Annotated in this window: 50 protein-coding genes and 4 pseudogenes (1 of these 54 only partly in view); 29 read left to right on the top strand and 25 right to left on the bottom strand. The window is 70.5% G+C overall.

Annotated features, from left to right (window positions below):
* Nucleotides 1-88: 88 nt before the first annotated feature.
* The 3 genes and pseudogenes from ABZ818_RS22000 to ABZ818_RS21990 form a co-directional block, all read left to right on the top strand.
* A pseudogene (locus tag ABZ818_RS22000) lies at nt 89-250 on the top strand (IS5/IS1182 family transposase); the annotation flags it as partial.
* Between the two features lie 363 nt (nt 251-613).
* The gene (locus ABZ818_RS21995; RefSeq protein ID WP_361417004.1) at nt 614-1,789 is read left to right on the top strand and encodes a low temperature requirement protein A; all 1,176 of its coding nucleotides are present in this window, start codon (nt 614-616) and stop codon (nt 1,787-1,789) included.
* Between the two features lie 117 nt (nt 1,790-1,906).
* A pseudogene (locus tag ABZ818_RS21990) lies at nt 1,907-2,911 on the top strand (IS5 family transposase).
* On the opposite strand, the gene ABZ818_RS21985 reads toward ABZ818_RS21990, so the two are convergent.
* The 6 genes from ABZ818_RS21985 to ABZ818_RS21960 form a co-directional block, all read right to left on the bottom strand.
* The gene (locus ABZ818_RS21985) at nt 2,912-3,055 is read right to left on the bottom strand and encodes a hypothetical protein (protein ID WP_361417001.1); all 144 of its coding nucleotides are present in this window, start codon (nt 3,053-3,055) and stop codon (nt 2,912-2,914) included.
* Nucleotides 3,056-3,195: 140 nt separating this feature from the next.
* The gene (locus ABZ818_RS21980; RefSeq protein ID WP_361416998.1) at nt 3,196-3,504 is read right to left on the bottom strand and encodes a hypothetical protein; all 309 of its coding nucleotides are present in this window, start codon (nt 3,502-3,504) and stop codon (nt 3,196-3,198) included.
* Nucleotides 3,505-3,574: 70 nt separating this feature from the next.
* Nucleotides 3,575-4,336: an NAD(P)H-binding protein gene (locus ABZ818_RS21975; protein WP_361416995.1), complete on the bottom strand. Its 762-nt coding sequence runs from the start codon at nt 4,334-4,336 to the stop codon at nt 3,575-3,577.
* Between the two features lie 118 nt (nt 4,337-4,454).
* Nucleotides 4,455-5,222 (bottom strand): SDR family oxidoreductase, encoded by a 768-nt coding sequence (locus ABZ818_RS21970; protein WP_361416992.1) that lies wholly within the window; start codon nt 5,220-5,222, stop codon nt 4,455-4,457.
* 55 nt (nt 5,223-5,277) lie between these two features.
* A complete protein-coding gene (locus tag ABZ818_RS21965; protein WP_361416989.1) occupies nt 5,278-5,982 on the bottom strand; it encodes a sigma factor in 705 nt (234 codons plus the stop codon).
* 903 nt (nt 5,983-6,885) lie between these two features.
* Nucleotides 6,886-7,290 carry a helix-turn-helix domain-containing protein gene (locus ABZ818_RS21960; RefSeq protein ID WP_361416986.1) on the bottom strand — a complete coding sequence of 135 codons (405 nt, stop codon included), beginning with the start codon at nt 7,288-7,290 and terminating at the stop codon, nt 6,886-6,888.
* A 106-nt stretch (nt 7,291-7,396) separates the two neighbouring features.
* Between ABZ818_RS21960 and ABZ818_RS21955 the strand changes: the two genes are divergently transcribed.
* Nucleotides 7,397-8,005 (top strand): malonic semialdehyde reductase, encoded by a 609-nt coding sequence (locus ABZ818_RS21955; RefSeq protein WP_361416983.1) that lies wholly within the window; start codon nt 7,397-7,399, stop codon nt 8,003-8,005.
* A 261-nt stretch (nt 8,006-8,266) separates the two neighbouring features.
* Here ABZ818_RS21955 and ABZ818_RS21950 read toward each other — a convergent pair whose 3' ends face one another.
* The 3 genes and pseudogenes from ABZ818_RS21950 to ABZ818_RS21940 all read right to left on the bottom strand — a co-directional run bounded on the left by ABZ818_RS21950 (nt 8,267) and on the right by ABZ818_RS21940 (nt 9,853).
* Nucleotides 8,267-8,479: a hypothetical protein gene (locus tag ABZ818_RS21950; protein WP_361416980.1), complete on the bottom strand. Its 213-nt coding sequence runs from the start codon at nt 8,477-8,479 to the stop codon at nt 8,267-8,269.
* Nucleotides 8,480-8,578: 99 nt separating this feature from the next.
* A pseudogene (locus tag ABZ818_RS21945) lies at nt 8,579-9,218 on the bottom strand (alpha/beta hydrolase); the annotation flags it as partial.
* Nucleotides 9,194-9,853, bottom strand: a complete 660-nt coding sequence (locus ABZ818_RS21940) for an NAD(P)-dependent oxidoreductase (RefSeq protein ID WP_361417013.1) — start codon at nt 9,851-9,853, stop codon at nt 9,194-9,196. The pseudogene ABZ818_RS21945 and the gene ABZ818_RS21940, both read right to left, overlap by 25 nt.
* Before the next feature lie 366 nt (nt 9,854-10,219).
* Here ABZ818_RS21940 and ABZ818_RS21935 point away from each other — a divergent pair, with 366 nt between their 5' ends.
* The 4 genes and pseudogenes from ABZ818_RS21935 to ABZ818_RS21920 all read left to right on the top strand — a co-directional run bounded on the left by ABZ818_RS21935 (nt 10,220) and on the right by ABZ818_RS21920 (nt 13,544).
* Complete coding sequence (locus ABZ818_RS21935) at nt 10,220-10,984, top strand: class I SAM-dependent methyltransferase (protein ID WP_361416977.1); 765 nt, start codon at nt 10,220-10,222, stop codon at nt 10,982-10,984.
* A 973-nt stretch (nt 10,985-11,957) separates the two neighbouring features.
* Nucleotides 11,958-12,391, top strand: a pseudogene (locus tag ABZ818_RS21930) (cupin domain-containing protein).
* A gap of 203 nt (nt 12,392-12,594) precedes the next feature.
* Entirely contained in the window at nt 12,595-12,837 is a 243-nt protein-coding gene (locus ABZ818_RS21925; RefSeq protein ID WP_361416973.1) for a hypothetical protein, read from the top strand.
* A 164-nt stretch (nt 12,838-13,001) separates the two neighbouring features.
* Nucleotides 13,002-13,544 (top strand): hypothetical protein, encoded by a 543-nt coding sequence (locus ABZ818_RS21920; RefSeq protein ID WP_361416970.1) that lies wholly within the window; start codon nt 13,002-13,004, stop codon nt 13,542-13,544.
* Here ABZ818_RS21920 and ABZ818_RS21915 read toward each other — a convergent pair.
* The 4 genes from ABZ818_RS21915 to ABZ818_RS21900 all read right to left on the bottom strand — a co-directional run bounded on the left by ABZ818_RS21915 (nt 13,534) and on the right by ABZ818_RS21900 (nt 19,523).
* Nucleotides 13,534-14,892 carry an NAD(P)/FAD-dependent oxidoreductase gene (locus ABZ818_RS21915; RefSeq protein ID WP_361416967.1) on the bottom strand — a complete coding sequence of 453 codons (1,359 nt, stop codon included), beginning with the start codon at nt 14,890-14,892 and terminating at the stop codon, nt 13,534-13,536. The two genes, ABZ818_RS21920 and ABZ818_RS21915, sit on opposite strands and share 11 nt — an antisense overlap.
* Before the next feature lie 168 nt (nt 14,893-15,060).
* The gene (locus tag ABZ818_RS21910) at nt 15,061-15,894 is read right to left on the bottom strand and encodes a GNAT family N-acetyltransferase (protein ID WP_361416964.1); all 834 of its coding nucleotides are present in this window, start codon (nt 15,892-15,894) and stop codon (nt 15,061-15,063) included.
* Between the two features lie 162 nt (nt 15,895-16,056).
* The gene (locus ABZ818_RS21905) at nt 16,057-16,407 is read right to left on the bottom strand and encodes an FtsX-like permease family protein (protein WP_361416961.1); all 351 of its coding nucleotides are present in this window, start codon (nt 16,405-16,407) and stop codon (nt 16,057-16,059) included.
* A 335-nt stretch (nt 16,408-16,742) separates the two neighbouring features.
* Nucleotides 16,743-19,523: an AAA family ATPase gene (locus ABZ818_RS21900; protein ID WP_361416958.1), complete on the bottom strand. Its 2,781-nt coding sequence runs from the start codon at nt 19,521-19,523 to the stop codon at nt 16,743-16,745.
* A 217-nt stretch (nt 19,524-19,740) separates the two neighbouring features.
* On the opposite strand from ABZ818_RS21900, the gene ABZ818_RS21895 reads away from it, so the two are divergent.
* The 4 genes from ABZ818_RS21895 (at nt 19,741) to ABZ818_RS21880 (ending at nt 24,688) form a co-directional block, all read left to right on the top strand.
* A complete protein-coding gene (locus tag ABZ818_RS21895; RefSeq protein ID WP_361416955.1) occupies nt 19,741-21,414 on the top strand; it encodes an FAD-binding protein in 1,674 nt (557 codons plus the stop codon).
* A gap of 155 nt (nt 21,415-21,569) precedes the next feature.
* The gene (locus tag ABZ818_RS21890; RefSeq protein WP_361416952.1) at nt 21,570-22,313 is read left to right on the top strand and encodes an SDR family oxidoreductase; all 744 of its coding nucleotides are present in this window, start codon (nt 21,570-21,572) and stop codon (nt 22,311-22,313) included.
* A gap of 84 nt (nt 22,314-22,397) precedes the next feature.
* The gene (locus ABZ818_RS21885; protein ID WP_361416949.1) at nt 22,398-22,868 is read left to right on the top strand and encodes a carboxymuconolactone decarboxylase family protein; all 471 of its coding nucleotides are present in this window, start codon (nt 22,398-22,400) and stop codon (nt 22,866-22,868) included.
* A 287-nt stretch (nt 22,869-23,155) separates the two neighbouring features.
* On the top strand, nt 23,156-24,688 hold the full coding sequence (locus tag ABZ818_RS21880) for an MFS transporter (protein WP_361416947.1): 1,533 nt from the start codon (nt 23,156-23,158) through the stop codon (nt 24,686-24,688).
* A gap of 114 nt (nt 24,689-24,802) precedes the next feature.
* Here ABZ818_RS21880 and ABZ818_RS21875 read toward each other — a convergent pair whose 3' ends face one another.
* A complete protein-coding gene (locus tag ABZ818_RS21875; protein WP_361416944.1) occupies nt 24,803-25,930 on the bottom strand; it encodes a PP2C family protein-serine/threonine phosphatase in 1,128 nt (375 codons plus the stop codon).
* A gap of 424 nt (nt 25,931-26,354) precedes the next feature.
* Here ABZ818_RS21875 and ABZ818_RS21870 point away from each other — a divergent pair, with 424 nt between their 5' ends.
* The gene (locus tag ABZ818_RS21870; protein WP_361416941.1) at nt 26,355-26,612 is read left to right on the top strand and encodes a hypothetical protein; all 258 of its coding nucleotides are present in this window, start codon (nt 26,355-26,357) and stop codon (nt 26,610-26,612) included.
* 139 nt (nt 26,613-26,751) lie between these two features.
* Nucleotides 26,752-26,985 carry a hypothetical protein gene (locus ABZ818_RS21865; RefSeq protein WP_361416938.1) on the top strand — a complete coding sequence of 78 codons (234 nt, stop codon included), beginning with the start codon at nt 26,752-26,754 and terminating at the stop codon, nt 26,983-26,985.
* Between the two features lie 18 nt (nt 26,986-27,003).
* Here ABZ818_RS21865 and ABZ818_RS21860 read toward each other — a convergent pair whose 3' ends face one another.
* From ABZ818_RS21860 to ABZ818_RS21850, 3 genes are all read right to left on the bottom strand, one after another.
* Complete coding sequence (locus tag ABZ818_RS21860; RefSeq protein ID WP_361417010.1) at nt 27,004-27,438, bottom strand: VOC family protein; 435 nt, start codon at nt 27,436-27,438, stop codon at nt 27,004-27,006.
* Nucleotides 27,439-27,861: 423 nt separating this feature from the next.
* Nucleotides 27,862-28,866 (bottom strand): ketol-acid reductoisomerase, encoded by a 1,005-nt coding sequence (gene ilvC, locus ABZ818_RS21855; RefSeq protein ID WP_361416935.1) that lies wholly within the window; start codon nt 28,864-28,866, stop codon nt 27,862-27,864.
* A gap of 116 nt (nt 28,867-28,982) precedes the next feature.
* A complete protein-coding gene (locus ABZ818_RS21850; RefSeq protein ID WP_361416932.1) occupies nt 28,983-29,606 on the bottom strand; it encodes a GNAT family N-acetyltransferase in 624 nt (207 codons plus the stop codon).
* Between the two features lie 237 nt (nt 29,607-29,843).
* On the opposite strand from ABZ818_RS21850, the gene ABZ818_RS21845 reads away from it, so the two are divergent.
* Both ABZ818_RS21845 and ABZ818_RS21840 read left to right on the top strand, forming a co-directional pair.
* Nucleotides 29,844-30,944 (top strand): phenazine antibiotic biosynthesis protein, encoded by a 1,101-nt coding sequence (locus ABZ818_RS21845; RefSeq protein ID WP_361416929.1) that lies wholly within the window; start codon nt 29,844-29,846, stop codon nt 30,942-30,944.
* Complete coding sequence (locus tag ABZ818_RS21840) at nt 30,944-32,338, top strand: aldehyde dehydrogenase family protein (protein ID WP_361416926.1); 1,395 nt, start codon at nt 30,944-30,946, stop codon at nt 32,336-32,338. Before ABZ818_RS21845 ends, ABZ818_RS21840 begins: the two co-directional genes overlap by 1 nt.
* 172 nt (nt 32,339-32,510) lie before the next feature.
* Here the strand turns inward: ABZ818_RS21840 and ABZ818_RS21835 are convergent, their stop codons facing one another.
* Both ABZ818_RS21835 and ABZ818_RS21830 read right to left on the bottom strand, forming a co-directional pair.
* Nucleotides 32,511-33,131: a DUF5134 domain-containing protein gene (locus tag ABZ818_RS21835; protein ID WP_361416923.1), complete on the bottom strand. Its 621-nt coding sequence runs from the start codon at nt 33,129-33,131 to the stop codon at nt 32,511-32,513.
* Nucleotides 33,132-33,148: 17 nt separating this feature from the next.
* Nucleotides 33,149-33,535, bottom strand: a complete 387-nt coding sequence (locus tag ABZ818_RS21830; RefSeq protein WP_229878697.1) for a cupin domain-containing protein — start codon at nt 33,533-33,535, stop codon at nt 33,149-33,151.
* Nucleotides 33,536-33,898: 363 nt separating this feature from the next.
* Between ABZ818_RS21830 and ABZ818_RS21825 the strand changes: the two genes are divergently transcribed.
* Nucleotides 33,899-34,795, top strand: a complete 897-nt coding sequence (locus tag ABZ818_RS21825) for an RNA polymerase sigma-70 factor (protein ID WP_361416920.1) — start codon at nt 33,899-33,901, stop codon at nt 34,793-34,795.
* Between the two features lie 70 nt (nt 34,796-34,865).
* Here the strand turns inward: ABZ818_RS21825 and fdxA are convergent, their stop codons facing one another.
* Nucleotides 34,866-35,249, bottom strand: a complete 384-nt coding sequence (fdxA, locus tag ABZ818_RS21820) for a ferredoxin (RefSeq protein WP_352048457.1) — start codon at nt 35,247-35,249, stop codon at nt 34,866-34,868.
* Nucleotides 35,250-35,442: 193 nt separating this feature from the next.
* Here fdxA and ABZ818_RS21815 point away from each other — a divergent pair, with 193 nt between their 5' ends.
* The 3 genes from ABZ818_RS21815 (at nt 35,443) to ABZ818_RS21805 (ending at nt 39,288) form a co-directional block, all read left to right on the top strand.
* Nucleotides 35,443-37,173: an FAD-binding protein gene (locus ABZ818_RS21815; protein WP_361416917.1), complete on the top strand. Its 1,731-nt coding sequence runs from the start codon at nt 35,443-35,445 to the stop codon at nt 37,171-37,173.
* Nucleotides 37,174-37,291: 118 nt separating this feature from the next.
* Nucleotides 37,292-38,038 (top strand): SDR family oxidoreductase, encoded by a 747-nt coding sequence (locus tag ABZ818_RS21810; protein ID WP_361416914.1) that lies wholly within the window; start codon nt 37,292-37,294, stop codon nt 38,036-38,038.
* A 245-nt stretch (nt 38,039-38,283) separates the two neighbouring features.
* The gene (locus ABZ818_RS21805; RefSeq protein ID WP_361416911.1) at nt 38,284-39,288 is read left to right on the top strand and encodes an RNA polymerase sigma-70 factor; all 1,005 of its coding nucleotides are present in this window, start codon (nt 38,284-38,286) and stop codon (nt 39,286-39,288) included.
* Here ABZ818_RS21805 and ABZ818_RS21800 read toward each other — a convergent pair.
* A complete protein-coding gene (locus ABZ818_RS21800) occupies nt 39,242-39,964 on the bottom strand; it encodes an RNA polymerase subunit sigma (protein WP_361416907.1) in 723 nt (240 codons plus the stop codon). The two genes, ABZ818_RS21805 and ABZ818_RS21800, sit on opposite strands and share 47 nt — an antisense overlap.
* A 160-nt stretch (nt 39,965-40,124) precedes the next feature.
* On the bottom strand, nt 40,125-40,781 hold the full coding sequence (locus tag ABZ818_RS21795; protein WP_361416904.1) for a helix-turn-helix domain-containing protein: 657 nt from the start codon (nt 40,779-40,781) through the stop codon (nt 40,125-40,127).
* Between the two features lie 172 nt (nt 40,782-40,953).
* On the opposite strand from ABZ818_RS21795, the gene ABZ818_RS21790 reads away from it, so the two are divergent.
* From ABZ818_RS21790 to ABZ818_RS21780, 3 genes are all read left to right on the top strand, one after another.
* Nucleotides 40,954-41,283 (top strand): SDR family NAD(P)-dependent oxidoreductase, encoded by a 330-nt coding sequence (locus ABZ818_RS21790; RefSeq protein WP_361416901.1) that lies wholly within the window; start codon nt 40,954-40,956, stop codon nt 41,281-41,283.
* Between the two features lies 1 nt (nt 41,284).
* Nucleotides 41,285-42,022: an SDR family NAD(P)-dependent oxidoreductase gene (locus ABZ818_RS21785; RefSeq protein ID WP_361416898.1), complete on the top strand. Its 738-nt coding sequence runs from the start codon at nt 41,285-41,287 to the stop codon at nt 42,020-42,022.
* A 158-nt stretch (nt 42,023-42,180) separates the two neighbouring features.
* Complete coding sequence (locus ABZ818_RS21780) at nt 42,181-42,585, top strand: OsmC family protein (RefSeq protein ID WP_361416895.1); 405 nt, start codon at nt 42,181-42,183, stop codon at nt 42,583-42,585.
* Nucleotides 42,586-42,656: 71 nt separating this feature from the next.
* Here the strand turns inward: ABZ818_RS21780 and ABZ818_RS21775 are convergent, their stop codons facing one another.
* From ABZ818_RS21775 to ABZ818_RS21765, 3 genes are all read right to left on the bottom strand, one after another.
* Nucleotides 42,657-43,397 carry an alpha/beta hydrolase gene (locus ABZ818_RS21775; protein WP_361416893.1) on the bottom strand — a complete coding sequence of 247 codons (741 nt, stop codon included), beginning with the start codon at nt 43,395-43,397 and terminating at the stop codon, nt 42,657-42,659.
* 49 nt (nt 43,398-43,446) lie between these two features.
* Nucleotides 43,447-44,397 (bottom strand): alpha/beta hydrolase, encoded by a 951-nt coding sequence (locus ABZ818_RS21770; protein ID WP_361416891.1) that lies wholly within the window; start codon nt 44,395-44,397, stop codon nt 43,447-43,449.
* Between the two features lie 127 nt (nt 44,398-44,524).
* Nucleotides 44,525-45,301: a DUF427 domain-containing protein gene (locus ABZ818_RS21765; protein ID WP_361416889.1), complete on the bottom strand. Its 777-nt coding sequence runs from the start codon at nt 45,299-45,301 to the stop codon at nt 44,525-44,527.
* Nucleotides 45,302-45,726: 425 nt separating this feature from the next.
* Here ABZ818_RS21765 and ABZ818_RS21760 point away from each other — a divergent pair, with 425 nt between their 5' ends.
* From ABZ818_RS21760 to ABZ818_RS21735, 6 genes are all read left to right on the top strand, one after another.
* A complete protein-coding gene (locus ABZ818_RS21760) occupies nt 45,727-46,674 on the top strand; it encodes an alpha/beta hydrolase (RefSeq protein WP_361416886.1) in 948 nt (315 codons plus the stop codon).
* Between the two features lie 122 nt (nt 46,675-46,796).
* A complete protein-coding gene (locus tag ABZ818_RS21755; protein WP_361416883.1) occupies nt 46,797-47,291 on the top strand; it encodes a cupin domain-containing protein in 495 nt (164 codons plus the stop codon).
* A 227-nt stretch (nt 47,292-47,518) separates the two neighbouring features.
* The gene (locus ABZ818_RS21750; protein WP_361416880.1) at nt 47,519-48,130 is read left to right on the top strand and encodes an NAD(P)H-binding protein; all 612 of its coding nucleotides are present in this window, start codon (nt 47,519-47,521) and stop codon (nt 48,128-48,130) included.
* A 210-nt stretch (nt 48,131-48,340) separates the two neighbouring features.
* Nucleotides 48,341-51,028, top strand: a complete 2,688-nt coding sequence (gene aceE, locus ABZ818_RS21745) for a pyruvate dehydrogenase (acetyl-transferring), homodimeric type (RefSeq protein ID WP_361416877.1) — start codon at nt 48,341-48,343, stop codon at nt 51,026-51,028.
* Nucleotides 51,029-51,045: 17 nt separating this feature from the next.
* Complete coding sequence (locus ABZ818_RS21740; protein ID WP_361416874.1) at nt 51,046-52,224, top strand: 2-oxo acid dehydrogenase subunit E2; 1,179 nt, start codon at nt 51,046-51,048, stop codon at nt 52,222-52,224.
* Between the two features lie 196 nt (nt 52,225-52,420).
* On the top strand, nt 52,421-54,683 hold the 5' portion of the coding sequence (locus ABZ818_RS21735) for an AAA family ATPase (RefSeq protein ID WP_361416871.1). Its footprint extends 503 nt past the window's final position; only the first 2,263 of its 2,766 coding nucleotides appear in the window; the start codon lies at nt 52,421-52,423; its stop codon lies off the right edge, out of view.

Genomic DNA, 54,683 nt, shown 5'->3' with positions numbered 1-54,683 from the left:
ACAGCAGCCAACCGCTGCAGGCCCTCACGGCCGATTATCGCTGCCCGCTCACCGCCTTGACTATCCATAAGCGCAGTGTGGTTGGCCGATGGAGCGAAGTCTGGGATGGATCATGCTCCGTCGGCGCCTGGCCCGCGACTACGAGACTCTGCCCGCCAGCTCCGAGGCCATGATCCACATTGCCTCGATCGACAACCTCGCCAAGCGCATAGCGGACGAGACGACCCCTACCTGGCGAGGGACCTATTAGGAGATAAAGGGCAATCCGCCTACGTCAAACGCCCTCTCAAACGCGGTCTGAGATCGACCGGCTCGTGGCTGGGGGACGGCTGGAACTGAGCGCTCTCGGGACGGCGCAGGTCAGGCGGTGGCAGGACTGCTCGATGCGGCTGTCACTTGTGTGCCCCGCCCTCTCGCAGCGACCTCCCTGCAGTGAAGGCCGGACAGCTGCCCTACACGTGACAGGCGGTCGCCTCACCTCAGCGGACACCGGTGCGCGGGGCCGAGCCGCAAGTGCCGCGCTGTCACAGATTCCCGCCGGGCCCGGTCGTAGGCAACGGGCCCGGCGTCGTCGGTGGCTCCTCCGCCGCCCTCCCCGAGAGATCAGGATGTCATGAGTCAGTCCACGAACACGTTCTCTGCCTGGTACCGGCCGATGCTCGCCCGCCACGCAGGTGAGGAGCACCGTGCCGCCAGCGCGCTGGAGTTGTTCTTCGACCTCTGTTTCGTCGTCGCCGTCGCGCAGGCGTCGTCGGCGTTCGAGCACGAGGTGGTCTCGGGCCGTCCGGGGCACGGTCTGCTGGGTTACGCGCTCGTGTTCTTCGCGATCTGGTGGGCGTGGATGAACTTCACCTGGTTCGCCTCGGCGTACGACACGGACGACGTCCCGTACCGGCTTCTGACGTTGGTTCAGATCGTCGGGGCCCTGGTCATGGCCGCGGGGATCGCCGAGGCCCTGGAGCACGGGGACTTCACCGTCATCACCTGGGGGTATGTGGTGATGCGGCTGGCCATGGTCAGTCAGTGGCTGCGGGCCGCAGTCACGGATCGTTCCGGTCGGCGCTCCGCGTCGCGGTACGCCGTGGGCATCCTGGTCCTCCAGGTCGGCTGGCTGGCGCGGCTGGCTCTGTCGGCCGACGGCGGGACCGTCACGTTCGCCGTCCTCGCCGCCCTGGAACTCACGGTGCCGGTCTGGGCCGAGCGTGCCGACGGAACCGCCTGGCATCCGGGGCACATAGCCGAGCGCTACGGCCTGTTCACCCTGATCGTGCTCGGTGAGTCCGTGATGGCGGCCGGTCTCGCAGTCGGTGCCGCGCTGGACACCCACCAGGACCTCGGCGCCGTCCTGCCCGTCGCGCTGGGCGGGCTGCTGACCGTGTTTGCGCTGTGGTGGATGTACTTCGCCCAGGACGCGCCGCGCCGTCTCAGGACGCAGCGGACGGCGATGTGGTGGGGCTACGGGCACTACGTGGTGTTCGCCGCCGCGGCCGCCGTGGGCGCGGCGCTCGCGGTCAACGTCGCCCACGCCGCCGGCAGTCGTGCGCTCACCGACGTCCAGGCCGCGGCCGTGTACACGGTGCCCGTCGCCCTCTTCGTCCTCTGCGTGTGGCTGCTGCACCGGCGGGCCGCTCAGCTGTCCACGGCGGGCAACGTCCTGCCGCCCGCCGCGGCCCTGGCTGTCCTGTGCTCGACGGTCACACCGTTCCCCGTGCCGGCCACCGGCGTGATCGTCGCGCTGCTCATCGCGGGTTCCGTCGTCCTCGTACGGCGCGAGGATTCTGACGCCTGAGGGCGCTCCGCCGTGTCCGCCGGAGCGCCGACCGTGTGAACTAGGGCGCGTATCGAGTCGTGATCAATCTGTCGGATCCGCCCTCAGGGCCGGGTCTGGACTGGTAGATCGTCTTGCATGACACGCGCGCAACTGACGGATGTGGAATGGGAGTTCATCGGGCCGTACCTGCCGATCGGCGAGTACGGCCCGTACCCCGAGCGGCTGCGGGCAACAGTTCGAGGGCGTGATCTGGCGGTTCAAGACCGGCGGGCAGTGGCGGGAGATGCCGCAGGAGTTCGGCGCCTGGCCGACCGTTTCCAACCGCTTCCGGCAGTGGCGTGACGCCGGCGTCTTCCAGGCCCTGCTGGAGGGCCTGATCGCGGAAGCCGCACAGCGGGACAAGGTGGACCTGTCCCTGGTCAGCATCGACTCCACCACCGCACGCGCTCACCACGACGCTGCCGGGATGCACCTGGACGAGGACGTTCTCACCGCCCTGGAGAAGGCCGCCGCCGAGGAGGACAAGGCCAGGTCAAAGGGGGCAGCCTCGAAGAACGAAACGGGCAGGACGCCGAGACCGATCCCGCACGGGAAGAGCGACGACGCATCCGGCGCCGCCGAAAACTCCGGCTGAAGGCCGCCCTCCTGGGACGCTCCAGGGGCGGGCAGACCAGCGAGGTCCACCTGGCCGCCGACCGCAAGTGCCGCCCGCTGGCACTCGTCCTGACCGCGGGACAGGCCGCCGACAGCCCACGGTTCATCCCCGTGCTGAAGAAGATACGGGTCCGCGGCCCCGTCGGCCGCCCCCGCACCCGCCCGGACGCAGTCGCCGGAGATAAGGCCTACTCGTCACGCGCCAACCGCGCCCACCTGCGGCAACGTGGCATCAAGGCAGTGATCCCGGAGAAGAAGGACCAGGCCGCCAACCGGAAGAAGAAGGGCTCCAGGGGTGGCCGGCCCGCCAGTCACGACGCCGACCTCTACAAGGAGAGGAACACCGTCGAGCGCCTGATCAACAAGCTCAAGGCCTGGCGAGGCATCGCCACCCGCTACGACAAAACCCCGGAAAGCTACCTCGCCGGCCTCCACCTGCGCGCCTCGATGATCTGGATCAAAGACCTCACTCAGACCACCACTTGATCACGACTCGATACGCGCCCTAGACGCGGTCCTTAGGGGGGCGATGTACTCGAAGGTGGGGCCGGCTGCCGGGCCGTCGTCGTCCAGCATCGCCATCAGGCTCTGCGCCTGCCCCTGGGCCGCGTACATCGTGCCCACGGACATGCCCAGCATCGTCGGGTTGCCGTTGAAGACCGAGGTCCGGCAGGAGGTCGCGGACGGTAGGTTCGCCGCCGCCGTCGACCGTGACGACCAGGAAGATCGCCGCACTGGTCAGAGTGGACGAGATCGTCTGAGGCACGGGGTCAGTCCCCGGTCTTCGGTGCCGCGGGGACCGGCGGTTCGGCCTCCTGGACCTCCAACCGGTAGATGCAGATCTCGTGGCGGCGTCCGGTGGAAACCTTGCTCCAGCCGTCCAGGACGCGCCAGCGCCCCGCGCTCCCGCGCAGGTGCGGTCCGTCGGCCGTGGCGGCCGCGTGGAGTTCGGCCTCCAGTTCCCGGTGCCGCTCGTCCGGGACGTGCAGCTCCAGGGAGAAGCGGCGCGGGGGCCGTCCGCCGCCGGGGCGGGAGGTGTCCGACGGCAGTGGTACGGCGACCAGGTTCGCGCATCGCACCGAGCAGCTCGATGTCCAGTGTCGTCATCCGTGTTCTCTTCCTGCGAGGGTGGGTTCGGGGTGGGCGGGGTCAGGAGCTGACCTCGGGGGCGGGGCGGCCGGCGAGCCACTCCCGATAACTGGTCTGCGCGACGAAGGCGCCGGGGCCCGGCAGGAGGTCCACTGTGCGCGGGCGAGCGCCGAGGAAGGGGCTGTGGGCGTGCGTGTGGACAGGCCGGCGGTCCGCGTCCGTCGCGAGGGAGATACGGACGAACCGGTCCAGCCCGAACCGTTCGGGGCCGGCGATCTCGCGCGCTCCGCCCAAGGGCCGGGACACCGCGATGTGCGCGAGGTACATCGCCACGTCCGTCAGGGACACCGGCTGCACGCGCAGCGGCGGCACCCGGACGGCGCCGTCCTCGGTGGCCGTGTCCGCGATGGCCTCGGCGGCCTCGAACAACTGGGTGCTGCGCAGGATGGAGTGGGGGATGCCGGAGCGTTCGATCATGGCTTCCCGGGCGCGCAGCGCGGTGAAGGCACCGTCGTCGCGGACCCGGTCCACGCCGACCGCGGAGAGGCACACGTGGTGCCGCACCCCGGCGGCGATCGCGGCGCGCAGGAGGCCGCCGGCCGTGCCGTTCTCCGTGGGGAACGTGCCGGTGGCCGGGGGCGGTTGATGGACGAGGTCGATCACCACCGCACAGCCGTGCAGGGCGTCGGCGACCTCCTCCGGGGTGAGTGCGTCGAACCCGGCGGGTGCCGAGACCATGCCCACCTCGTGTCCGTGGTCCCTGACCCACAGGGCGGTCTCGACGCCCATGAGTCCGCCGTCGTCGAACACCACGACCTTCATCGTGCATCAACCTCCTCAACGCCTGGGTCGGCCGAGGGGTTTGACCGGTCCGGTGCCCGATGTGTGACACGGGGGGGACGGGAGTACCGCCGGTCGGGCTTCGCTGTCCGAGGCGGTGTCAGACGAGTTCCAGGCCACCGTCCACGGTGACGACCTGGCCGGTGGCGTGCCGTCCCGCGGGGTCGGCCATCCGGAGGATCCAGTAGGCGATCTCTTCGGTGCCCGCGATGCGGTGGGTGGGGATGCGGTCGCGTTCGTAGGCGTACATGTCGTCGGCGGCCTCGGGGGTGAGTCCGGCGTGCAGCATGACGTCGGTGCGGGTGGGGCCGGGGGCGACGGCGTTGACGCGGACTCCCTCCTCCGCCAGCTCCAGCGCCCAGCTGCGGGTCAGCTGTTCGACGGCGGCCTTGGTGGCCGCGTAGTGCGCGCCGCCCGGCATAGGCCGGTGCCCGTAGGTGCTGGAGAGGTTGATGATGGTGCCGGAGGTCTCGCGCAGGTGTGGCAGGGCGGCGTGGGCGAGGAGACTCGGCGCGACGACGTTCAGGGCGAGCAGGTTCGTGACAGTCCGCTCGTCGGTGTCGGCGAGTCTCATCACCGATGTGGCACCCGCGTTGTTGACCAGGTGGTCGATGCGTCCCCACCGCCGTACGGCGGTCCTGATCACCTCGGCGGGGGCTCCCTCGGCGCAGACGTCGATCGCCAGGACGTCGATGCGGGGGTGAAGTGCGGCGGTCTCCTTCAGCGGTGTCTCGCGCCGTCCCACTCCGAGCACCTGCGCGCCTGCTTCGGCGAAGGCGACGGCCGTGGCCCGGCCGATGCCGGAACCGGCTCCGGTCACGACGGCCACGTGGCCCGCGAAGTTCGAGGCGGAAAGGTCTGCGCGCATCACATGTTCCTTACTGTCTTCACTGGTACGCACACTCAATATGGTGTGTTCCCGCTCAACGGTCAAACATTGAACAGTGTGACACGGTCGGCGGCTCGTCACGCGGCGGGGCGAGCACCTTCACCAGGCCGTCCAGGTCGCCGGTGTGGGCGGCCGTCCGGAACGCCGCGGCGAGGCGGCGGTGCGACTCGACGGGGACCGGGCGCTCCCGGCCGGACTCCAGGCGGGCCTGTGCCCGGTGCACCACCACGCGCGCGTTCGGGGCGCTGATCCGCAGCAGGGACGCGAGTTCGGCGTAGGCGTAGCCGAATCCCTTGCGCAGGACGTAGGCGGCCAGCCGGTCCGGCGTCAGCCGCGCCATGAGCAGGGCCAGGGCCCCCTCGACCGCGACGCTGCGCTCGACGCTCAGTACGGGGTCCGGGACGGTCCGGTTGCCGAAGTCGGCCGACTGCGGCTCGACCGGGACCTCGTGGCGGTGGCGGGCGGAGCGGACGACGTTGATGGCCAGCCGGGTGGTCGCCGTCACCAGGAACGCGGTCGGGTTGTCGATCTCCGCGCGCTGGGTGAGCTGCCAGCGCAGCCACACCTCCTGGACCACGTCCTCGGCTCCGGTGACGTCGCCGAGAATGCGGTGGGCGATGCGAAAGAGCCGTGTCCGCTCGGCCAGGAAGGTGTCGAGGGCGGCGTCCATGTCGTCGTCCCCGGCCGTCCGGGCGAGCGCGGGTTCGGTCGTCGTGGTCTGCGGGCCGGTCGCGGGCACGGGGAACTCCTCGTGGTGGAAGGGCCGCCCGTCCAGGGCGTGCCTCCACCCTCGCCGTGGGACCCCCGCCCACGCGCCCCTGGCTCCCCGTGGTGGAGTCCGTGGGCCCCCTTGAGACTCCCCCCGGGGGGCCGCTCCCCGAACCCGTGGGGCTTCCGTGGGCCACCCCCATGGGGACCCCGTGGCCGAGTCCGTGGGGCCCACTCATGACCCGCCGTCCGACCCGGCCTGTGCCCGCTACCGCATGAGGACGTTGATGTCGTGGTCGGCAAGGATCCCAAGAAGAACCTGGACATCGGCGCACACCTGCCCCGGCGGGGCGTCTTCGGGCTGACGGCGCCGCTGGTACGTTCGCAGCAGATCCCAGACTTCCGCCGACCCAGGTAGCAATCGATCGCACCACAGGCACACCTCGACATAGAACAACCCGTCACCGTGGCTCGACAGCCTCGCAGCCGTCGCGGTCAGACCGCCGACGAAGTAGGAACCCCTCTCGAGGCCTTCGGCATCAAGGAACGCCAGATGGGCCCCGCCTGCCGTCGCTCGCCGAGTCCCCAGATGATCGAGGCTGGTCAGGAACTTTCCCCGCGGCGAGCACCCCGGGAGTTCAACCTGCCGAAGAGCGTCTTCCTGAGGAAGGAACAGCCCCTCGGCGTCTCGCCGCGGGCGACGCTGGAGTGCGCGCGGCGAGCGGCGGGAGTCGCGGGGCAGTCACCACCAGTCCGACCGCCCCGACGTGGACCCCGATCTGATGGTCACTCTGGTGTGGTCCCCGGCCACCGGGGGGGGCGGCGCGAGGCCGTTCCGCCGACCCCTACCCATGGCGCCGACCTGATGCGGGACGTGTCGGCCGGCGCCGGGTAGCCGCGGCGGCTCCGGTGAGCCGGGGAGGGCGCGTCCGGTTCAGTTCCTGGCGCGGCGCTGGGGGGCGGCCGGTGTTTCGGGCAGGTGGCGGGACGCCCAGCCGGCCAGCTCGCCGAGGATGGGCATGAGGGCCGTCCCGTCCGGGGTGAGCCGGTAGCGGACCATGACCGGCGGTCCGGGCTCGACCTCGCGCACGGTGAGTCCCGCGCCGGACAGCTCGGAGAGGCGCTCCGAGAGGACGGAGTCGCTGATGCCCTCCACCGCGCGCCGCAACTCGGCGTAGCCCAGGGGCCCGTGCTGCAGCGTGGCCAGGATGACGCCGTTCCACCGCTTGCCGAGGAAGCCGAACGCCCTCGTCAGGGCCCCGTCGCAGGCCGCCGGATGGTGCTGCCCGGTGGGGGCGTCGCCCGTGCCGGGCGATCGGGGGTCCGCTGCTTCCGTCATATCCCCAGGATAGCCAGGGTGCTACGCTCCCCCTTGTCACTCTGTTTTTCGAAGTGACATCGATAAGGCAAAGTTGCTTCGCTTTTACGAGCAAGGAGAGTTCGACGTGACCACCTCGGTCCCTCTTTCCCGGGTCGGCGCCGACGCCCGGGCCGCGCTCTTCACCGACGCGCGCACCACTTACTCCTTCACCGACACACCGGTCGACGACGCGACGCTGACCGGCATCTGGGAACTGGCCCGCTGGGCCCCGACCGCCGCGAACCTGCAGCCCCTGCGCGTCCTGTACGTCCGCACGCCCGAGGGCAAGGAACGCCTGCTGCCGCACCTCGACGAAGGGAACCGGCCCAAGTCGGCCTCCGCGCCCGCCGTCGCGGTGCTGGCCGTGGACGACCGCTTCCATGAGCACATCCCGCACATCCTGCCGATCAAGCCCGAGCTGCGGGAGCACTTCGCCGCCGACCCCGCCCAGCGCGACGGCATCACGTCCTTCAACGGCCCCCTCCAGGCGGGCTACTTCATCCTCGCCGTCCGCGCCTGCGGCCTCGCCGCCGGACCCATGGCCGGCTTCGACGCGGCGGGGATCGACAAGGAGTTCTTCCCCGACAGTTCCTGGCACTCCGTGCTCGTCGTGAACATCGGCCACCCTGCGGGCCCTCCGGAGTTCGACCGCATGCCGCGCCTCGCGCACGAGGACGCCGTCGCCTGGGTCTGAGCCGACGGGCTCCTCCTCGCTAACGACCGGGCACGGCCGCCTTCTGTGTCAGGTCGCCGGCGAGCAGGCTCAGCAGGCGCACGTTGGTGTCGCTCTCGGTGACCGGCGTGGCGGTGTAGACGACGAGCCGCTGCGACCGGGCGGGGTCGACCAGGGTCTGGCAGTGCAGGCTCCCCGCTCTCCCCGGGGGCCGAAGCGAGGGTCAGGGGCGGGTGCTCACGAGGAGTACGGTGCCCAGGAAGGTCAGCAGGGTCAGGGCGGTCACGGCGATGAGCAGCCATCGCACCCACCGGCGACGTCCTTCTGCTCGTCGAGGTACCACTCCTCGATGTCCCTCTTCTGCCGGCGGCTCAGCCCGGCCGACTGCGCGAGGAAAGCGGCCACGCGCAGCCGGGCTGCGCTGAGATGGGCCTCCTGGTACAGGTAGGCCTCCAGGTCGGCCAGCCCGCGAGCGGCCTGCTCCTCCGTGCTCATGAATGCGCTCCCGAAGTAGGCGGCCCGGCGTCCGCGGCGGAGCCGGGCCCGCGAGGACGGCGCGGTGCCGCGGGCACCGCGCCTCAATACCCAGGCGGTTCAGCCGGTGGCCCGTACCGCCTCGTCGATCAGCCGGGCGACGTCGCCGGGGCGGGAGATGGCGACCGCGTGGGAGGCGTCGACGGTCACGACCGTGGCCTTCGCGCGCTCGGCCATGAAGATCTGCACCTGGGCCGGGATGTTGCGGTCCTCGGTCGCCACCAAGACCCAGGACGGGATGTCCCGCCAGGCGGGGGCGGAGGCGCCCTCGGCCAGCGCCGCGTCGGCCACCGGCCGCTGGGTGGCGGCCATGACCGCCGTGGTCGCCTCGGGGACGTCGGCGGCGAACTGCTGGTGGAACCTGCTCGTGTCGATGTAGAGATCCGCCACCCGGGTGCCGTCGGGGAGGGTGACGGGTACGGGGTGGAGCGTCTCGCCGAGGGTGCTGCCCGGGAACTTCCCGGACAGGTCGACGGCGCTCTCCCCCCTCGTCGGGCAGGAAGGCGGCGACGAAGACGAGCGCCGTGACGTGGTCGAGTCCGTGTGCGGCGGTGCTGATCACGGAGCCGCCGTATGAGTGGCCGACAAGGACCACGGGTCCCGTGATGGACCGGACGAGCTGGCGTACGTAGTCGCTGTCCTTGCTCAGCCCGCGCAACGGATTGCTCGCGCACACTACGGAATGGCCGTGGGACTGGAGCCGTTCGACGACGCCGTTCCAGCTGGAGGAATCGGCGAACGCGCCGTGGACGAGGACGACGGTTCGAGGGCGGCCCGCAGTCGGCCGCCGTGCACCTCCTTCAGCAGGGCGTCGGTGTCAACGACCGCGCCCCGGGACACGTTGACAAGCAGGGCGCCGTCCTTGACGCGGGACAGCAGTGCGGCATCGAAGAGCCCGCGGGTCGCCGCGGTCAGCGGAGTGCACAGCACGATCACGTCGGCGTCCGCGACGAGCCGGGGCAGCAGCGACACGGAGCGCACCGGCCCTTGGGGCGTGTCCCTGTCCGCGCGCCCGACGCGGGTGACGGCGCAGCCGAAGGGCGTCAGGAGCTCCTCCAGGGCGGAGCCGACGGCACCGTGACCGACGATGAGCACGGACCGTGCGTGCAGGGTGGAGAAGGTCCGCGGGTCCCAGTCCTCCCGATCCTGGGCACGGAGCGACTCCGGTATGCCACGCAGGCTGGCGAGGATCAGCGTCAGGGCCAGCTCGGCCGTGCCGGCAGCCGGCACTCCCCTCGCGTTGCACAAGGTCACCTCACGGGGCAGCCGGTCCAGTGCCGCCCGCAGTTCGTCGGTTCCTGCGCTGAGCGCCTGCACCGCCTGAAGCCGGGTCATCCGGGCCAGCGGCCGGGCGATGACGCCGATGTCCTTGGTCAGCGGGGGCACGTAGAACTCGACCTCCGCCGGGTCCGTGGGAAAGGCCGAACGGCCGTCCCAGCGGGCGTAGTCGAGGCCCGGAGCAGATCGGCGAGGCGGCCGAACTGTGCGGGCAGCCATATCTGGGGGGATCGCGCGGTCATGACGACGTACTCCGCTCTCACGACGTTGTCCGGGGCTCCGGTCCGGTCCCGGAACATCCCGAAAGGTCGCGGACGGAGCCGGACCATTGACTGCGCAACGTGTGCTTCTGTGACAACGGTCCGCGCTGCGGTCGCCTGTCCTCGCTGTCACACACTCTGCCCATACGTTGTCATGTCGGGCATGCACACTATCCTCAGCGGACCGTCGGACCTCCGACGGGAATCCGACTCCTACGCGGTCACCGCGGAGTTCTACGACATCTTGCAGGCCGACGCGGACGAAGCCCGGGTCCGCCAGCTCTACGCGCGCCAGATCGCCGACGCCCGCACCGGCGTGCTGGACGTCGGGGCCGGTACCGGGCGGGTGACGATGCTGGCCCTCGCCGACTCCTGGGCCAACGTGCACGCCGTCGAACCGGCCCGGGCTATGCGCACGTCGCTGCTGACCCGGCTCGCCGCCCTGCCCTCCGAGCAGCGGGGCCGGGTCACCGTGCACCCGCACCCCCTGGACGAGACCGCGCTGTACGCGGTCGCGGACGTGGCCGTCTGCCACAACATGGTGGGCTGCCTGCCACCGGGCGTACGCGAGAAGTTGTGGCCCGCGCTCGGCAGGGCCCTCACCCCCGGCGGCTCGCTGTTCGTGCAGCTGCCGCCGGCCCGGCTCCCGGCCCGCACCGTCGTGCGCCTGCTCGCGGACAAGCGGGTCGGCGAGCACGTCTACGGCGGGCGCATGACGATGTCGGCCGCCGGCTACCGCATCCGGACCCGCGCCGACTACTGGGTCAGGGACGCCGAGGACGTGCTGCGGGAACACACCGAGACGTTCTGGATGTGGCCCGCGACGCGCGCCCGGCTGACCGGCGAGCTGGCAGCGCACGGGTTCGCCCCGCTCCCGGGGTACGAGGAGTCGGAGCTGCTGGCCGTGACGCTGCGCGGCCGCCGGTGAGACGCCGCACCGCAAGAGCCCCTCGGGTGCCGCACTGCCGCAAACCGGGCCGTCGCCCGGTCATCCGCACGACCCCACCGCACGGTTCGCCGTGTGTGCCACACCAACTGGGACGGGAGGCAACGTGTCGCGTGTGAAGACATTCGTGATCGTCGGGGACGGCATGGCCGCTGGCAAGGCCGCGGCGGAACTGTGCGCGCACGGTCACGACGGGCCCCTCGTCTTCCCGGGTGCGGACCGGGGCCGGGTCGAGGGTGATCACCGCGCCGACCCGGGCCCGGTAGCGGACGACCAGCCCGGCGCGTCCGTTGACCGGCCAGGTGTCCACGGTGGTCTGCGGCTGGGCGCGGAGCAGGTTGAGCAGGCTCCGGGCCACGTGCTCGCTGCCGGTGACGTGAGCGATCGGCGCACGGACCCTCCCGCCGCCGTCGAAGTACGCGGTGACGTCCGCGCGGGTGACCACATGTCCACCGACCGCAGCAGCGCCTCACCGATCCCGGCCGGTGGGCCGGGCGCGGCCAGCCGGTCCAGCGCGAGGCCGCCCACGACGTGGCTCAACCAGGTCCGCGGCGTCCGGATGCGCGAACGCTCACCGTCGGAGAGCCCGTACCACCGCCGGTACGCCTCGTCGGTAAGGCACTCGGCCGTCACCCGGCTGCCCAGCATCCACTGCGCGACCTCCAGCAAGTGCCTCCGCTCGTGGAGCAGTTCCGCGAGCGGCAGGGCACCGCCGATGTGCTCCATACCGACTCCCCACCCCGCACGGCAGCGTCGCACGGAACGTTACCCGCTGCACCCACCGCACCGGGAAGTGGGAGAAACGCTGACATCTTCGCAACGAAACACACCGTCGGACCGAACCTCGGCACCCCGACCCACTCAGTGGCAATACAGTGTGACGGGTGAACGGGCTGCCCCTGAGGGCCGCTTGCCCCGGGCCGCTGTTCACCCTCACATTCCGAAGGGAAACATCATGCGTACTTCAGCACGCGCCGCGGTCGTCGGAGCCTGCCTCACAGGGCTCTCGCTCGCCTCGTCGACCGCCCAGGCCACCCCCGGCGGCCCCGGCGTCAGCGGCCGGGTTCTGGCCCAGCGGACCGTCGGCGCACCGACTACATCCTCCGCGAGATCACCGTCCCGCCCGGCCAGGCGACCGGGTGGCACTACCACGACGGCACCCTGTACGCCTTCGTCAGGCAGGGAACGCTGAGCCACTTCGACGCCTCCTGCGCCTCCGACGGCGTGTACAAGAAGGGCAGCTTCCTGAAGGAACCGTCGGGCGCGGACCACGTGCACATCGGCGAGAACCGGGGAGCCACGGACGTCGTCCTGGAGGTCCTCTACGTCCTGCCGCACGGCACCCCATTCTCCCAGGACGCGCCGTCCCCGGGCTGCGAACTGCCGTGACGTGGCGGCCGTATGGCGGCTGTCACAGCTCCCGCCACTACCCGGTCAATGCGGTACCGAAGGCTCGTGGCGGTCCGTGCCCGATTCCCGCGGCGACGAAGGAGGAGCATGGCAGGGACATTCATCAGTCGCGCCCGGGCAACCGCCGGTCCCCCGGAGCCCGTCCACCTGACTTCCGACGCGGGCCGAGGAGGGACACGAGGATGACGCGAGACGCCGACCGCCGGACCGATCCCGCCGCCGTCACCGTCTCGCTCGCCGCGGAGGCCGCTGTCCTGGAGGGACGGCTCGGGGTGCTCCGGGAGGCGATCGACGAGGTGGACGCCCGGATCCAGGCGGTGTCCGAGAGGATCAGACGGCTGCCCGCAGCCGGCGACCACGAGGCGCCGCCGGCGGACGAAGGGAGCGCCACGGGGTTCACTCCGTCCCGGGCCCGCCGTCCCTGATGGCCCGGTCAACGGTGTGTTCTGCGTGGGACCGCCCACTCTGTTCTCGGCCGACGGGGCCGCTGCATATGATGTTCGCCAGCATCCCCCGGTGCCGCGCCGGATGGCGGGTCGGGACATCGAGCGGTCCCGCCAGGACACAGGGTTGTGGACGAGAGGAACCCATGGGCTCCGTGACCCAGACCGCTCGCGCCATCGAGAGCACCGCCGGGAGTCTCCAGGAGGATTTGGCCCGGCTGGAGATCCAGAAGCAGGCGCTGGAGAGGGAACTGGCCGCGATCACCGCTCATCTCGGTTCCGTGCAGCGGGCGCTCGACGCCCTTCAGGCCCTCATGCCCGGCACCGGCCCGGCGGCCGCCCCATCACCGCGGGACCCCGCCCCCATGAGCGTCTCGTCGCCGGCGAAGCCGGAGGCCGCGCGCGCCGCGGCAACCTCCGAAGCCGCCGCAGAGCCCCCGGGCACGGCAGGCCGGAGCGACGAGGCGGGCGACGGCGGCACGACGTACGGCAAGCTCACGGATCAGATCCTGGCGTACTTCGCGCAGGCCGGGGACACCGAAGTCCGAGCCCGCGATGTCGCGTCGGCGCTGGGACGCGACACGGACAGCGGCAGCATCAACGCCGTCCGCAGCACGCTCGACCGTCTCGTCGGCGCCTCGCGCGTCCAGCGGGCTGGCCGCGGACTGTACCGCGCCGTCATGCCGTGAGCCGGCCTCCGGGCTGTGCGAGCTCCTCTCCTCGGCGCAGTTCGCCGCGGGAGACGAATGCCTCCCTCGGCTGCTGCACCGACGCCAGCGACACGATGTCACGGCCGTAGAGAAGGGCCGTGACCCACACGGCGAACACACGCGTCTTGCGTTCCCAGCTCGGTATGGCCAGAACGTGGTAGCCACGGTGCATCAGCCAGGCCGGGAACCCCTTGATGACCAGTCCCCGGTACTGGAAGATGCCGCGGCCGAGCCCGAGTGTGGCCACCACACCGAGACTGCGGTGCACGTAGTCCTTGGTCGGACGGCCGCGCAGCGACGCCAGGATGTTCTTCGCCAGCAGTTTGCCCTGGCGGACGGCGTGCTGGGCGTTGGGCACGGTGTGCGCGCCCGGCCTCCCGGCCGCGAGATCGGGCACCGAGGCGTCGTCCCCCGCCGCCCAGACGTCGGGCACCACCTCGGTGTCCGTGGTGACCCGCAGATCCGCCCGTACGGTGAGCAGGCCCCGCTCATCGACGGGCAGGTCGCTGTGGTTGTGCACGATCGGGTTGGCGGCGTTGCCGGCCGTCCACACCAGCAGGCCCGAGTCGTACTCGGTGCCGTCCGACAGCCGCACCCGGCCGTCCTCGGCGGAGACCAGCTGGGTGTTCAGGTGCACCCGCGCCCCCCGTTTCTCCAGTGAACGCACCACCCAGGCGCCCGGCCGGTCCGCGACCTCGGGCAGGATGCGGTCCCGTGCCTCGACCAGGTGGAAGGCCGGTTCGTCCGCGCCGATCTCCGGGTACTTCTTGAGCAACGCGGTCGCCAGGGCCAGCAATTCACCAAATCCCTCCACTCCGGAGAATCCGCCACCGACGACGGTGACGGTGAGCAGTTTGGTGCGTTCGGGCCCGCGCGGCAGACCGGCCGCACGGTCGAACGAGGTGAGGAGGCGGTCGCGGATCGCCACCGCTTCCTCGACGTGCTTGAGTCCGTACGCCTGATCGCTCAGTCCCGGGATCGGGAAGGTCCGGGTGACCGCCCCCGCCGTCACCACCAGCACGTCGTAGTGCAGGTCGAGGGATGGCCCGGACTCCGGGCGGACCGTGACTGTGCGCGCGCTGTGGCGGATCTCCGTCACCGAGCCCGCCACCAGACGCGTGTAGTGGAGGTGACGGCGGAGCGAGACCGCCGCGTGCCGGGCCTCCACCGAACCGGCCACGACCTCGGGCAGGAAGGGCTGGTACGTCATGTACGGGCGGGGGTCGACGATAGTGACGCGCGCCTCGCCCGGTCGCAGCCTCTTCTCCAGGCCCCACGCGGTGTAGAAGCCCGCATACCCGCCGCCCACGATCAAAATCTCACGCACGGTGTCCTCTGTTTCTCTCGGTCCTAACTCTCTAGACCGGTCGTCGGCACTCGGTGTGACACGGTGGCCAGATCACCTGCCAGGGCTACGTGCGCGCCCTCTTCACCCGCGGCGCCGACGTTCAGGTTGGAGGGGCAGCGCGTACTCCGCGTCCGGGCCGGCTGCAGCTCAGGCGGGGAAGGCGAACAGCCGGTACTCGGATGTCGTCGTGAAGCCGAAACGTCGGTACAACGGTTCGCCCGCAGGGCTGGCCACCAGCGCGGCGCAGCGCATCCCCCGCTCCCACCCCACCTGGAGCGCGGCGGCCGTCAGGGCCGCACCGACGCCCCGGCGGCGATGTGCTTCGGTCACGTGGACGAGGAAGATCCCGGCCACCCCGTGGGCGGCGATCACCACGGTCGTCCCGACCACTCGGCCGTCCAGCACGGCGGCCAGCCGGATGATGTCGGCGTTGTCCTCGCGCCGCGACTCGATGCGCACCATCTCGGTCTCCAGCCCGGGTCCGACACCCATCGACGCCCGGTACGTCCGGACCAACTCGGCCAACTGTTCATCGTCCCGGACCGGCTCCACCCGCAAACCGGTGGGAGCGGTGTGCGGGACTGTGCCCGGGTAGGCCGGTTCGTCGAGCGGGAGCACCATCACGGGGAGGGCCGTGAGCTCTCGTCCACCGCGGCACCGCAGGACGTCGGCGGTGTCCTCGGGGCTGTCGGGTCCGACCCACCACCACCAGGGAACGTTCGCGAACTCCTTGCGGATGGCCGTCACGTCCTCCCCATCCGCGGACACCGATCGTACGCGTACGACGCCGTTGAACTGCGGGGTGGCAAGCCCGCTGCGGAACTGGTCGACGGTGTTGCCCGCTCGGCTCTGTGTGTCCCATCCCATGAGGTACTGACGGAAGTTAGCGAACACCGAGGCCATGGCGCCGAGTTCCCGCGGAGCCTCAGTGCTTCGTATCCCGTTGTTCGACGTGCTGATCGGGCTTGCCGGATCCACCATTGCAGCTGTCTCCCTCATCTGGTGGTTCTGCACATCACAGTGTGCGTTGTGATAGCGGCCGGCGTTCTGCGGCCATGGCTGGTCCGGGGGCGGCTGGCGTTCGGGCTCCTGAAGACACCCTCCGGCCGGTCGCCGTACACGTGGCGCGGTCGGGGGAGCGATTCACTCGTGACGTAATCCCTGCGGTCGCGTCGAACGCCACAATGCCGGCAGGGTCAACAGGGTGACACCGAGGGAGACGGCCGCCCCGATGCCAGCTATGGCCAGTAGGGTGCTCCAGTTGTGTGTCACAGGCCTTCCGGCGAGTTCGAGCAGCGTGCTGCCGAGGGCCGTCCCGATCGACTCCGCCACGAGCAAACCAAGTCCGACGGGGAGTACGGCCTGCAAGAAAACGGAAGTAACGAGCGTACGACGGGGCGTGCCGAACGCGACGAGTACGGACAGGACTCGTGCGCGCTCGCGGACCTGTTCGATCGCACCGAGCAGCATGCTCGCGGCTATCAGTACCAGCACGGCGGTTACCCCGGCCAGCAGAGCCCGCCTGACTCCGTCGAGGGCAGGGTCGCCCTGGGACTTTCCAGGAAAGTCGACGCTGAAGGCTGGGTCGAGCCGTGCTGCTGCGGTGCGGATGTGATCCTGACAGGATCGGCAGCTGGGACCAGCGGCCGCCCGCGCTGTCCTTCCCCGTCGCCCATCACGAGGTGGGGCGAGGTCGACCTCGTTCCTCGCTTGTGCGAGGCGCTGACCGACCCGGTGCGGCTGGAGCGGGTGCACCGGATCTAGGCACTGTTTGCCGTCACCCATAGGTGCGTGGCCCCCGCGGATTCGTGATGACTGTCGGTTCTAACTCACCGCGCCCGTGCGCTGCCGAGGACGTCCGGCAGGGCTCGGCGAGAGCTGATGCCGAGCTTCACGTAGACCTTCCGCAGGTGCCATTCCACGGTATGGGGGCTGATGAAGAGCTCCGCGCCGATCCGCGCGTTCGTCATGCCGTCGGCGGCGAGGGCTGCGACCTGCGACTCCTGCGGTGTGAGAGCGTTCGTCGGTGTGGTCTCCCGCGCGGTCACCTGCTCGCCGGTGGCGATCAGCTCACGGCGGGCCCGTTCGGCGAACGCTTGCGCCGGCATCGCGTCGAACATGTCGTGGGCTGTGCGGAGATGCTCGCGGGCCTGCGCGCGGCGCTGGGCGCGCCGCAGCCACTCGCCGTACAGCAGGTGGGTACGTGCCACCTCCACGACCACCCCGCCGCGGCCGAATTGCTCGATCGCCGTGCGGTACAGGCGGTCTGCCGCCTCACCGTCGGCCAGCAGCGCCTCGCTGCGTGCGCTCGCACCCCGAGCCCACCCGGAGTCGGCGGCGCGAGTGAGTTCGATCAGGCGGGCCAACGAGGCGCGGGCCTGGTCGAGTTCACCGCAACGCGTCGCGGCCTCCACATGTTCGACCAGCGACAGACCAGTGAAGTTGAACCCGTCGTGCTCGATACCGGTGCGGGCGGCCTCAAGCGCCTCTTCGTAGCGGGCCAGTCCGTTGAAGAGCACGCCCTGGATGTAGCCCATGGCACCGAGCAGGGACACTTCACCCCGCTGTACGGCGCGCTCTCTGGCCTCTTCGATGATGCCGGCGGCGACATCCGCCTCACCCCGCCACGCGGCCAGGACGAGCGTGGCGTACTTGTGCGGGGCGTGGCCGGTCGCGGTGGCGATCGCGTCGGCCTCGTCGATCATCCGGTCGGCCTCGGCGAAGTTGCCGTAGTGGATGTGCACCCCGCCCGCGTAGATCAGAGCCGGCGGCAGGCTGCCGAGTGCTCCGATGTCGCGGGCCAGACGCACTGCGCGAGTCGAGAGTGTGTCCCAGGCATGCAGGTCCCAGGCCCAGTGGATGAACGACTCAAGCGCGACCGGGGCCAGCAGCAGCCACCGTACTGTCGCCTCCCGTGTGCGGAGCTCTTCGTGCTCGAGCAGGTCGAGTGCCTCGCGCAGGGCCGGGACGGCCGTCTCCGGGCCGTCCGCGAGCAGGGCCGCCACGCCCTCCAAGAGAGCGTCCGCGGCTTTGGAGCCCGAGGAGGGCGCTCCGGACGCGCGGGCCGCGATCGCCGCGGCGCGGGCGCCTGTCGGACCATGGACCCGGCCGGCGAAGATGGTCGCGCTGATCGCCTCCAGGTACGTCTCCCGCGCCAGGGGAGATCCAGCCGCGGTGAACTGTGCCGCCGCGTTCAGGAGTAGTGGTGCCGCCTCATCGCTGCGGCTGCGGGCGAACAGGATTCTGGCCCGCAGACGTGCCAGGCGGGCCCGGTCCAGGACGCTGAGGGGATACAGGTCGGCCACCGCAGCCAATTCCGTGGCCCGTTCAGGCGCGGCGGCCGAGAAGTGCGCCTCGGCCGCCGCAAGGGCCCGGCGTCCTCGCGGCCAGGGATCGGGCGTCACCTCCACCGCGCGTTCCAGCAGAACCGCCTCGGCCGCGATGCCCCCGCGCTGCCGGGCGCGGTCGGCGGCCTGCTCCAGTCCGGCAGCGACCTCCTCGTCCGGCCCGTCGGCCGCCTGCGCGGCGTGCCAGGCGCGCCGGTCAGGGTCCAGGAGGGGGTCCGTGGCCTCGGCCAGGGCCCGGTGCACCGCACGTCGATCCTCCGGCTCGGCTCCGTGGTAGACCGCCGAACGGACCAGCGGGTGCCGGAACCGTACGGGCTCGCCGAACTCGATCAGGCCGGCTGCCTTGGCCGGTGCGGCGTCCGGAGTGATGCCGAGGGAAGCGGCTGCGCGGATCAATAGGCGCACGTCGCCCACCGGTTCCGCCGCAGCGATCAGCAGCAGGGTGCGAGTCGCGGCCGGCAGCGCACCGAGCCGCCCCGCGAAATCACGCTCGACGCGGCTGGCCACCGGCCCTTGGACAATTGGGGCACTCGACGCGTCGACGCCGTAGGCCAGTTCGGCGGCGCTGCGGCCGCGGGAGAATTCCAGCAGCGCCAGCGGGTTGCCATGTGTCTCGGCCACGAACCGGTCCCGGACCCGCTCCTCCAACCGTCCCCCCACAGCTCCCTCCAGGAGTTCCCCGGCCGAAGCGGCGTCCAGTCCCCTGAGTTGCAGCGCCGGCAGGCCCGCGAGCGCGGACTGCCCCTCGGGATCGCGGACCGCGAACACCATGGCGACCGGCTCCGCGAGCAGTCGCCGAGCCACGAACTCAAGTGTCTGCAACGACACTTGATCCAGCCACTGGGCGTCGTCCACCAGCACCAGCACCGGCCGGGTCTCCGAGGCGCGGGTGAGCAGGGTCAGCACGGCGAGGCCGACCAGGAAACGGTCGGGTGGATCGCCGACCGCCGTCCCGAATGCCACGCGCAGGGCCTCACGTTGGGGTTGCGGCAGTTCTTCGACACCGTCCAGGAACGGCGCGCACACCTGGTGCAGGCTCGCGTAAGGGAGCTCCATGTCGGCCTCGACACCGCGCGCCCAGGTCACCTGCACCCGGGACGCCTGCGCAGCCATGTACTCCAGCAGCACCGACTTGCCGATGCCCGCCTCGCCCCGGACGACCACGACGCGGGAAGCGCCGGCCCGAAGGCCGGCCAGCAGGTTGTCGAGCGCCGTGCACTCACGCTGCCGGCCGACCAGAGCGGGAAGCGGGCTGGCGATCATGCGACTCGGCTCCTCGGCGGGATCCGGGGGAAACAGAGCTCCCACAGCGGTGTTCGGAAGAATCCTTGTCACGGTACCCGCGGCCCCTCCCCCGCGGTGCGGACAGACGGTGTGACTACTTCCACGCCCGGAAACACGCCGAGGTTGTCACAAATCGGGGGCCTGTCCGGTCGATCCCAACCAATGATCCTGTCCGTTCGCTGTCGTAGGAGGACGCATGTCTTCGCTCGGACACCAGCTCACTACGTCCGTCCTCGTGGTGGGTAGCGGTGCGTCGGGCCTCCGAGCGGCCATCGAAGTCGCCGAGGCCGGTGTCGCGGTCGTCGTGGTCACCCAACGGGCCCGCGAAGACGCCCCGGCCAGCGCGGCGTGGGACCATGCCGAGTGGGCGCCCGCCCCTGCCCGCCCTGGCGACACCGGGGAGCGGCACTTGGCTGACACGTCGCGGCAGAGCCGCTTACCGGCCGCCTCGCCTAGCGAGCGGATCGCGCCACGCGCCGCCGCGCAGCCCATCGAAGGTGTCGAACCCCGCGGCAGGCGCCCCGATCGCACCGACAGCATGTCCACCACACGGCTCACTGGCCCGGACCTTCACCGGGCCCTGCGTGTGCGCGTGCGGCAACTCGCCATCCCCGTCCTGCCGCACGTGTACGTCACCCGGCTGCTGGTCGACAACGGAACGGTGTTCGGCGCCTACGGATTCGGCCTCGTCGACGGCTCGCGCTACCTCGTGCACGCCGACGCGGTGATCCTCGCCACCGGCGGGCACACGCGCATCTGGCGGCACACGTCCTCGCGCCGCCATGAGAACACCGGCGGCTCCCTACGGCTGGCCGCCGAGGCCGGTGCCCGGTTGCGCGATCCCGACCTGGTGCAGTTCCATCCCTTCGGGCTGATCGAGCCGGACCACGCCGCCGGCATGCCGCTCAGCGACAGCGCACGTCACGCGGGCGGCGTGCTGCTCAACAACCTCGGCGAGCGGTTCATGACGCGCTACGACCCCGAGCGGATGGAGCTCTCCGCCCAGGAAACCGTCGCACGTGCGTCCTACACCGAGATCCAGGAAGGCCGCGGCTCCCGGTCCGGCGGCGTCTGGCTGGACCTGTCCCACCTCCCCGGTGACACGGTCTTGGCACGGCTGCCGCACCTGCACCGGACGCTACTGGAACTGCAGATGCTCGACATCACCCGTGACCCCGTCGAGGTCGTGCCGACCGCCTGCATCTCCCTGGGCGGCATCTGGATCGAGGCCGAGGACCACAGCACCGACGTGGACGGGCTTTTCGCGGTCGGGGAAGCAGTCGGCAGCCCGCACCGGCCGGAAGAAGACTCCCTCTCCGAACTCTTCACTCACGGGCGGATCACCGGGCGCGCCGCGGTGGAGTACTCCGCCACACTCACCGGTCCACGCCACTCACCCGCCGCGACCCGCGCCGCGGAAGCCGACGTGCTCCGCCTGGTGGCCGCCGAAGGCGATCACAACGCCCGCGCTCTGCAGCGCGCGGTACGACGCCTGATCACGGACCACGCCGGCGTGGTCCGGGACGAGGCCGGACTCGTCGCGGGATTGACCGCACTCGACGAGATCGAGGCCCGGACGGCGGACATCGGCGTCCACATCGACATCGGCGGCTTCTCGGATCTGGCGCACGCCTACGACCTCAGATCCGCCGTACTCGCCGCCCGGGCGACCCTCCAGTGTGCTCGGGAGCGGCTCGGCCCCCAGGGCTGCCACCACCGGTCCGACCGCCCCGGCGCCGCGCCCGCCCTGCCGGACGCCATGGTGTGGTCCGCGACGACCGGCGTGCGCCGCACACCCCTGTGGCCCGCCCCGACCGGAATCACCGAGCCGTGGCGCGACGCGTCAGACGATGCCGGACCCGCCGTGTGAGGGCGATCGACAGCGGCGCGAAATCTTTATGCGCCGCCCTGTCACAGATGCCGGGGTCGCCTGGTCAGGAGGGTACGAGCCATCGCGGCCGGTGCCGTGGACGAGGTCGCCGCAGACCCACCGGGCACGGTGCGGGATCAATGAAGGGAAAGTCCATGAAGGTCGTAGTGATCGGCGGAACCGGACTTATCGGTTCCAAGGTCGTCTCCAAGCTCAACGAACACGGTCATGAGGCGGTGGCAGCCTCCCCGAACACCGGAGTCAACACGGTCACCGGCGAAGGCCTGGCCGACGTCCTGAAGGGCGCCTCCGTCGTCGTCGATGTCTCCAACTCCCCCTCCTTCGACGACGACGCGGTGATGGAGTTCTTCCGCGCCTCCACCACCAACCTGCTCGCTGCGGAGGCTGCCGCCGGCGTCACACACCACGTGGCTCTGTCCGTCGTGGGCACCGACCGCCTGCAGCAGTCCGGCTACTTCCAGGCCAAGCAGGTCCAGGAGGACATGATCCGGGACTCCGGAGTGCCGTACTCGATCGTCCACGCCACGCAGTTCTTCGAGTTCGCCAAGACCCTCGCGGACTCGGCGACCAGCGGTGAAACGGTGTCCGTCGCCCCCATCAAGATCCAGCCCATCTTCTCAGGCGACGTGGCCACGGCCGTCGGCCGCACGGCGGTCGGCACTCCGGTCAACGGAATCGTCGAGGTCGCCGGCCCCGACACCTTCACCCTGGAGGACTTCATCCGCAAGGGCCTCGCGGCCCACAACGACCCCCGCACGGTCGTGACGGACCCGAATGGTCTCTACTGGGGCGCCGCCCTAAAGGAGTCCGACCTGCTGCCCGGCCCCGACGCACATCTCGGCGAGACGCACTTCGCCGACTGGAGCAGCAAGCAGTAACGGCGAGCCCGGAGCCCACGGCCTCGAAATCGCAGCAATCTCAGATCAGTTCATCTTCCATCACTCGACTCACAGGATCCCTACATGGACGCGCGCATCAACTATTTCGGCAACGCTCTCGCGGGCAAGGTCATGAAGCACCTCAACTCGGCCGGGGCCGCTGTGCACTCGGCGCTTCCCGCCGCCACCCAGGAGCTGGTGAAGATTCGGGCCAGCCAGATCAACGGCTGCGGGTTCTGCACCGACATGCACACCAAGGACGCCGTCGCCGCGGGTGAGGACCAGCAGCGGCTGCACCTGGTCGCCGCCTGGCGCGAAGCCACCGTCTTCACCGACGCCGAGCGCGCGGCGCTGGAGGTCACCGAGCAGGGCACCCGCATCGCCGACGCGGCGGGCGGGGTGTCGGACGAGGCCTGGGCCAACGCCGCGAAGCACTACGACGAGGACCAGCTCGCCGCGCTGATCTCTTTGATCGCGATCATCAACGCCTACAACCGCATCAACGTCATCAACCAACAGCCCGCCGGCGGCTACAAGCCCGGCATGTTCGGCTGACCCGCGCGCGCTCCGGCCCGCCGGACGCCCACCGTCCGTCTCCCGCTCACCCCGGCCCACCGAGCGGGAGACGGCCCCTCGGACACCCTGCGTCCACACGACGCCACACCGCGAACCGCAGCATCCCTGGGTCCCACGCGAAGGCCCATCCGCGACAACCGCGCCCCGGGCATACGCGACGCGCCACCCAGCGCACCCGTGCGTAGACGAGCAGACCTACCCGCCGCACCCGCTGCCCCGCACGAACGCACCGGCCGCCTCCTGGCCCACTGTCCCAAGGAGACGACATGCACCCCTCCCCCGCCCCGAGCGACCCGGCCTTCCTGCGCATCGCCAGCGCCCGTGGCCGATGGACCCTTCTGGCCACCGTCCTCGGCTCCAGCGTGGTGCTGCTCGGCTCGACCGTCACCAACGTCGCGCTGCCGCACATCGGCGACGACTTCGACGCCGACCTCGCCGCACTCCAGTGGACCGTGAACGCCTACATGCTGACCCTAGCGGGACTCATCCTGCTGGGCGGATCCCTGGGCGACCGCTTCGGCCGACGCCGGATCTTCGTCCTGGGCATCATCTGGTTCGCTGCGGCGTCCCTGCTGTGCGGACTCGCTCCCGACGCGACCACGCTCATCGCCGCCCGCGCGCTCCAGGGCGTCGGCGGAGCGCTGCTCACCCCCGGCTCACTGGCGATCATCGAAGCCTCCTTCCACCCGGACGACCGGCCGCGCGCCATCGGCCTGTGGTCCGGGTTCGGCGGCATCGGAGCGGCACTCGGGCCGTTTCTCGGCGGATGGCTCGTCGACGGCCCCGGCTGGCGCTGGACCTTTCTGCTGACGATCCCCCCGGCGCTGCTGTGCGTGCCCCTGGCAATGCGCCACGTCCCGGAGTCCGTCGGGAGGCCTCGGCAGCCCACCGTACCGGCCGGTACCCACACGCCGTCCCGGCGGGGCTTCGACCTCGCCGGTGCGGCGCTGGGCGCGCTGACGCTCGCTCTGGCCACCTACGCGCTGACCGAAGCCCGTTCCGGCGGGCCCGTCGCCCTTGCCGCGGCCGCGGGCAGTATCGCGGCCGGGGCCGCGTTCCTGCTGGTGGAGCGACGCAGCAGCGACCCGATGATGCCCCTGTCGATCTTCTCGTCGCGGCCGTTCACGGCCATCAACCTGATCACCCTGTGCGTCTACGCCGGGCTGGGCGGGTTCTTCTTCCTGACCGCCCTGCAACTGCAGATCGTCGCCGGCTACTCGGCACTGGCGGCGGGCGCCGCCATGTTGCCGAGCACGGTACTGATGCTGCTGTTCTCCGCCCGCTCCGGGAAGCTCGCCCAACGCCTGGGACCGCGCATTCCGCTCACCGTCGGCCCTGTGGTGTGCGGGGCGGGCATGCTGATGACGGCGCGGGTGGGCACGCACGCCTCCTACTTCGCCGACGTTCTGCCCGCCCTGCTCGTGATGGGGACGGGCATGGTCATCATGGTCGCTCCGCTGAGCGTGACGCTGCTGGCCTCGGTCGAGGCCGCCGACGCGGGCCTGGCCAGCGGAATCAACAACGCAGCCGCACGCGCGGCCGGGCTGGTCTCCGTGGCTGCACTGCCGCTGCTGGTCGACATGAGCCCGGACGCCTACCGCTCCCTCAACTCCTTCGACACGGCGTTCAACCGGGCCATGCCCCTGTGCGCGGGCCTGCTGGCTATCGGCGCGGCGTTGGCCTTCACCCTCCTACGCGAAACCGCCGACACCTCTCACGCACGGCACGGCCGGGCTCACGGCTGGCTGATGGAGCCGCCGCTGGTGTCGCGCTTCGCCCATCACCGGGCTTTCGACTAGGTCGAGCGCCGAGATCCCCCGGCCGGGGCGCATTTGCTAGCCGGTTCCCGCCCCTTCCCCGGCGGGAACCGGCTTCGTCCGTAGGCCGGGCCGGTCCTGCGGGTCGGCAGAACATCAAACCCCGCCCCCTCCATCGCAGGACAGATGAAGCACCGCCACATCGTCCCGTAGCCCACCGAACGGGCCAGCCAGCAGCGATACCCCGCCTACCAAGGCATCGACGAACGCTTGCGCCTCCAGATGCGCGAGCCGACCGGCCAGCCTCAGCAAGCCCTCCTCCCCGAGCCGTCCGCCGGCCGTACGACCTTCGTAGAGTCCGTCGGTGAACAGCACGATGCCGTCCCCGTCCGGCATCGCCATCTCGCTCTCGCGCCAGTCCCCTTGCCCGGGGAAGAGACCCAGCGGGAGACCTGGCGGCGGCTCCACCCAACGGACCTCTCCCCTGTGCCGGTGCAGAAAGCCCGGATGGCCGGCAGTGACCGTCCGCAGGGTGCGGCGCTGGGGCGACAGGACCAGGGACACCACGGTCGCGTAGGTCTCCTCCTGCGCTCGTTCCTCGGTCAGGATGCGTTCGAGCAGATGGAGTTGTTCCAGCTGGCTCTGCCCGCACAGCACGGCCGTGCGCCATGCCAGGCGCAGGTGGACACCGAGGGCGGCCGCGGCGGCACCGTGCCCGGACACATCGCCCATGACCACGTGGGCGCTGCCGTCGTCGCCGCGCACCACATCGCAGAAGTCACCGCCCAGCAAAGTGTGCGCGCGACCCGGCGCGTAGTGGAAGGCGGTCGTGAAGCCGTCTGCCTGCAGCGTCAGGTCGGGCAACAGGCCCCGTTCCAGCAGGGCGTTGTCCCGCGCGATCTCCTCGCCCGCCACGGTGCGCCCCGCGACGGCACGTTGCAGCGCCACCCAGATCTTCCGGCAGAACTCGTCGGGAGCGCTGCGGCGGTGATCGGCCCGGCCCTGCACCGAGCCGGCGACAGAGCGGAAGGCGTGGGACGCATACGTGCCCTCAAGAACGAGCACGGCTGCGTCGGGGGCGTGGCGGCGTACCCGGGTGACGACGTCGGCCAAGTTCCGTCCGGCCGGTGTGCTGCCCACCAGAACGCACAGCGGGCCGTGGGTGCCGGACGTGCGGCATCCTTCGTCGACGCTTGTGTGCCAAACCAGCGCATCGGCCAGCCGGTCCGGAAGGAGCCGCCGGACATGGACCGCGTCCTGTTCGTCCTGGGACAGCAGAACCACGCGGAGGTCGCGGCAGAAGGAGAAGTCCCCACGGGGACGGATCTCGCGAGCCCGATGTCCTCCACAGCGATCGACGGCCGGAACGTCCGGCCGCGGAATGGGGATGCTCATGTGTGGTCTTTCGTGCGGCGAGAGGCGATGGCGGCTCCACGCACGAGTGTCGGCTGCTTGCGGAACGCACACCCTTTTTCTCCTGCCTGGCCCGATCTGTTCGCTCATGAGACAGGAACGCACGCGTATCTGTGACACCTAGATCTCCATCCACGAGCCGCGTCCCGGCAGTTGAGGGGGGAAGGCTGCAACAGGCCGATTCGCTGTCACGAACCGGGGCGCTGTCCAGTCAATGAAGAAAGGGCGGAACTCCTCGCGGAGCCCGCCCACTTGTGCCGCCACCGCCGCCGGCAGAGAACGGAGATGAGACCTCATGTTCAGCACACCCGGAGACTCCCGCACCTGGTTGGTCGGGCTGCCGTACCGGTCGGACGACTCCCGGATCGTCTGGCTGTACTACGTCGTCGGCGAGGCGCCGGACAGCGCCGAAGCCCTGTGCGCAGCGGTGCGTCGGGCCAACAGCGCCTCCGAGCGAGACACCCGCCGCCAGGTGCCCGTGGAACCCGATCGCGCCGAGGTGCGGCGAATACGACAGCACATCCTGGGCGACTTCGCCCTGGAAACCGGCTGAACCCAGGACGTGTCAGCCGCGACCCCGTCCCGGCCACCCGCCCCACTGTGGGTACGACGCCTCCGGCTGTCACAAGCGCGCCCCCTGTCCGGTCAGTACGGGGATTGGTGTCCGACACGATCCGAGGAGGACCGGGAAGATGTCCCAAGGCGTTGATCTTCAGGCGGACCCCGCCACGGTCGCGGCGTCGCTCACGGCCGAGGCGACGGCTCTTGAGGGGCGGCTGCGCCAGCTCCGTGAGGCCGTTCACGTCGTGAACACACGCATCGCGTCGATCGCCGAGTCCCTCCAGACCCTGCGCGGCACCGCGACGACACACAGCGCAGGTGAGCGTCGCTCCGGATCCCCGGAGGACGCCCTCCCTCACGGTTGAACACTGCACACGGGCATCTCAGGCTCGCGCCGGCACCTCCTGAAGCACCCATTCGTTGCCGTCCGGGTCGCTGAACTCGGCGTAGGAGCGATAGTCACGACGCTGCGGGTCGGGTCCCTCGACCCTCTTCTCATCGGTGCTGCGGTGGAATACACCGCTCGTGTCATGGAAGATTCCGCCGGTCGCCACGCCCCTCGCCTCGAGTTCCCGGCAGGCCTGCTCGATGTCGGAGACGACGAGGTGCAGGCCCCGCACCGAGCCTGGGGCGGCCGTAGTGACTCCGATCCCGAACAGGATCGAGCACGCCGATCCCGGGGGCGTCATGTGCACCACGCGATAGGAGGCGTCGATGGCATGCTCGGCATCCAGTCGGAACCCGACGGCCTCGTAGAACGACTTCGCCCGGTCGACGTCCGAGACGGGCAGAACCAGGACGGCCAGCTTGAGCTGCATGACGTCGGCGCTCTCGCCGGCGGGCAGCTTGCCCGCCTCGGCTGACACGCCCTCGCCCACCGCACGGGTGTCGGCCTGCGCGGTGTCCTCCACCTCCTCGATCTCCACCCGATACCGGTGGATCCCAGCCCGCAGACCGTGGGCCACAACGGTCCAGCCCTCCACCACGCGCCACATCGCATCGGTGCCTTGCAGGTACGTCCCGTCCGGCGCGGCGGCAGCCTGCAGTTCGGCATCCAGTTCCGGCTGCCGTTCGTGCGGCACGTGGAGTTCCAGGACGAAGCGGCGTAGCGACCGTGTGCCGTGCGCGAATTCCGCCGCGGGCAGTGGTACGGCGGCTATCTCGCGGAGCCCGCCGAGCAGGGTGACATTCAGTGTCGTCATGAGACCGTCACCGGTTCCCTTCCGTGCCGGCCCACGCAATCACGAGCGCTCCTCGTCGTTGACCCAACTCATCAGCTTGCGCAGCTGCTTGCCGGTGGTCTCCAGCAGGTGCTCGGAGTCCTGCCGCTTGTACTCGGCGTACTTCTTCAGACCGCCGTGGTACTCGGCCATCCAGTTCTCGGCAAAGGCGCCGTCCTGGATCTCGGCGAGGACCTTCTTCATCTCGGCCTTGGTGGCGTCGGTGATGATGCGCGGTCCGGTAACGTAGTCGCCCCACTCGGCGGTCTCGGAGATCGACCAGCGCATCTTCTCCAGGCCGCCCTCGTACATGAGGTCGACGATCAGCTTGAGCTCGTGCAGGCACTCGAAGTACACGATCTCCGGCTGGTAGCCCGCCTCGGTCAGCGTCTCGAAGCCCGCCTTAACCAGGGCTGACACTCCACCGGCGAGCACGGCCTGCTCACCGAACAGGTCGGTCTCGGTCTCCTCGGTGAAGGTCGTCCTGATGACACCCGCACGGGTGCCACCGATGCCCTTGGCGTAAGACAGGGCCAGCGGGAAGGCGTTTCCTGTAGCGTCCTGCTCGACCGCCACCAGACACGGAACGCCCCGGCCCTCCTCGTACTGGCGACGCACCAGGTGGCCCGGGCCCTTGAGGGCAACCATGCACACGTCCACGTTCGCCGGCGGCTTGATGAAGCCGAAGCGGATGTTGAAACCGTGCCCGAAGAACAGCGCGTCGCCGTCCTTCAGGTTCGGGGCGATGTGCTGCTCGTAGATCTCGCCCTGGAGCGGGTCCGGGACGAGGATCATGATCACGTCGGCCTCGGCGGCGGCTTCCGTCACCGACACCACACGCAGGCCCTGCTCCTCGGCCTGCGCCCGGGACTTGGCACCCTCGTGCAGCCCCACGCGCACGTCCACACCCGAGTCACGCAGCGACAGCGCGTGGGCATGCCCCTGGCTCCCGTAACCGATGACCGCGACCTTGCGGCCCTGGATGATGGACAGGTCGGCGTCGGTGTCATAGAACAGCTCGGCCATGGCAATCCCCTCGCTCGTAGCCGCCGACATCGAACCGCGGGGGAAACACCCGCCGTCGACCGACAGCTGAAACACTATCTCATTCAATGTTGTCACACGTATTGCACTGTGCGGGTTCAGCAAGTAGGCGACGCGTCCTCGAAGGAGCGCCGGAGAAGCCGCTGAACTCCGGCTTCAAGGGCCCAAGGACGTGCCGAGAACCCCGACACTAGGTGCTTTCCAGCACCGCGTTGCCACCACCCACGTCGCGTTGGCGAGCCAGCGAGGGCGAGGCTGATGTCCTGCGTCCGGGCCCGGACCGTCGTCGCACTGCCCGTCGCCAGGACCGTGCGCAGCGGAACGCCGGTGCGGTGCAACACGGCCGCCATGCGGGCGTCGTCGGGGTGGATGACCCCGTAGACCTCAGGTACGCCCAACATGACCGCAAACCGGCCGAGTTCTTCCAGGAGCCGGGTGCCCAGCCCCCTGTTCTGCCAGGTGTCCTCCACCAGCAGCGCTGCCTCGGCGTCACCGCCGTCCGACAGCAGATGCCCTATCGCGACGAGCCGCCCTCGCGAGTCCTGCACCGCCAGGTGCACCGAGTGGGGTCGGGACAGCAGCGGCCCCAGGTAGCTGTCGGGGTCGCCCATGGCCCGGTGGTAGCGATGCCACCGGGCGGCGGCGGAGCACCGGCGGTGCAGAGCGGCCACACGGGGCTCGTCGTCCTGGTCGACGCGCACGATCCGCAGTCCCTGTCGCATGTCCATCTCCCTCGGCACACCGCCGGTCGGCTTTGGCCCAGACATCAGACCGGGAGACACGGGCCGTTGTGACGTGTGCCGGTGCCGGTGCCGGGGGCACTGCCGCCTTTCCGCGGGGCTGTCACATACGCCTGCACCCCTCGGTCTCCTCTGCGAGAGCGGTTCGGGCCCGCGGGACCGCCCGGGACGCGCGGCTCTCACGCGTCCGCCCTCAACGACTTCGAGAAAGGCGGTTCCATGCCGATCAGCTCATTCACCGTTCTGGACGTCGGCCCCTTCGACGGGGTGGACCCCGACGACTACGTCAGGGCGGCCATGCAGTGGCACTTCACTCCCGAGACGGGGTCCCGGTACTGGCTGGAACGGGTCGACCGGCTCGGTTTCGACCCCCGCCACGACGTCAAGGGAGTGGCGGACTTGGCGCTCTTTCCCGATCTGACCGACGAGCTGCGCGATGTGCAGGTGTCCGATCTCGTCCCCCGCGGCTACGGTCCGCAGGCCCGACCGCTGCACGTGTTCGAGAGCGGCGGCACGACCGGGGCACCCAAGCGGGTCGTGCAGATGGACGACTGGGCGCGGCACGGCAGCGAGCAGGTGACGCGACGGCTCCGGGACCACGCACTCCCGGTCGGCGCGCTATGGCTGACCGTGGCGCCGACCGGCCCGCACCTCGTGGGCGATGTGCTGCAACGGGCCTCGGCAAGTCTCGGCAGCCCCGGGCTGGGGGTCGACATGGATCCCCGCTGGGTCAAGAAGCTCGTCGGCGCGGGCCGTCGCGACGAGGTCGACGCCTACACCGACCATCTCGTGGACCAGTGCCGGCGCATCCTGCTCGGCCAGGACATCGGTGTCATAGCCGCCACCACCCCGATGCTGGAGCGCTTCGCCCGGGACAGCGACCTCGTGGAGGTCATCAACGGCAAAGCCCAGGCGATCATCTGGGGCGGCACCCACATGGATCCCGACACCCGGGACCTGTTGCGGACCGAGGTGTTTCCCGACGTGCCACTGATTGGCATGTACGGCAACACCATGATGCTCACAGCGCTTTTGGAGCGGGTCGGTCTCACGGCGTCGGAGCCATGTGTGTTCGACCCCGTCTCGCCGTACGTCTTCCTGAGCGTCGTGGATCCCGACACCGGGCAACAGGTGGCGGAGGGTGAGCGGGGCCAGGTGGTGGTGAGCCACGTCAGCAAGTCCATGCTGATCCCCAATAACAGGGAGCGGGACACCGCGTTGCGGGTCCGCGCGGCTGACGGCCACGCCGGGGCCGCCGTCGCCGACGTCGCGCCGGTTCCTGCGGTCGAGGGTGAGACGGTCATCGAGGGTGTCTACTGATGGCCCCCGTACCGACCACCGAGCCGCTGCACCTCGACGCCCTGGGCCCGCGGGGCAGTTACCGCACACGTGTGCCGAGCACGGTGACCGACGTGGCCGGTGCACCGATCGCGCGGCTGAGTCTGGTTCCCCCGCTGTACGTGGCACGGGCGATCGGCGCCCTGCGCCAAGCGCCGCCGATCGCCGTGGCCGACCTGGAGACCGTGTTCGCCACCGCCGGGGAGGCCTTCGCCGCGGGCACCGTGGGAGGCTTGAGCGTCCGGGAATACGAACGTCACGTCAGCCGGACCTCGGGCACGCCTCTCGCCGTGGTGCGCGCCGCGACCCGGGGCACCGCGCGCTTCGTTCGGCACGCCGCCTCGTCCGCCGACCGTGGAAGGCCGCGCGGCGCGGCCCGCGACCTCAGCGACCCCGTCCTGCATGAGACGCACACGGTGTGGGCGCGTCAGGGCGACGTGTTCGCCGTCAACGCGTCCGGCAACCATCCCGGCGCACACCGGGTCTGGCTGGAGGCACTGGCGCTGGGTTACCGCGTCGCCGTGCGCCCGTCCCGGCGCGAGCCATTTACCCCCTACCGACTCGTCGCGGCACTGCGTCAGGCGGGAATCCGGGACGACCAGCTGATGCTGCTGCCCACCGACCACGCGACCGCCGACACGCTCGTCCACGGCGCGGACCGGGCCGTGGTCTACGGCGGCGACGACGTGGTGACCAAGTACGCGCACGACGCGAGGATCCTGCCGCAGGGGCCGGGACGGTCGAAGATCCTCATCACCGCGGACACCGACTGGCGTGACCATCTGGACGCCCTCGTCGCGTCCGTCGCCGGCGAGAGCGGCACCGCGTGCGTCAACGCCACCGCCATCCTCGTCGAGGGCGACCCGGCCCCGCTCGCCGAAGCCCTCGCGGCACGTCTGGCCGTCCTACCCAGCCTTCCCCCGCAAGACGAGAGGGCCCGTCTACCGGTGTGTCCGAAGGAGCGGGCGCGAGCCCTCAGCGCGTATCTGAAAACGATGGCGGCCGGGACGCACGCCTGGCTCGGCAGCGACGGGATCGCCGACGACCTCGGAGACGGCAGCGCCGTGCTGCGCCCCGCCGTGCACCAGACCGCGAGCGCCCGCGCCCCTCAACTGCGCACCGAACTGCCCTTCCCCTGCGTGTGGATCGCCCCCTGGACCCGCGCGGACGGCATGGCGCCGCTGCGCAACACGCTGGTGCTGTCGGCACTGACCCGGGACCGGGACCTGTGGGAGGCCCTGGTCGCGGAACCCAGCATCGCCAACGTGTACTTCGGCGATCAGCCGACCCACTGGATGTCACCGGGCGTCCCCCACGACAGCTATCTCTCCGACTTCCTGATGCGGAGCAAGGCGGTGTACCAGGGCCCGTCCTGAACGGCGCTCGCCTCCTCGGCGCGGGCCTACCGTGAGCGGCGCCCACCCCTCGGTAGGGCGACGACCGTCGCTCCGACCGTCCGGCGCGGTGGTCCGCGATCACTCAGCGCATGACCGCGGGCCACCGCGCCTTCGCCGTGCCGGGCGCGCGCCCGTTTTTTCTTCCCCGCACTCAGTGGGGCAGGACCAGCATCACGGCCGTCCCGAGCGCCATCGCCCCTTCACCCACGTGCCGTGACGGCGTCGCCGCCGCGGCACGGCGCGCCGCGCTCACAGCCGAGCGCAGCGAGGGCATGGGGCGGGTCAGCGACCACAGCGCATACGCCAGCAGACAGGACGCCAGCGACAGCGTGATCACGGAGCCGCCGAGGGGGACACCAGCTCCCAGAGCGCCGGGCCCGGTGGAGTGCGCAGCCGCCCCGAGGTGGGCGTGCGCCGGTCCGGTCCCGGTGTGCGGCACGCGCAGCATCCAGGCCATCGCGGCCATACCGGCCGCGTGCGGCAGCCGGTGGGTCATCGCCGCCCTCCTCCCGGCCTCCCGACGGCCGACAGGCAGCACAAACCACACCGCGCCAGCAGTGAAGACGCCGCCGGCGACGGCAGCGGGCCCCGCGCGGACATCGATCCAGGGCATCGCCGCCATGGACACGGCCATGGCGGCGGCCAGCAGCCGGTCCACCCGGACCCCGAACCCGGTCCTGGGGGACCCGACGCCCCGCGCCAGCCCATGCAGGAGCACCGCCACAAACAGCAGCGTCAGCAGGCAGTGCACCAGGACGACGGGCGTGCCCATGCCGGGTCCGTGCCCGGTCAGGCGGTGGGGCGCGGTGCCCGCAGGTGGGCGCGCTCCGCCAGTTCCTTCTCGTCGACCAGTTCCAGCATGGGCTTGCCCGGAGCACACATCATGGTCACCACGAACCGGGTCCGCGCGTCGGAAAGCGCGTTGCCGTCCTGGTAGTGGATGGCGTCTCCGCCGGGCTCCCAGAAGGTGCCGCCCGCCTCCACCACGCGCTCGGGCTCGCCCTCGAGCTCGAAACGGACCGCGCCCTCGACGACGTAGCCGAAGGCGGGGCCGGAGTGCCGGTGCGGAGGCGTGCCCGGGTCGCCCGGCTCCCACTCGACGAGAATGGTCATCGCCGACGCCCCCTCCGGGACGGTGATCGGTGCGGCGTCCTGGAGCACCTTCGCCGCCGTCATCCAGCCGGCGGTCCCCTCCTGGTCGCCGTGCCCGTGGTGGCCGTGGGCGGAGTGGTCGTGTGCTGTCATGTTGTCCGACACTGTGTTGCACCTTCCGTAGGCGTGAACATCGTTCGTCACTGGTGACCGGGGACCGGGCGCATGTGTGACAACCGGCCCCACACAGTCCTTTCACCCGTCGACCGCGGTCTTCCGGAGATGGGGCGGGCAGCGGTCCCGGGGGCAAATCTGGCGGATCGGGCGCGACTTGCCACCGTGTGACCGGGGATCGCGAAAGAGATAGCGTGAGCAGATGCGGCCCGCAGCGCGTACCTTTCCCCCTCGCGCGTAGCATGTAGGGCGCAAAGCCAGAAGGGACGACCCATGCGCGCTGGCGCCCACCCCGACACGTTCGACCGCGGTCTCGACGACTTCCTCTCGGTCAGACCCCGGTTGTTCGGCATCGCGTACCGCATCCTCGGCAGTGCCGTCGAGGCCGAGGACATCGTCCAGGACGCCTGGCTGCGATGGCAGAACACCGACCGCGCGCAGATCCATGAACCAGCCGCCTTTCTGACCACGGTCACCACCCGGCTCGCGATCAACCTGGCCCAGTCCGCGCGGGTACGCCGGGAGTCCTACGTCGGGCCTTGGCTCCCCGAGCCGGTCGACACCACCCAGGACCCGCACCTGGGGGCGGAACGCGCCGAGGCGGTCGAGCTGGCGGTGCTGTTGTTGATGGAGAAGCTCAACCCGATCGAACGCGCCGCCTACGTGCTGCGGGAGGCGTTCGACTACCCCTACCAGCGGGTCGCCGACATCTTGGAGACCACCGACGCGAACGCTCGGCAGCTTGTCAGCCGGGCGCGCAAGCACCTGGGCGCCGAGCGCAAGGAGCGCGTCAGCCCCGCGGCCCACCGGCGTCTACTCGAAGGCTTCCTCTCCGCCGCGCGCACGGGAGATCTCTCCACCCTGGAGGACCTGCTGACCTCGGACGTCGTCAGCTATTCGGACGGCGGCGGCATCCGCGGCGCGTCCAGGATCCCCGTCATCGGCCGCGATCACGTCTCGCGTTACCTGGCCGCCTTCGCCCCGCGGTTCTGGCCGGACGCCGAGACCCGGTTCGTCGAGGCCAACGGCCGGCCCGCCGTGCTCGTCGCACGGGACAACGCCCCGGTGGCCCTGTTGTGCGTGGACGCGTCCGAGGCCGGCATCGAGCGCATCATGTGGGTGATGAACCCGGTCAAGCTGAACCCCTACGTCCTGTCCCTGGGGGCCTGACCCGCACCCCTGCACGCCGTCCCTGGGTGCCTGACCCGCCGGTCCGCCGCACGCCCAGGGCCCGGGCGGTTCACCACGGGAACCACAGGTCGGCGTCGACGGCCTCCTCCTTGCGGGCGGCGAATCCGGACAGGTCGTTCTTGACCGCGTGCTGCGGGGGGAGGGCCGCGACCACGGGATGGTCGGCCCGCGCGGCCCGCCCGGTGCCCTCCCCCGGCGCGTCGCGGAAGTACTCGGCGTTCACGGACCGGTACTGCGCCCACTGTGCCGGCAGGTCGTCCTCGTGGAAGACGGCCTCGACCGGGCAGACCGGCTCGCAGGCGTGGCAGTCGACGCACTCCCAGGGATTGATGTACAGCGTCCGCTCGCCCTCGTAGATGCAGTCGACCGGGCACTCGATCACACACGCCCGGTCCTTGACGTCGACGCACGGCTCCGCGATGACGTAGGTCATCGTCCCCACCTCCCCTTCGCCGGCCAGCGGTTGCGGACCGCACGGCCTTCGTGCGCCCAGCCGGTGTGCGGTATGACCGGCCCGGCCGCCGGGGTGTGACACCGACAGGCGGGCCCGGGCCGGGGCGGCGGTGTCACAAACCGTCACTCCACCTGGTCGTAGCAGGTGACCACCCCAAGCGATGGGAGCAATCGTGGTTGCCACCGAACAACGTCTTTCCACCACAGTGCTAGTGATCGGCACCGGCGGAGCGGGCCTGCGCGCGGCCATCGAGCTGGCCGAGGCCGGCGTCGATGTCCTCGCAGTCGGCAAGCGCCCCAAGGAGGACACCCACACCTCTCTCGCCGCTGGCGGGATCAATGCGGCCCTGGCCACGATGGACCCCGAGGACACCTGGCAGCAGCACGCCGCCGACACCCTCAAGGAGAGCTACCTCCTCAGCGACCCCCGCACCGCCGAGATCGTCACCCGGGGAGCCGGCCTCGGCATCGACGACCTGGAGCGCTACGGCATGGCCTTCGCCCGGGAGGAGGACGGCCGGATCTCCCAGCGCTTCTTCGGCGCCCACAAGTTCCGCCGCACCGCCTTCGCGGGCGACTACACGGGCCTGGAGATCCAGCGCACGCTCATCCGGCGCGCGAACCAGCTGGACATACCGGTGCTCGACAACGTCTACATCACCCGTCTCCTGGTCCACGACGGCGCCGTCTTCGGCGCTTACGGCTTCGGCCTTGCCGACGGCAGGCGCTACCTCGTGCACGCGGACGCCGTCATCCTCGCGGCCGGCGGACACACCCGGATCTGGCGGCGCACCTCCTCACGGCGCGACGAGAACACCGGTGACTCCTTCCGGCTGGCCGTGGAGGCCGGAGCCCGGCTGCGCGACCCGGAACTCGTCCAGTTCCACCCCTCCGGCATCATCGAGCCGGAGAACGCGGCCGGGACCCTGGTGAGCGAGGCAGCCCGCGGCGAAGGCGGCATCCTGCGCAACGCGCTCGGCGAGCGGTACATGAACCGCTACGACCCCGTACGCATGGAGCTGTCCACACGCGACCGGGTCGCCCTCGCCTCCTACACCGAGATCAAGGAAGGCCGCGGCACGCCCAACGGCGGGGTGTGGCTCGACGTCTCCCACCTGCCCCGGCAGACCATCATGAACCGGCTTCCCCGCGTCTACCAGACACTGCTGGACTTGCAGATGCTGGACATCACCCGGGATCCCATCGAGGTCGCGCCCACCGCGCACTACTCGATGGGCGGTGTGTGGGTCCGCCCCGAGGACCACAGCACGGACGTGCGGGGCCTGTACGCCATCGGTGAGGCCTCCAGCGGACTGCACGGCGCCAACCGGCTCGGCGGCAACAGCCTCATCGAGCTGCTGGTGTACGGCCGCATCACCGGACAGGCGGCCGCCGCCTACTCGGAGTCCCTGACCGCGCAGCCGCGCTCGGCCGCCGCGGTGGCACAGGCGCGTGCGGAGGTCGACGACCTGCTCGCCGCGGACGGAGCCGAGAACGTGCGCGCCCTGCAGCGCGCGATCCGCAACACCATGACCGAGCACGCGGGCGTGGTCCGCGACGAGGAGGGGCTGCGCACCGGGCTGGCGGAGCTGGACGCCATCGAGAAGCGCATGGAGAACGTCGGCGTCCATCCGGACATCGCCGGCTTCCAGGACCTCGCCCACGCCTTCGACCTCAAGTCGTCGGCACTGGCGGCGAGGGCCACACTGGAAGCGGCGCTGGAGCGGCGCGAGACGCGCGGATGCCACAACCGCAGCGACTACCCCGACATGGATCCCGCGCTGCAGGTGAACCTCGTCTGGTCCCCGACCGACGGCATCACCCGCGAGCCCATCAGCCCTGTCCCCGACGAGATCGCGGCCCTGATAGAGGACGTCTCGGCGGACGGAAAACTCGTCGAATAGGAATCACCCTGCCCGGGAGAAGATTTCCGGAATTTCAAGAAAGGTGTCACAGCGCCGATCAGTTCCCGGTCATACCTCGTGCAGGCGGCAGATGAGAATGAGTGAAAGGAACGTCCCCATGAAGGTCGTAGTGATCGGCGGCACCGGACTGATCGGCTCGAAGGTCGTCAGCAAGCTCAACGAACACGGCCATGAGGCGGTGGCGGCCGCCCCGAACACCGGCGTCAACACGCTGACGGGCGAGGGCCTGGCCGAGGTGCTGGAGGGCGCGGCCGTCGTGATCGACGTCTCCAACTCGCCCTCCTTCGCGGACGACGCCGTCATGGAGTTCTTCCGTACCTCCACCACCAACCTCCTCAAGGCTGAGGCGAACGCCGGTGTCACCCACCACGTCGCCCTGTCGGTGGTGGGTACGGAACGGCTCCAGGAGAGCGGCTACTTCCGTGCCAAGCAGGCGCAGGAGGAACTGATCAAGGCCTCCGGGATCCCGTGGTCGATCGTGCATGCCACGCAGTTCTTCGAGTTCATGAAGGGCATCGCCGAGTCGGCGACCGAGGGTGACACCGTCAAGCTGGCCCCGGTGAAGATCCAGCCCGTCTATTCGGACGACGTCGCCGCCACTGTGGGCCGCACCGCCGTGGGCACGCCGGTCAACCGTGTGGTCGAGGTGGCCGGTCCCGACACCTTCCAGCTGGACGAGCTGATCCGCAAGGGCCTGGCCGCCAAGAACGATGCGCGTACGGTCGTCGCCGACGTGCACGCCCCGTACTTCGGCGCCGAGTTGCAGGAGACCACGCTCCTTCCCGGTCCGGACGCTCGCATCGGCGAGACCCGTTTCGTCGACTGGCTCGCCCAGCAGCAGTAGGCGCGTCTTCCCGGGCCTGTCGTTCCACGCCCCGTGGAACGACAGGCCTATTTTTTGTACGGCGCCGTAGATCAGCCCACGCGCAAGGCCGGTTCCGCATCCACGCCGATGAAAAGTGCTCCAAAAAGCACTGTCACAGCGTCCTTGGTCCCTCGGTCGTGGGGGGGAGACGATCGCCGGGTCTGTGAGCGCCTCGTGGCCGCATTCCGACAACCCGGGCCCCGGAGGAATGGAGTCAGAGGGACATGTATCCAGAGGCATCCCCCACAGAGGCACCTCTCGCGGACAGGAACCTCGCCGAGGCCGTCACCACCTTCGTGGAACTGCGGCCCCGGCTCTTCGGTATCGCCTACCGCGTCCTGGGCAGCGCAACGGAAGCCGAGGACGTCGTGCAGGAGGCGTGGCTGCGCTGGCAGCGGACCGACCGTTCGGCGGTGGTCAGCCCTGCGGCGTTCCTGTCGAGCACGACGACGAGGCTGGCCATCAACGTGGCGCAGTCCGCCCGCGTGCGCCGCGAGACCTACATCGGGCCCTGGCTGCCCGAGCCCATCGACACCAGCATCGACCCGGTGGCCGGCGCTGAACGCGCCGAGGCCCTGGAACTCGCCCTACTCCTCGTCCTGCAGAAGCTCACACCCACCGAACGAGCCGCCTACGTGCTGAGGGAGGCCTTCGAGTACGGCTACTCGGAGATCGCGGAGATACTGCGCCTCACCCCGGTCAACGCCAGGAAGATCGTGAGCAGGGCGCGCAAGCACCTCACGGACGACGAGCGGGACAGTGTCGACATCCAGGAGCACCGCAGACTGCTCGATGCTTTCGTCGCGGCCGCCCAGGAAGGGGACGTGGCCTCGCTGGAAGCGCTCCTGACGCCCGACGCGGTCAGTCTGTCCGACGGCAACGGGCTGCGCGGCGCGGCCCGCGTACCCGTGGTCGGTCGTGCCCGGGTGGCGAACCTGTCGACCGCCTCGTCACGCTTCTGGCCGACGGTCGAGATCGCACCCGTGCAGGCCAACGGGCGCGCCGGGGTTCTGCTGTACCGGGACGGCCGGCCCGCCACCTTCATGACCATCGCCGCCACACGGCGGGGGATCCACCGGGTTCTGTGGGTGTTCACCCCCGACAAGATCGCCGCCTTCCTCGGATCCCGCGCCCACTGCGCGCCCCTGCCCTCGCGTCCCGTGGACGCCGTGGCACGTGAGCTCACCCGGGAGGGGAACGGTTCCAGCTACGCAGCTTGTCGGGGTTGAGAACAGCCCAGACCTGAACGACCAGCGAGTCCGCGATGTCGAGGGTCAGCACCGCGGCGACCTGGTCGTCGCACCGGGCGACGAGGCCGGTGCGCCCGTTGACCGATCCGGTGCACAGCGTCACACGCCGCTGTCCAGCCAGCAGGACCAACAGGGTGCGGGCGACCTGCTCGTCGCCGCGGACGGGCCGGGTCAGCGCCCGGATCTTGCCGCCGCTGTCGAAGAAGGCCGTCACATCGGGGGCCAGCAGCGACCGCAGTCGGGGGCCGTCCTGATCGCTGCACGCCTGCCGCACGGCAACAGTGATCTCATGCTCGCGACGCGCCGACACAGGCCGCGCTCGCCGCGCACCCACACTTAACAGGGCCCGCTCGACCGGTTCCACGTCCTCGTCGCACAACGCCCGCAGGGCCTGGATCTCCCGTTCCTCCCCACCGCGCCAGGCCGACGCCGGTCGCATCAGACACGCCTCGTCCACGACCTGGGTGAGCCAGACGCGGGGGGACGGCATCCGGACCCGCTCCGGATCGGTAAGGCGGTACCACCGCCGGTAGGCCTCGTCGACGACGCGTTCGGCCGCGACGCGGCTGCCGAGCGCGCGGCAGGCGACGTCCAGCAGGTGCCGCCGTTCGTCAAGCGACTCGGCGAGCGGTACCGCGCCAACGACATGATCCATGGAGCGACCCCCACGCCGACGAGATTGCGGAGCCGCAGCCGCCGCGACGGCATGACTCAGACGTTACCCGCCCCCGTCCGTACCCGGCTGGTCGACCGGCCTGATCAAGACAGAAGCTGCGGCATGATTTCACAACACACCGATGATGTGCCACTTAGTGTCACGTCTTCGTCGGTGCAGAGACGCCCGACGGGTCCGCGATCCGCAGCTGGGCGGGGGGCGGATGCGGCAGGGCCGCGCGGTCACGGGCCCGCAGTCCGTCGAACGCGATCTCCAGGAAGCGTTCCCACGCCCGCGGTTCACGGTCCAGCAGCGGCTGGGCGGTCTGGTGGATGCCGCCGAGGAGCAGCACGATGTCGGTTCCGGTGATGTCACCGCGGACGGCTTCTTGTTCTCTGGCCCGGGCGGTGAGGTCCTCGACCGTGTCGCAGAGCCGGTCGATCGCCTCGCGTACGTTCGCGTGCTGCAGCGAGGGCCGGCCGATGACGTCGCAGAACGCGCGGTCGGCGGCGAGCAGGCCGATTCCGTGTCCCATGAAGTCCTTCAGCGCACGGCCGGCGTCATCGGCGCGCAGGAGCCGGTCCGCCGTCTCGAGCAGCCGGTCGAGCAGCTGCATCATGATCTCCGCGAGAAGGTCGTCCTTCGTCGGGAAGTGCCGGAACACCGTGCCCTTGGCGACGCCGGCCCGCTGGGCGATCGTGTGCATCGACACATCCACCCCGCATTCGGCGAAGGCCTCGGTGGCCGCTCGCAGGAGCAGCCGTCGATTGCGCACGCTGTCGGCCCTGGCCTGCGCTGCCGCTGTTCTCCCGGTCATGACGCCTCCCTATGCGTGTCACAACATTAACACTGAACATGACTCGCGGGTCATTTTCAGTGTTACGCTGGCACAACGTGACCCCTCGGTCATCTTCTCGGGCCGTCCTGTCCTGTCCTTGCACACGACACGGCCTGCCCGTCTCACCCCACTACCCCTTTTCGGAGTTGACATGAGTTCCGTTCTCGACCCCAAGGTCGTCCTTGTCACCGGCGCCTCGTCCGGCATCGGCAGGGCGACCGCACTGGCGCTGTCGAAGGCGGGGGCCGCCGTGGCCGTCGGTGGCCGCAGGACCGACCGGCTCGAAGCACTGGCGCAGGAAGCGCCCGGGGAGATCCTCGTCCTGGACATGGATGTCAGCGACCCCGAGTCGGTGCGCAAGGCCGTCGACCGGACCGTCGAACGCTTCGGCACCCTCGGTCATCTTCTCGGGCCGTCCTGTCCTGTCCTTGCACACGACACGGCCTGCCCGTCTCACCCCACTACCCCTTTTCGGAGTTGACATGAGTTCCGTTCTCGACCCCAAGGTCGTCCTTGTCACCGGCGCCTCGTCCGGCATCGGCAGGGCGACCGCACTGGCGCTGTCGAAGGCGGGGGCCACCGTGGCCGTCGGTGGCCGCAGGACCGACCGGCTCGAAGCACTGGCGCAGGAAGCGCCCGGGGAGATCCTCGTCCTGGACATGGATGTCAGCGACCCCGAGTCGGTGCGCAAGGCCGTCGACCGGACCGTCGAACGCTTCGGCACCCTCGACATCGTCGTGAACAACGCCGGCATCATGCTCACCGGCCCCGTCCTTGACGCCAATCTCGCGGAATGGACCCGCATGGTGGAGACCAACCTGCTGGGCTCCATGTACACGGTGCACGCCGCACTGCCCCACCTGCTGCGCTCCCGCGGCGCGGTGGTCCAGATCTCCTCCACCTCGGGCCGTATCTCCTCGGCCGGCGCCGCGGTCTACTCCGCCACCAAGTTCGGCGTCAACGCCTTCGCCGAGGCGCTGCGCCAAGAGGTGACCGAGCAGGGGGTCCGCGTCGTCGTCGTGGAGCCGGGCTTCGTCTCGACCGAGTTGGCCGACCACATCACGGACCCCATCAGGCGTGCCGCGGTCAAGACCATGGCCGAGTCGATGCGGACCCTTCAGCCGGAAGACATCGCGGCCGCGGTGGTCTACGCCGTCACACAGCCCGACCACGTCGCGGTCAACGAGATCCTCGTACGCCCCACCGACCAGTCCCGCTGATCACCCCTGATCACCCGCGGGGCGGCAACCACCGCCCCGCACCCCCTGCTTGCAGCCGAGTACGGGCACGCCGGCCGTCACAGTCGGGCGCCCCGCACGGTCTGAGCTTCGGGAGGCACAAGTCGTGCCTCTGCCCGTACCTCGGCTGAGAGGCAAGCATGAACACGCGCATCGTTACCGTGGCCGAAGGAAAGCAGCTCGCGCGCTCCGTGGCGATCGGTACACACCGCCTGACAGCCGACGAGCCGGAGCCCGTCGGCAGCGACACCGGCCCCACCCCGGGCGAACTCCTCCTGGCCGCGCTCGGAGCGTGCACGTCCATGGCGGTGCGGGCCTACGCGCAGCGCCACGAATGGCCGCTGGACCGGGTGGACGTCGCGGTCCGCTTCGGCGCACAGGGGCAGGTGGTCAAGAACATCGGGCTCGTCGGGGAGTTGACCCCCGCGCAGCGGGACCAGCTCCTGGCGGTCGCGGAACGCTGTCCTGTCCATCGGCTGCTGACCAAGGACGTCACGATCATCACGGTGCCCACGCTGCTCGCGGAGCCCGCACCGCTGCCGTGACACGTCAGGCTCACGCAAGAACGCGGGGTGCGGGGTCCGACCGTGAAGCCGGACCCCGCACCCCGCGTCCGTCAGGCGCGGGCCTCCGGCGCTCCGGCGGTCGCCTGCGCCGCCTCGTTGATCAGACGGGCCACGTCACCGGGGCGCGAGACGCTGACCGCGTGGGAGGCGGAGACCTTCATGACCGAGGCCCCGGCCCGCTCGGCCATGTAGGTCTGCACCTGCGGGGGGATGTTCCGGTCCCCGTCCGCCACCAGCACCCAGGAGGGAATGTCCCGCCACGCGGGCGCGGACGCGCCCTCCGCCAGCGCGGCATCGGCCACCGGCCGCTGTGTCGCGGCCATGACGGCCGTGGTCTCCTCGGGGACGTCAGCGGCGAACTGATCGTGGAACTTGGCCTGTTCGATGTACAGGTCCATGACCTGCCTGCCGTCGGGCAGCGTCACCGGCACGGGCCGGAGCGTGTCGCCGAGGGTGCTGCCGGGGAACTTGCCCGACAGGGTGACGGCGCTCTCGCCCTCCTCCGGCAGGAACGCCGCGACGAAAACGAGCGCCTTGACCTCGGGCAGTCCCTTGGCCGCGTTGCTGATGACAGACCCGCCGTACGAATGGCCGACAAGGACGACGGGGCCCTCGACGGACGTCACGATCTGCCGGACGTAGTCGGCGTCGGTGGTCAGTCCGCGGAGCGGATTGGCGACGGCGATCACCGGATAGTCGTGCGCGAGCAGCTTGTCGACGACGCCGTTCCAGCTGGAGGCGTCCGCGAACGCGCCGTGTACGAGGACGATGGTGGGCTTGTGTGCACTCATGGAAAATGGCCTTTCGACGTGCCGGGGAAATGTGGTCGCGTGTGCGGTGTCAGTCGGTTCCGAGAGCCTTGCGCAGCACGTGGATGGCCTGCTCGATCGCCGCGGTCGACGCCTGGGTGCGGCGGACCGTGTTCAGCATCATGAAGTCGTGCAGGGAGGCGTTGTAGCGGATGCTGGTCGTCGGCACACCGGCCTGGATGAGCTTGCGGGCGTAGGCCTCGCCCTCGTCGCGTAGCACGTCGTTCTCGTCGACGACGACGAGCGCCGGCGGCAGGTCCCGGAGGTCTTCCAGCGTCGCCCGCAACGGCGAGGCGGTGATCTGGGCGCGCTCGGCGGGGTCGGTGGTGTAGGCGTCCCAGAACCATTCCATGGCCTTGGCCGTCAGATGCGGGCCGTGCGCGAAGGTCCGGTAGCTCTCGGTGTCCTGGGCCGCGTCGGTGACGGGGTAGTACAGCGACTGGTGCACGAAGGCCACGTCGCCCCGCTGCTTGGCCATATGGGTCAGCGCGGCGGTCATGTTGCCGCCGACCGAGTCACCGGCGACGGCCACGCGGGAGGCGTCGAGGCCTTCGCCGGCGCCCTCGGTGGTGATCCACCGGGCGGTCGCGTAGGCCTGCTCGATGGCGACCGGGTACTTGGCCTCCGGGGAGCGGTCATACTCGACGAAGACCAGGGCGGCGTTCACCCCGACGGTCAGCTCGCGCACGAGCCGGTCGTGCGTGCCGGCGTTGCCGAGGATCCAGCCGCCGCCGTGCACGTAGAGGATGACGGGCAGGGGGCCAGAGCTGCCGACGGGCTTGAGGATGCGCACCCGCACGTCGCCGACCTCCGCCGGAACGGTGATCCACTTCTCGTCCACGTCGGGCTTCTCGATGGGCTGCGCCTGCACGTCGTCGAGCAGCTTGCGCGCGCCCTCGACCCCGAGCTCGTACAGCAGCGGCGGCTTGGCGGTCGCGTCGGCGAAATCCTGCGCGGCGGGCTCGAGAACGATGTCGCTCATGGTGTGTTCCTTCTCTGGCGCTTAAGGAGGACTTTTCACACCATGGGACCAGGCCCGCAGCAGATGTGTGACACCAAAAGGTCCCGGGCAGTCGAGCGCGGCCCGGGACCGGACACCGGAGCAGGGGCTAGGAACGGAGTACGCCGGGCTTCGGCAGCGGCTCGCCGTCCACGAAGAGGTCGACATGCTCGTTGTAGAAGGCCGTCAGGCCCGCGATGCGGTTGGCGTGGATGGTCGGGAAGTCGTACGCCCAGGCAATGTCCTCGTGGGCGGCGGTGGCGCCGTCGAACGACCAGTAGCCGCTCGTCGTTCCCTTGTACGGGCAGCGGGTCACCGTGTCGGTCCGCCGCAGTCGGGTCCAGTCGACGTGCGCGCGGTCAAGGTAGTAGCGCGTCGGCAGGCCGGTCTCGAAGAGTTTGACGCACGCCGGCGCCTCCGCCAGGACCACGCCCTCCAGCTCCACGCGGACGCTGCTGGAGGAACGCACGGCGTCCACACGCGAGTACGGGCTCCTGGGGTGGACGAAGACGGGTTCGTCCTCCTCGAACCAGTAGTCGATGGCTGGCCACTCGAAGCGCACCGTGCCCTGGAGCGGCGCCGGGGCATCCTTCCCCCACACCCAGGCGGCACCGGGGCGCGAGTCCCCGCCCACGGACAGAGTGTGCCGGTGCGCCGTGCCCGCACCGTGCTCCTCGGCGACCCCTTCGTCGTCGAGGACGCCGTCGACGAGGTCCCGCACCGGGATGCTGAACTGCGGATAGGCCTGCCACTCCCAGACGTACAGGGCGCGCCGCGTGTCGAAGACGGTGCGACCGCCGATCACACCCCTGATACGGCGGGGCACCGGCTCCACGTGCCCGACGGGCACGAGGAAGCTCGGATGCAGAACACTTTCGGTTTCCATGGTCATCACCTAAGTCGGTCGGAGGTTCCGCGCCCGTTCGGACCGGACACGGAGAGGGTGTGCGCCCGGGACGCCCGCATCCTCGGGCCGTCACGGACCGCGGGGTTCGTCCGGCGCCGAAGCACACAGCGCTGAGCAGGGCTTGCTTCGCTGTCACAGCAGGTGGCGAAGGCCGGTCTGTGCGGGGAGACAGTCCCCCGTGGAGAGGAGATCACGCCGTGAACACGCGTACCCATTATGACGCCAACACTCATGACACTAACAAGACAGCCTTCTCATGCACACTGTGCACACTGTCGCCGAGGGCCGGACCCCGGCGGCGGCCGGGCCCGGTAACGCGCCCGGCCACACCACCCGGTACCCCAGCCGCGCCCGACCGGAACTGCGGCTCCCCTCCCCCACCACTCCTTCGTCGGAGGATTCGCATGTCAGCCCTGCCCCTGCTCGCCCCCCTACGACGCGTCACGACCGACGTGCTCGAAGTCGCCTATTACGAGACGGGCTCCCCCGACGGTGACACCGTCGTCCTTCTGCACGGTTTCCCCTACGACATCCACAGCTACGTGGACGTGGCCCCCCTGCTGGCCGAGGGCGGATTCCGGGTCATCGTCCCCCACCTGCGAGGGCACGGCCCCACCAGATTCCTGTCCGACTCTCTTCCCCGTTCCGGCCAGCAGGCGGCCCTGGGGGCCGACGTCATCGCACTCCTGGACGCCCTCGGCATCGAGCGGGCCTACCTCGCCGGCTACGACTGGGGCGGTCGCGCGGGCACGGTCGCCGCGGCGCTGTGGCCCGAACGGGTCCTCGGCCTGGTCTGTGTCAACGGCTACCTGATCCAGGACATCGGCGCCGCCATAAACCCCATCTCCCCCGAACTGGAGGCGGGTTTCTGGTACTTCTACTACTTCCTCACCGAGCGCGGCCGCACCGGACTGGCAGCCGATCCACGGGGCGTCGCCCGGGTCATCTGGAAACGCAACTCCCCCGTGTGGGCCTTCGGCGAAGCCGAACTGGAGCGGGCCGCTGAGGCCTTCACCAATCCGGACTACGTCGACGTCGTCATCCACTCCTACCGGCACCGGCTCGGCCTGGCACCGGGCGCGGACGCGTACGCCGATCTGGAAGCCCGCCTCGCCGGTCTTCCTCCGATCACCGTCCCCACGGTCACCCTGGACGGCACCGCCGACGGCAACTTCCCGGCGACCGACGGGTCATCGACCGCTCACCACTTCACCGGCCCCCGCCTGCACCTTCAGGTCGCGGACGCCGGCCACAACCTGCCGCAGGAACGCCCCGAGGCATTCGCCGCGGCGGTACGGGACGTACGGGCCCTGCGACGGGGACATCCCCGCCACGACTGCCTCACCCGCTGACACCCGACCGCGCGGCACCGCGGCCCATCGCCGCGCCGACGTCACATCGGACCGTGTCCACCGGTCACAACGAGTGCGGGCGGGCACGCGGCCGCCTGACTGCCTCAGGAAAGGAAACCACCATGTCGTACCCCTACCCGGAACAGAAGTACTTCGGAGACAACGGCGAGGTCAGCGCCGTGTTCCGGCCTGCCGACACCCCACCCGACCTCGGCGAGAGCGGGCCGGGCAAGGACGCCACCCACTATCTGGCCACCACCGCGACCACCCGCGGCGAGTTCGGGCTGTACCGCGTCGAGATGAGGCCGCGGGCCGGCGGCCCGAAGACGCACTTCCACAAGCGGATCTCGGAGTCGTTCTACATCCTGGACGGCACCGTGCGCATCTTCGACGGTGTGCGCTGGGTGGACGCCCGCAAGGGCGACTTCCTGCACGTGCCGCAAGGCGGGCTGCACGCCTTCCGCAACGACTCCGACGCACCGGCGGACATGCTCCTGCTGTTCACACCGGGCGCGCCGCGCGAGGAGTACTTCGAGCAGGTGTCGCAGCTGGCGCACGCCTCGGAGGAGGAGCGCTCCGCGTTCTTCGACCGGCACGACTCCTACTTCGTGGAGTAGGTCCACCCCTCCGGTGTCCCGCGGCACCCGCGTCCTCCCCGCGGTCGTGGTCGCGGGACACCCGTCGTCGGGACGACCCAGGTTCGGGTAACGGGCAGCTTGTCACAACAACACCTTTCGTCCGGTCAACAAGGCGGGGCGCGCGGGCGTATCCGACCTCGCCGTCGCCCTCTCAGCACGTCCTGGCCGTCACGCCCGACCGTCCCGCCCCCGGCAAAGGAGACCGCATGAAAGTCGTCGTTGCAGGCGCCACGGGACAGATCGGCTCGAGATCGGTCACCCGTCTGCGGGACCACGGGGCGCAGGTGGTGCCCCTCTCCCGCGCCCTGGGCGTCAACGCCGGTGACGCACACGCTCTGCGCCGAGCACTGCGCGGTGCACAGAACCTGGTGGACGTCACCGACGCGCCCTCGCGACAGCAGGACGTCAGCACGGCGTTCTTCGGCGACACCACCCGCAGCCTCCTGATGACCGCCAGGAAGGCCGGCGTCGAGTACTACGTGGCCCTGTCCGCCGTGGGCGCCGACCGCGTCGCCTCGGGTTACCTCCGGGCCCAGGCCGCACAGGAGGACCTCGTCCGCCGCTCCGCACTGCCGTATTCCCTGGTGCGCGCCACCCCGTTCTTCGCGTCCGTGGAGAGCGCCGTCTGCGCGGGCGTGCACGCGGACGGGGTGCACGTAGCCCCACGGCTGCGGCCGGTCGCGGCCAGCGACGTCGCCGCCCCCTCGCCCACGCCGCCGTCGCGATGCCGCTGTTCGGCGTCCTGGAGGTCGCCGGACCCGAGGAGCGACCGTTCGAGGACTTCGCCGCCGACGTGCTCGCCGCCCAGGACCGCGTGACTCCCGTGATAGGCGACGCACAGACGCCGTTCTTCGGTGCCCTGATCGGGGAGCGGACCCTGATGCCCGGACCGGACGCCCATCTGGCCGTCACACGTTGGCCCAGTGGCTCAAAGACCGCTGATCCACCCGCGCCGCACCGTCCGACGGCCCGCGGCATCCACCACCCCCTCCCGTCTCCCCCGCCCCATGCCTTGAGGAAGGCCGCCCATGAGTGACCCGTCCCGGCCCACCGCGTCCCCGTCGAGCAGTGAGCTCGACCAGCTTCCCGACCGTGACCGCGAGGAGACCGCCGAGTGGCAGGACTCCCTCGACGCCGTCATACGCAACGCCGGACCCGATCGGGCGGTGTACCTGATCCGGCGCGTGCACGAGTACGCGGCCCGCGCCGGCCTGTCCGTGCCGGGGCTGCTCACCACGGACTACGTCAACACCGTCCCGGCGGCCGCGCAGCCAGCGTTCGACGGCGACATCGCCATGGAAACCAGGATCACCGCCCTGAACCGGTGGAACGCCGCGGCCATGGTCACTCGCGGCTCCCGGCTCGGCCTGGGCGGACACATCTCCACCTATGCCTCGGCGGCCTGGCTGTACGAGATCGGCTTCAACCACTTCTTCCGTGGCAAGGAACAGGACGGCTCGGGCGACCAGTTGTTCCTCCAGGGGCACGCCTCGCCGGGCATCTACGCCCGGGTGTTCCTCGAAGGCCGCCTGAGCGAGCAGCAGTTGGACGGTTTCCGGCGCGAGGCCGGCGGTCACGGCCTCCCGTCCTACCCGCACCCCAGGCGCCTGCCGTGGCTGTGGGAGTTCCCGACCGTGTCCATGGGCCTCGGCCCTCTTGGCGCCGTCTACCAGGCACGCTTCAACCGCTATCTGCAGGCCCGCGGCATCAAGGACACCTCCGCCTCCCGCGTGTGGGCGTTCCTCGGCGACGGGGAGACGGACGAGCCGGAGGCGACGGCCGCCCTGACGCTGGCCTCCCGTGAGGGCCTGGACAACCTCACCTTCGTGATCAACTGCAACCTGCAACGCCTCGACGGACCCGTGCGGTCCAACTCCAAGATCGTGCAGGAGCTGGAGGCCCGGTTCCGCGGGGCGGGCTGGAACGTGGTCAAGACCTTGTGGGGCGAGGCCTGGGACCCGCTGCTGGCCCAGGACACGACCGGCGACCTGGTGCGCCGCCTGGGCGAGGAGCCCGACGCCCAGATGCAGACCTTCGCCGCGCGAGACGCCGCCTACATCCGCAAGAACTTCTTCGTCGGAGACACCTTGTCCGCACTCTCCGCCACCCTGAGCGACGCCCAGCTGGTGGAGCTCTTCGAGAATTCCCGCGGTGGGCACGAGCCGTTGAAGGTGTACGCCGCCTACCGGGCCGCCGTCGAACACCGGGGGGCACCGACGGTGATCCTCGCCCAGACGGTCAAGGGGCACACCCTCGGGTCGGCGTTCGAGTCCCGCAACGCCAACCACCAGATGAAGAAGCTGACCATGGCGCAGTTCCGCGAGCTGCGCAACGTGCTGGATCTGCCCATCCCCGACAGCGCCCTCGCCGGTGACGTCGTCCCCTTCTGGCATCCGGGGGAGAACTCGCCTGAGGTGCGGTACCTGCGCGAGCGGCGCGCCGCGCTGGGCGGTCCCGCCCCCGCGCGCCGTGTGATCGCCAAGCCGCTGCCGGAGCCTGTCGCGCAGCCGTTCGAGGCGCTGCTCAAGGGCTTCGGCCACCAGGAGGTCGCCACCACCATGGCGTTGGTCCGCCTGGTGAAGGACCTGATGCGGGACGGCCGCATCGGCGCCCGCTGGGTGCCGATCATCCCTGACGAGGCCCGTACCTTCGGCATGGAGTCGATGTTCCCCACGGCCGGCATCTACTCGCCGCGGGGCCAGGCCTACGACCCCGTCGACGCCGACCAACTGCTGCACTACAGGGAGAGCGAGACCGGGCAGCTCCTCATCGAGGGCATCACCGAAGCCGGTTCCATGGCCGAATTCACCGCCGCCGCGACCTCGTACGCCACCCACGGCGAGCCGATGATCCCGTTCTACATCTTCTACGCCATGTTCGGCTTCCAGCGCACCGGCGACCAGTTCTGGGCCCTCGCCGACCAGATGGGCCGCGGGTTCGTCGTCGGCGGCACCGCCGGACGCACCACCATGACTGGCGAAGGTCTCCAGCACGGCGACGGCCACTCGCACCTCCTGGCCGCCACCAACCCGGCGGCCGTCAGCTACGACCCGGCCTTCGCCTTCGAGATCGCAGTCATCGTCCGCGACGGCCTGCGCCGGATGTTCGGGGAGCGGCCCGAGAACGTCTTCTACTACCTCACGGTCTACAACGAGCCGAAGCCCCAGCCGCCCATTCCTGCGTGGCCCGGCATCGAGGAGGGCATCGTCCGCGGCCTGTACCCGTTCCGACCCGGCGACCCCGCCGTGTCCGGCCCTCGGCTGCAGCTCCTGGCCTCCGGCACCGCCGTCCACTGGGCACTGCGCGCGCAGGAACTGCTCGCCGCCGACTGGAACGTGCGCGCCGATGTCTGGTCGGTGACGTCCTGGACGGAGCTCCGCCGGGACGCGATGGACGCCGACACCGCCCGCACGCGCGGCGAGACACGTGTGCCCTTCGTGACCGAGGCGCTCGCCGGTGCGCCGGGTCCGGTCCTGGCCGTCAGCGACTGGATGCGCCAGGTCCCCGACCAGATCGGCCAGTGGATCGAGCAGGACTACTACTCACTGGGCACGGACGGATTCGGCCTGTCCGACACCCGCGAGGACGTACGGCGCTACTTCCGCGTGGACGCCGAATCGATCACCGTGACGGCCCTGGACCGGCTGGCACGGGCCGGACAAGTGGACCCCGCCACCGTCGACCGCGCCCGCAAGCACTACGGCCTGGACACCTGAAGGAGCCATACGCCGCCATGACTATTTCCGTGACCCTTCCCGCGCTCGGCGAGTCCGTCACCGAGGGCACCGTGACCCGCTGGCTGAAGCAGCCCGGCGAGCACGTCCAGGAGGACGAACCGCTGCTGGAGGTGTCCACCGACAAGGTGGACACCGAGATCCCCGCTCCCGCCACGGGAATCTTGCTGACCATCGTCGTCGGCGAGGACGAGACGGTCGAAGTGGGCGCCGAGCTCGCCGTCATCGGCCCGCCCGACGCCGAACCGTCGGCGGCGACCGCGGTCACCGCCGCCCCGGCCGCGCCGGTGACCGCACCGCAGCCCGCCCCCTCATCGGCGCCGGTCGCGCAGCCGCCCGCCGCGGCGCCGATGCCGCACCCCGCACCCGCCCCGATGCCGGCACCGGCACCCGCGGCCGCTCCGGCTCCGCGCCCCATACCAGCAGCGGCAACGGCAACGGCAGCGGCTCCGCCGACGGCTGCCCTGCGCGGGCACACCGCCGCCGTCCCCCGGCTGCGCAAGGCCGTCGGCGACAGTCTCAAGCAGGCGCTGCTGGAGCAGGCGCAGCTGACCTCCACCGTCGAGGCCGACGCCACCGGCCTGCTGCGGCTGTGGCGGCGGACAGCGGACGGCTACATGGCCCGCGAGGGCTTCGCCCTGACACCGTTGCCGTTCTTCGTCCTGGCCGCCGCCCAGGCGCTCAAGGCACATCCCGTCATCAACGCCAGGATCGACACGGGCGGCGCGACCATCACGTACTACGACACCGAGAACGTCGGCATCACGGTCGACACCGACCAGGGGCCGGTGACTCCGGTGGTGCGGGGCGCGGGCGATCTGACCGTCAGCGGCATCGCCCGTGCCGTCCACGACCTCACCGACCACGCCCTCGCCGGCAGACTCACGCCCGCGGACGTGGCTGGAGCCACCTTCACGGTCTCCGACACCGGAACACGCGGCGCCCTCTTCGACACCCTCATCGTCCCGCCGCACCAGGCGGCCATCCTGGGCGTGGGAGCCGCGGTCAGACGGCCCGCGGTCGTACAGGACGGCGACGAGGAGTTCATCGGTGTCCGCGAACTGGTCCACCTCTCGCTCTCCTACGACCACCGGCTGGTGGACGGCGCGGACGCCGCCCGCTATCTGACCACCGTGAAGAAGATCGTCGAGGCTGCGGCGTTCGAAGACATACGTTGACGCGACGGCGGTGGTCACGGATACGCCGGACACGACCGCCGACGGTCCGGCAACACACGCCTGTCGGCCCCGGCCGCGGCTCCACCACGGCCCGACACGACGCCACTGCCCTGCGTCTCACCCACGAGGTGACCAGCGGCGCAGATGAGTTGTGTGGCCGAAGACCAGATATATACGCTCGCAGCCGGGGGTGTTCATGAAAGGCAAGAATCCGGGCTTCCTGCACGGGCGGCAGAGCGAGCGAGCGGTGCTGGACCGGCATCTGGCCAAGGTGCGCGACGGCCACAGCGCGGTCCTCGTGCTGCGCGGTGAGGCCGGTATCGGCAAGTCCGCCCTGCTGGAGTACGTGGCCGAGACCGCCGAGGACTGCACCGTGGTGCGCGCGGCGGGAGTCGAGGCCGAGATGGAGCTGGCTTTCGGGGGTCTGCACCAGCTGTGCGCGCCCTTCCTGGATCGCCTCGGGCACCTCCCTGATCCGCAGCGGACGGCCCTGGAGACCGCCTTCGGGCTCAGCGCGGGCACTCCCCCGGATCGGTTCCTCGTGGGGCTGGCGGTCCTCAGCCTGCTCGCCGACGTCGCTGAGGAGACGCCGCTGATCTGTCTCGTCGACGACGTGCAGTGGCTCGACCGCGTCTCGGCCCAGATCGTCGGGTTCGTCGCCCGGCGTCTGATGGCGGAGCGCGTAGGGCTGATCTTCGCTGTACGCGAGGCGGACGGGGAACGCGCCCTGCAAGGGCTGCCCGAGCTCACCCTCGGGGGTCTGAGCGAGCCCGACGCACGCGCCCTGCTGACCTCGGTGCTTCCCGGCCGGTTCGACGAACCGGTCCGCAGCAGGATTCTCTCTGAGGCGCGCGGCAATCCGCTGGCCCTGCTGGAACTGCCCCGCAGCGCCACCGCGGCCGAACTCGCGGGCGGCTACGCCTCACCGTCGATGGGGCCGCTCATCGGCAGGCTCGAGCACAACTTCAGCCTGCGCGTCGAGGAACTGCCCCCGCAGACACGGCGGCTGCTGCTGCTCGCAGCGGCCGAGCCCGTCGGCGATGTCTCACTGCTCCGCCGCGCCGCCGACATCCTCGGCGTGTCCATGAGCGAGGTCTCCCCCGCGGTGGCCGCGAACCTGCTGGAAGTACGCACACGGGTCCAGTTCCGGCACCCGTTGGTGCGCTCGGCCGTCTACCGCGCGGCGGGGCCGGCCGAACGCCGGGAGGCGCACCGGGCACTGGCCGAGGCCACGGATGCGCGGTCCGACCCCGACCGCCGCGCCTGGCACCTGGCCCGCGCCGCGGCGGAGCCCGACGAGGCCGTGGCGGACGAACTGGCCCGATCGGCCGACCGCGCGCAGGCGCGTGGCGGCATCGCCGCCTCGGCGGCCTTCCTGGAACGAGCGGCCGAGCTGACACCTGATCCTTCTCGCCGCCGCAGCAGAGCGCTGGCAGCGGCCCGGGCCAAGTACCTGGCCGGAGCGTTCGACGCCGCGCTCGAGCTGCTGAACGTGGCCGAGATGGGCGCGCTCGACGATCTGCAACACGCCCAGGCCAGCCTGCTGCGCGGGCAGATCACCTTCGGATCCCGCAGTGCCGGTGCCACCGTGCCCCTGCTGCTCACGGCGGCCCGGGAGTTCGAGCCGCTCGACGCCGGCACCGCGCGCGAGACCTACCGGGACGCGTTCTACGCGGCCCTCACCGCGGGCCGCGTGTCCAGCGGCCCCGGCCTCGAGGAGGTCGCCTGGGCCGCACGCACCGCGCCCCCGACGGCTCACCCCGGACCCACCGACCTCTTCCTCGACGGCCTGGCCATGGCCACCACGGACGGCTACGCGGCGGGCGCCCCGATACTGCGCCGCGCACTGAACACGCTGCGGTGCGGCGGCTTCACAGTGGAACAGTCGCTGGGCTGGCTCCCGTTCGCCTGCCGCATGGCCCACAACGTGTGGGACTTCGACAGCTGGAGCACCCTGTCGGCCAAGCTCGTCCGTCTGGCACGGGAGACCGGAACGCTGTCCGCGCTCCCCTCGGCGCTCCTGCTGCGGCTGTCGAACCGGGTCTTCGCCGGTGATCTGGACGACGCGGACTCGCTCGCCGCGGAAGCGGTGACAATCGGCGAGGCCACCGGCAACCACTTCCTCGCACACTACGGGGCGTTGGTGATCGAACCCTGGCGCGGCCGCGAGACCGAGACGCTGCGGGCGATCGGGACGATCACCGGCGACCGGACCCTCAGCGGCGAGGGAAAGGCGCTCACGGCTCCCCAGTGGGCGCTGGCCTTGCTGTACAACGGCCTCGGGCGGTACGAGGAGGCCTGCGCCGCCGCCGCCAAGGGCTGCGAGTACCCGCAGGAGCTGGGGCTCGCCCTCTCCTCCCTCGTCGAGCTGGTGGAGGCGGCGGCCCGCAGCGGGCAGCGGGACCTCGCCGTCGAGGCCGCCGGTCGCCTCGCGACCATCTGCCAAGCCAGTGGCACGG

The organism is Streptomyces sp. NPDC047453 (assembly GCF_040643155.1).
Classification (GTDB): Bacteria; Actinomycetota; Actinomycetes; order Streptomycetales; family Streptomycetaceae; genus Streptomyces.
The sequence above is the reverse complement of the archived record's forward strand: the minus strand, read 5'-3'. Positions and strand labels throughout refer to the sequence as shown.

Excerpts from the sequence above, each read along its gene's own strand:
- ABZ818_RS21765 (WP_361416889.1), bottom strand. The coding sequence starts at position 45,301 with ATGGAAACCGAAAGTGTTCTGCATCCGAGCTTCCTCGTGCCCGTCGGG.
- ABZ818_RS21755 (WP_361416883.1), top strand. The coding sequence starts at position 46,797 with ATGTCGTACCCCTACCCGGAACAGAAGTACTTCGGAGACAACGGCGAG.
- ABZ818_RS21850 (WP_361416932.1), bottom strand. The coding sequence starts at position 29,606 with ATGCGACAGGGACTGCGGATCGTGCGCGTCGACCAGGACGACGAGCCC.
- aceE (WP_361416877.1), top strand. The coding sequence starts at position 48,341 with ATGAGTGACCCGTCCCGGCCCACCGCGTCCCCGTCGAGCAGTGAGCTC.
- ABZ818_RS21975 (WP_361416995.1), bottom strand. The coding sequence starts at position 4,336 with ATGAAGGTCGTGGTGTTCGACGACGGCGGACTCATGGGCGTCGAGACC.
- ABZ818_RS21830 (WP_229878697.1), bottom strand. The coding sequence starts at position 33,535 with ATGACGGCGGCGAAGGTGCTCCAGGACGCCGCACCGATCACCGTCCCG.
- ABZ818_RS21900 (WP_361416958.1), bottom strand. The coding sequence starts at position 19,523 with ATGATCGCCAGCCCGCTTCCCGCTCTGGTCGGCCGGCAGCGTGAGTGC.
- ABZ818_RS21840 (WP_361416926.1), top strand. The coding sequence starts at position 30,944 with ATGGCCCCCGTACCGACCACCGAGCCGCTGCACCTCGACGCCCTGGGC.
- ABZ818_RS21805 (WP_361416911.1), top strand. The coding sequence starts at position 38,284 with ATGTATCCAGAGGCATCCCCCACAGAGGCACCTCTCGCGGACAGGAAC.
- ABZ818_RS21790 (WP_361416901.1), top strand. The coding sequence starts at position 40,954 with ATGAGTTCCGTTCTCGACCCCAAGGTCGTCCTTGTCACCGGCGCCTCG.
- ABZ818_RS21935 (WP_361416977.1), top strand. The coding sequence starts at position 10,220 with ATGCACACTATCCTCAGCGGACCGTCGGACCTCCGACGGGAATCCGAC.
- ABZ818_RS21895 (WP_361416955.1), top strand. The coding sequence starts at position 19,741 with ATGTCTTCGCTCGGACACCAGCTCACTACGTCCGTCCTCGTGGTGGGT.
- ABZ818_RS21920 (WP_361416970.1), top strand. The coding sequence starts at position 13,002 with ATGGGCTCCGTGACCCAGACCGCTCGCGCCATCGAGAGCACCGCCGGG.
- ABZ818_RS21825 (WP_361416920.1), top strand. The coding sequence starts at position 33,899 with ATGCGCGCTGGCGCCCACCCCGACACGTTCGACCGCGGTCTCGACGAC.
- ABZ818_RS21795 (WP_361416904.1), bottom strand. The coding sequence starts at position 40,781 with ATGACCGGGAGAACAGCGGCAGCGCAGGCCAGGGCCGACAGCGTGCGC.
- ABZ818_RS21740 (WP_361416874.1), top strand. The coding sequence starts at position 51,046 with ATGACTATTTCCGTGACCCTTCCCGCGCTCGGCGAGTCCGTCACCGAG.
- ABZ818_RS21985 (WP_361417001.1), bottom strand. The coding sequence starts at position 3,055 with ATGTCCGTGGGCACGATGTACGCGGCCCAGGGGCAGGCGCAGAGCCTG.
- ABZ818_RS21780 (WP_361416895.1), top strand. The coding sequence starts at position 42,181 with ATGAACACGCGCATCGTTACCGTGGCCGAAGGAAAGCAGCTCGCGCGC.
- ABZ818_RS21870 (WP_361416941.1), top strand. The coding sequence starts at position 26,355 with ATGTTCAGCACACCCGGAGACTCCCGCACCTGGTTGGTCGGGCTGCCG.
- ABZ818_RS21925 (WP_361416973.1), top strand. The coding sequence starts at position 12,595 with ATGACGCGAGACGCCGACCGCCGGACCGATCCCGCCGCCGTCACCGTC.
- ilvC (WP_361416935.1), bottom strand. The coding sequence starts at position 28,866 with ATGGCCGAGCTGTTCTATGACACCGACGCCGACCTGTCCATCATCCAG.
- ABZ818_RS21800 (WP_361416907.1), bottom strand. The coding sequence starts at position 39,964 with ATGGATCATGTCGTTGGCGCGGTACCGCTCGCCGAGTCGCTTGACGAA.
- ABZ818_RS21885 (WP_361416949.1), top strand. The coding sequence starts at position 22,398 with ATGGACGCGCGCATCAACTATTTCGGCAACGCTCTCGCGGGCAAGGTC.
- ABZ818_RS21940 (WP_361417013.1), bottom strand. The coding sequence starts at position 9,853 with ATGACCCGGCTTCAGGCGGTGCAGGCGCTCAGCGCAGGAACCGACGAA.
- ABZ818_RS21835 (WP_361416923.1), bottom strand. The coding sequence starts at position 33,131 with ATGGGCACGCCCGTCGTCCTGGTGCACTGCCTGCTGACGCTGCTGTTT.
- ABZ818_RS21960 (WP_361416986.1), bottom strand. The coding sequence starts at position 7,290 with ATGACGGAAGCAGCGGACCCCCGATCGCCCGGCACGGGCGACGCCCCC.
- ABZ818_RS21910 (WP_361416964.1), bottom strand. The coding sequence starts at position 15,894 with ATGGTGGATCCGGCAAGCCCGATCAGCACGTCGAACAACGGGATACGA.
- ABZ818_RS21995 (WP_361417004.1), top strand. The coding sequence starts at position 614 with ATGAGTCAGTCCACGAACACGTTCTCTGCCTGGTACCGGCCGATGCTC.
- ABZ818_RS21950 (WP_361416980.1), bottom strand. The coding sequence starts at position 8,479 with ATGAGCACGGAGGAGCAGGCCGCTCGCGGGCTGGCCGACCTGGAGGCC.
- ABZ818_RS21785 (WP_361416898.1), top strand. The coding sequence starts at position 41,285 with ATGAGTTCCGTTCTCGACCCCAAGGTCGTCCTTGTCACCGGCGCCTCG.
- ABZ818_RS21810 (WP_361416914.1), top strand. The coding sequence starts at position 37,292 with ATGAAGGTCGTAGTGATCGGCGGCACCGGACTGATCGGCTCGAAGGTC.
- ABZ818_RS21860 (WP_361417010.1), bottom strand. The coding sequence starts at position 27,438 with ATGCAGCTCAAGCTGGCCGTCCTGGTTCTGCCCGTCTCGGACGTCGAC.
- ABZ818_RS21865 (WP_361416938.1), top strand. The coding sequence starts at position 26,752 with ATGTCCCAAGGCGTTGATCTTCAGGCGGACCCCGCCACGGTCGCGGCG.
- ABZ818_RS21880 (WP_361416947.1), top strand. The coding sequence starts at position 23,156 with ATGCACCCCTCCCCCGCCCCGAGCGACCCGGCCTTCCTGCGCATCGCC.
- ABZ818_RS21775 (WP_361416893.1), bottom strand. The coding sequence starts at position 43,397 with ATGAGTGCACACAAGCCCACCATCGTCCTCGTACACGGCGCGTTCGCG.
- ABZ818_RS21970 (WP_361416992.1), bottom strand. The coding sequence starts at position 5,222 with ATGCGCGCAGACCTTTCCGCCTCGAACTTCGCGGGCCACGTGGCCGTC.
- ABZ818_RS21750 (WP_361416880.1), top strand. The coding sequence starts at position 47,519 with ATGAAAGTCGTCGTTGCAGGCGCCACGGGACAGATCGGCTCGAGATCG.
- fdxA (WP_352048457.1), bottom strand. The coding sequence starts at position 35,249 with ATGACCTACGTCATCGCGGAGCCGTGCGTCGACGTCAAGGACCGGGCG.
- ABZ818_RS21845 (WP_361416929.1), top strand. The coding sequence starts at position 29,844 with ATGCCGATCAGCTCATTCACCGTTCTGGACGTCGGCCCCTTCGACGGG.
- ABZ818_RS21760 (WP_361416886.1), top strand. The coding sequence starts at position 45,727 with ATGTCAGCCCTGCCCCTGCTCGCCCCCCTACGACGCGTCACGACCGAC.
- ABZ818_RS21890 (WP_361416952.1), top strand. The coding sequence starts at position 21,570 with ATGAAGGTCGTAGTGATCGGCGGAACCGGACTTATCGGTTCCAAGGTC.
- ABZ818_RS21770 (WP_361416891.1), bottom strand. The coding sequence starts at position 44,397 with ATGAGCGACATCGTTCTCGAGCCCGCCGCGCAGGATTTCGCCGACGCG.